The following is a 57,671-nucleotide window of genomic DNA, read 5'->3' as shown; positions in this document are numbered from 1 at the left end:
CGCGTGCGGTACGACCGGGCCCAGCTCGAGGTGGCGTCGGCCTTCGTGCGGTCGGACAGGACGTAGTAGTCCATCTGCGCGCGCTCGGCGGTGATGTCCAGGACGCCGTAGCCGTGCCGGTCGGTGTCGACGAAGTGCACATGCCGGTTCGCGGCTCGGATGACGGGCGAGGCGATCGCGGTGAGCGTGCCCTCGGGCACCTTCACGATGTCGTCGAGGTTGTCGGAGGTCACCGAGGTGACCACGAACTCGGTGGCGGCCGAGGCCGACAGCGGGTACGTCCCGGCGTCCACCGGCACGTCGTTGGCCCACGCCATGTGGATGTCACCGGTCAGGAACACGGTGTTGCGGATGGCGTTCGCGCGCAGGTGGGCGAGGAGCTCGCGGCGGTCGTCGGTGTAGCCGTCCCACTGGTCGGTGTTGAGGCCGAGGCCGTCCTGCGGCAGACCGAGCAGCTTGGCGAGCGGCTTGAACAGGTCCGCGGAGAGCGAGCCGATGACGAACGGCGAGATCATCACCGAGTTGCCGACCAGCCGCCAGGTGGTGTCCGACCCCTTCAACCCGGCCTTCAGCCAGTCCAGCTGGGCGCGCCCGGTGATCGTGCGGTCCGGGTCGTCGACCGTGCCGTTGCCCACCTTGACCTGCTGGGAACGGAAGGAACGCAGGTCCAGCAGGGAGAGATCGGCGAGCTTGCCGAACCGCAGCCGGCGGTAGGTGGTGCCGGCGATGGCGGGCCGGACCGGCATCCACTCGAAGTACGCCTGCTTCGCCGCCGCCTGACGGGCCGACCAGGCGCCCTCCGCGCCCTCGGTGTGGTTCTCGGCGCCGCCGGACCAGGTGTCGTTGGCGAACTCGTGGTCGTCCCATATCGCGATGACCGGGGCCTTCACGTGCAGCGCCTGAAGGTCGGGGTCCGTCTTGTACAGGCCGTGCCGGGTGCGGTAGTCGGCGAGCGTGAGGATCTCGTGGGTGGGCGACGTCTGCCGTACGACGGCGCCGCGCGCCCCGTACTGGCCGGTGCCGTACTCGTAGATGTAGTCGCCGAGATGCAGCCAGGCGTCCAGGTCGCCGCGGGCCGCCAGGTGGCGGTACGAGGAGAAGTAGCCGGCCTCCCAGTTGGCGCAGGAGACCACGCCGAAGCGCAGACCCGTCACGGCGGCGTCCGCCGCGGGCGCGGTGCGGGTACGCGCCACCGGGGTCCGGGCGCCGCCCGCCGAGAAGCGGAAGTAGTAGTCGGTGGCCGGCTGAAGGCCGCGGATGTCGGCCTTGACGGTGTGGTCGGAGGCGGCGGTGGCGGTGGTCGAGCCCTTGTTGACGACGTTCGTCAGCGCCCTGTCCGTGGCGACGACCCAGCTCACCTCGGTGTCCGGGCCGAGTCCGGAGCCCGGTGTCGCCTCGGCGGCAGGCGTCACCCGGGTCCACAGCAGGATGCCGTCGGGCAGCGGGTCGCCGGAGGCGAGGCCGTGCAGGAACGCCGGGGTCTCCGCGGCGGCGCGGGCCGGGAGCGCGGCGGCGAGCGGTCCGGCCAGGACGACGGTCGCCGCCGCGGCCTTGACGACCGTACGGCGGCGCGGGGAAAGGGAGTCGGGGCGCTCTGACGGAACGTCGGCGCTCGTGGAGGATCTGTATCGACTGGTCACGGACAATCAGATTACTGACGAGTACAACCGAGAGCGGGCGAACCGGAAAGAAGTTCGCCCGCTCTTCGACTGCGCGTCAGGAACCGGCCCCCACGGCCGCGACCGTGAGGCGGGGGGCCTTCCGAGGATCAGACGGAATGCCTGCCTGCGGGGTGGGGGACTGGGATCAGCCCTTGAGGGCCGCCGTGATCGCCGTGGTGTAGTCGGCGACGCGACATGGGGGCGTTCTGACTGTTGGGAGCCGTGAGCTTCTTGCCGTCCATGACCAGGGAGGGGGTGCCGTTGACGTCGTCCTTGTTGGTGTCGAAGGTCTTCGACATCGCGAGCGCCCAGGCGTCGTAGGTACCGCTCTTGACGGCGTTCTGGAACTTCGTGTTGCCCTTCAGCGCGGGGACCGTGTCGGCCACCTCGATGAGGTAGCTGTCACTCTTGAACTTGTCCTCCGACTCGTCCGGGTGCCACTTCGCCGAGTAGAGCGCGGTCTTGTACTCCATGAACGCGTCCGTGCTCACGTTCAGCGCGGCGCCCATGGCGCTCAGCGCGTTCTTGGAACCCTCGCCGCGCGAACCGATCGTGCCGTCGCTGAGCCGGTCGCCGTCCAGGAACGAGGCGCCGATGTACTGGATCTTGAACTTGCCCGCGTCGAGGTCCTTCTCGACCGTCGACCCGACCGTCTGCTCGAACTGCGCGCAGATCGGGCAGCGGGGGTCCTCGTACATCTTGAGGACCTTCTTGGCCGTGCTCTTGCCGAGCATGACCGTCGTGCCGTTGGTGCCCGAGGTGTTGGCGGGGGCGACGACCTTGGCGTCCTTCGCCTCTTCCCAGTAGCTGGGCTTGTTGGCCTGGACGACGGCGTAGCCTATGCCGCCGGCCGCGGCCAGTACGCCGACGACCGAGAGGGCGACGACGATCTGGCGCTTGGTCTTGGCGCGCTTGGCCTCGCGCTCGCGCTCGATGCGCAGCCGCTCCCGGGCCGCCGTCTTCGCCGCCGCGCTGTTCCGCTTGCTCATGGTGATCTCCAAAAGGGACGCGCACACGTCGTACGCGGAAGTTCGTGTGGGGACTCTGGTACTGGAGGTGGTGCTCGGCGTGCCCGGGCTGTGCAGCCGTGTCCGTGCAGACGTGTCCGTGCAGACGTCTCCGTGCAGAGGTGTCTCTGCGCGGACGTGTGTCCGTGCGGACGTGTCTTCGTGCGGACGTGTGGTCCGTTCAGACCGTGGCGGGCGAGCGCGGCGGTCCACGCCGTCCCAGGGAGTGCACGAGCAACCGGTCACGGACGGTGGCCGCGCGGTGCGCGGGCCGCGGCAGGCGGCGGGCCGCCGGGGCGCGTCGTACGTTCACGGCGGCCACCGCGATCAGCAGGGGCCGGAAGGTGGTCGCGGTGGCCGCCCGCAGCAGCTGGACGAGAGCCCGCTCGCCCCGGCGCAGCCAGGCGGCGGCGACCAGGCCGACGCAGATGTGCGCGGCGAGCAGCAGCCAGGCGGCGGCCGGGTGGACCTGGGCGAGGTGTCCGCCCAGCCCCGTGGGGCCGGGACCGCCCGCGACCTGTGCCAGTGGAGAGCCGACGCGGGTGCCGTCGCCGCACAGCACGTCCCAGCCGATCGAGGCCAGCGGGCCGGCGACCGGGCCGCCGGCCCGGCCGTAGCAGACGTGCTGGCCGGTGGTGAAGACGGTGTCGGCCGCCAGTTCCAGCGGGATCAGCAGGGCGGCGATCCGCCCGAAGCCGCGCTCGCGGCCGGCGAGGGCGTAGGCGAGGGCGAACACGGCGACCGCGACGGCGGCCACCGTGTTGAGCGGCAGGGGGGCCCGCGACAGCAGCACGTGCGACGCGGCGCTGAGCGTCACGACGAAGGCCGTGAAGAGCGCCGCGCGTACGGCTCTGAGGCGGGTCCCGGATATGTCCATGGCGCAGGAGAGTGTGTCACGTACCGCGGTAGGAGACCCCTAAAGAGTCCCTGTGAGAAGGCCTACTGTCACAGACCCGGAATCCGGCCGTTGCGGAACAGGTCGACGAAGATCTGGTGGTCGGCACGCGCGCGTGCGCCGTAGCCGTGCGCGAAGTCGACCAGGAGGGGTGCGAAGCCTTCCTCGTCGGCCGCGATCGCCGCGTCGATGGCCCGCTCGGTGGAGAACGGGACCAGGGACTCGCCGGAGGTGTCGTCCGCCGCCGCGTGCATGGTGGCGGTGGCCCGGCCCAGGTCGGCGACGACGCCCGCGATCTCCTCCGGGTCGTCGATGTCACCCCAGTCCAGGTCGACCGCGTACGGCGAGACCTCGGCGACCAGCTGGCCGGCGCCGCCGAGCTCGGTCCAGCCCAGCCACGGGTCCGCGTGCTGCTGGAGGGCGCGCTGGGAGATCACCGTGCGGTGGCCCTCGTGCTGGAAGTAGCCGCGGATCGCCGGGTCGGTGATGTGCCGGGAGACGGCCGGGGTCTGCGCCTGCTTGATGTAGATCACGACGTCGTTCTCCAGGGCGTCGCTGTGGCCCTCCAGAAGGATGTTGTACGACGGCAGACCGGCCGAGCCGATGCCGATGCCGCGGCGGCCGACGACGTCCTTGACCCGGTAGGAGTCCGGGCGGGCCAGCGACGTCTCCGGCAGCGTCTCCAGGTAGCCGTCGAAGGCGGCGAGCACCTTGTAGCGGGTGGCGGCGTCCAGCTCGATGGAGCCGCCGCCGGGCGCGAAGCGGCGCTCGAAGTCACGGATCTCCGTCATCGAGTCCAGCAGGCCGAAGCGGGTCAGCGAGCGGGCGTCGCGCAGGGCGTCCAGCAGCGGGCCCTGGGCGGTGTCCAGGGTGAAGGGCGGCACCTCGTCGCTCTTCGCGCCGGTGGCCAGCGCGTGGATGCGCTCGCGGTACGCGCCCGCGTAGACCTCCACCAGCTCCGTGATCTGGTCGTCGCCGAGCGCCTTCGCGTACCCGATGAGGGCGAGGGAGGCGGAGAGACGCTTGAGGTCCCAGGTGAAGGGGCCGACGTAGGCCTCGTCGAAGTCGTTGACGTTGAAGATCAGCCGGCCGTTGGCGTCCATGTACGTGCCGAAGTTCTCCGCGTGCAGGTCTCCGTGGATCCACACGCGCGAGGTGCGCTCGTCCAGGAACGGGCCGCCCCGCTTCTCCGCGTCCAGGTCGTGGTAGAAGAGGCCGGCCGTGCCCCGGTAGAACGCGAACGCCGAGGCCGCCATCTTCCGGAACTTCACGCGGAACGCGGCCGGGTCGGCGGCCAGGAGCTCGCCGAACGCGGTGTCGAAGACGGCGAGGATCTGCTCGCCGCGGTGCTCGTCGTCGAGCTGCGGAACCGACATCGCTGGGTGCCTCCTGGTGCATGACGTGTACGACGGCGTCTCTGCCGTCTCCAACGGACGAAGGTACGCGGGAGTGCCCGTTTCCCTCCGGTGAAGGTACGCGGCGCGGCGGTCCGTGTGTCAGTGGTCGGGCATAGACTTCGACGCTGTCCCCCCGACCGCCCGCAACCGGTGGGACGCCAGTCGATCCGTGTTTCCCCTGGAGGCCGCAGCCGTGTCAAAGCCGCCGTTCACGCACCTGCACGTCCACACCCAGTACTCGCTGCTGGACGGTGCCGCGCGGCTCAAGGACATGTTCGACGCGTGCAACGAGATGGGCATGACCCACATCGCCATGTCCGACCACGGCAACCTCCACGGGGCCTACGACTTCTTCCACACCGCGAAGAAGGCGGGCGTGACCCCGATCATCGCGGATCGAGGCGTACGTCGCCCCCGAGTCGCGGCGCAACAAGCGCAAGATCCAGTGGGGCCAGCCGCACCAGAAGCGCGACGACGTCTCCGGTTCCGGTGGCTACACCCACAAGACGATCTGGGCGGCGAACGCGACGGGCCTGCACAACCTCTTCAAGCTCTCCTCGGACGCGTACGCCGAGGGCTGGCTCCAGAAGTGGCCCCGGATGGACAAGGAGACCATCTCCCAGTGGTCCGAGGGGCTCATCGCCTCCACCGGCTGCCCCTCCGGCGAGCTCCAGACCCGGCTGCGCCTCGGCCAGTTCGACGAGGCCCTGAAGTCGGCCGCCGAGTACCAGGACATCTTCGGCAAGGACCGGTACTTCCTGGAGCTGATGGACCACGGCATCGACATCGAGCACCGGGTCCGCGACGGCCTGCTGGAGATCGGCAAGAAGCTCGGCATCCCGCCGCTGGTCACCAACGACTCGCACTACACGTACGCGCACGAGGCGACCGCGCACGACGCGCTGCTGTGCATCCAGACCGGCAAGAACCTCTCGGACCCGGACCGCTTCCGCTTCGACGGCACCGGCTACTACCTGAAGTCCACGGACGAGATGTACGCCATCGACTCCTCGGACGCCTGGCAGGAGGGCTGCGCCAACACCCTCCTGGTGGCGGAGCAGATCGACACCACCGGCATGTTCGAGGCGAAGAACCTCATGCCGAAGTTCGACATCCCCGACGGCTTCACCGAGATCACCTGGTTCAAGGAGGAGGTCCGCCGGGGGATGGACCGCCGCTTCCCGGGCGGCGTCCCCGAGGACCGCCAGAAGCAGGTCGAGTACGAGATGGACGTCATCATCCAGATGGGGTTCCCGGGTTACTTCCTCGTCGTCGCCGACTTCATCATGTGGGCGAAGAAGAACGGCATCGCGGTCGGTCCCGGGCGTGGCTCCGCGGCCGGTTCGATCGTCGCCTACGCGATGGGCATCACCGACCTCGACCCGATCCCGCACGGCCTGATCTTCGAGCGGTTCCTCAACCCCGAGCGCGTCTCCATGCCCGACGTCGACATCGACTTCGACGAGCGCAGGCGCGTCGAGGTGATCCGGTACGTGACCGAGAAGTACGGCGCCGACAAGGTCGCCATGATCGGCACCTACGGCAAGATCAAGGCCAAGAACGCGATCAAGGACTCCGCGCGCGTGCTGGGCTACCCGTACGCGATGGGCGACCGCCTCACCAAGGCCATGCCCGCCGACGTCCTGGGCAAGGGCATCGACCTCAACGGCATCACCGACCCCTCGCATCCGCGGTACGGCGAGGCGGGCGAGATCCGCGCGATGTACGAGAACGAGCCGGACGTCAAGAAGGTCATCGACACCGCCAAGGGCGTCGAGGGCCTGGTCCGGCAGATGGGCGTGCACGCGGCCGGCGTGATCATGTCCAGCGAGCCGATCGTCGACCACGCCCCGATCTGGGTGCGGCACACGGACGGCGTGACCATCACCCAGTGGGACTACCCGCAGTGCGAGTCGCTCGGCCTGCTGAAGATGGACTTCCTCGGCCTGCGCAACCTGACGATCATGGACGACGCCGTCAAGATGGTGAAGTCCAACAAGGGCGTCGACCTCGACCTGCTGGCCCTGCCGCTCGACGACCCGAAGACCTTCGAACTCCTCCAGCGCGGTGAGACCCTCGGCGTCTTCCAGTTCGACGGCGGCCCCATGCGCTCGCTGCTGCGTCTGATGAAGCCCGACAACTTCGAGGACATCTCCGCCGTCTCCGCGCTCTACCGTCCGGGCCCGATGGGCATGGACTCGCACACCAACTACGCGCTGCGCAAGAACAAGCTCCAGGAGATCACGCCGATCCACCCGGAGCTGGAAGAGCCCCTCGAAGAGGTCCTGGCCGTCACCTACGGCCTGATCGTCTACCAGGAGCAGGTGCAGAAGGCCGCGCAGATCATCGCCGGGTACTCGCTGGGCGAGGCCGACATCCTGCGCCGTGTGATGGGCAAGAAGAAGCCCGACGAGCTGGCGAAGAACTTCACCATCTTCCAGGCCGGCGCCAAGAAGAACGGCTACAGCGACGAGGCGATCAAGGCCCTGTGGGACGTGCTGGTCCCGTTCGCCGGATACGCCTTCAACAAGGCGCACTCCGCCGCGTACGGCCTGGTCTCGTACTGGACCGCCTACCTGAAGGCGAACCACCCCGCCGAGTACATGGCCGGGCTGCTCACCTCGGTCAAGGACGACAAGGACAAGTCGGCCGTCTACCTCAACGAGTGCCGGCGCATGGGCATCAAGGTGCTCCCGCCGAACGTCAACGAGTCGGTGCACAACTTCGCCGCCCAGGGCGACGACGTGATCCTCTTCGGCCTCGAGGCCGTCCGCAACGTCGGCACCAACGTGGTGGAGTCGATCATCAGGAGCCGCAAGGCCAAGGGCAAGTACGCCTCCTTCCCCGACTACCTCGACAAGGTCGAGGCCGTCGCCTGCAACAAGCGCACCACGGAGTCGCTGATCAAGGCGGGCGCGTTCGACACCCTGGGGCACACCCGCAAGGGCCTCACCGCGCACTTCGAGCCGATGATCGACAACGTGGTCGCGGTCAAGCGCAAGGAGGCCGAGGGCCAGTTCGACCTCTTCGGCGGCATGGGCGAGGAGGAGACCAGCGAACCGGGCTTCGGCCTGGACGTCGTCTTCACCGAGGACGAGTGGGACAAGACCTATCTGCTCGCCCAGGAGCGGGAGATGCTCGGTCTGTACGTCTCCGACCACCCGCTCTTCGGCCTGGAACACGTGCTGTCCGACAAGGCGGACGCGGGCATCGCCCAGCTCACCGGGGGCGAGCACGCGGACGGCGCGGTGGTGACCATCGGCGGCATCATCTCCGGCCTGCAGCGCAAGATGACCAAGCAGGGCAACGCCTGGGCGATCGCCACCGTGGAGGACCTCGCGGGCTCCATCGAGTGCATGTTCTTCCCCGCGACCTACCAGCTCGTCTCCACCCAACTCGTCGAGGACGCCGTCGTCTTCGTCAAGGGCCGCCTCGACAAGCGCGAGGACGTGCCGCGGCTGGTCGCGATGGAGCTCCAGGTCCCGGACCTGTCCAACGCGGGCACCAACGCGCCCGTGATCCTCACCATCCCGGCGACCCGGGTCACCCCGCCGATGATCAACCGCCTCGGGGAGATCCTCACCCACCACAAGGGCGACAGCGAGGTCCGGATCAGGCTCCAGGGCCCGACGAAGACCACCGTCCTGCGTCTGGACCGGCACCGGGTCAAGCCCGACCCCGCTCTCTTCGGCGATCTGAAGGTCCTGCTCGGCCCGTCCTGCCTGGCGGGCTGACCCCGCGGGGACACGACGGCGACGAGGGGCGCATCCGGCACCGGATGCGCCCCTCGTGCATGCCCGGGCACGACGGCCCGTCGTGCGGACGTCAGTTGTGGCCGAAGCGCTTCTGCCGACCCTTGCGGGCGATGTCGGCAGGCGTCGCCTGGGCGATGCGCTGCTCGGTCTGCGACTCCATCGAGGACGGCTGTGCCGCCTGCGGACCACGCTCGGACTGCGGCTGCTTACGATCCTGCTTCTTGTTCTTGGCCATGGTGATCTGCCTCCTGTGGGTGACCTAGGGGCCAGGGCCGGGACCAGATTCACATAGGCTGACTTACAGCGCATTTCGGATAATTACCGTCCGTGACAGGGGTCGTCGGAGTGCGGCGTCCCCAAACGCCACGCCGAAGATCGAGTTCCGGCCGTTAACCTCCGCGCGGTCGGGCAGACTCGAAGGAAGCCCGAAGCAAAACTCCCGGAAAGAGGGTGAGTCGTGTGGACCGCTGCATCGTCCTGGTGGACGCCGGGTATCTGCTGGGGGCGGCCGCGAGTCTCCTCGCCGGAGAACCCTCGCGGTCCCGTATCACCGTCGACCACTCCGCGCTCGTCCAGGGCCTGCGCGAACAGGCCGAGTCCGAGACCGAGCGCCCGCTGCTGCGCATCTACTGGTTCGACGGCGCCCCAGACCGCGTCCCCCAGCCGGAGCACCGCAGGCTGCGCGTGATGCCCCGGGTGACGGTCCGGCTGGGCGCCCTGACCCGCAGCGACGGGCGGTGGGCCCAGAAGGGCGTCGACGCCGCCATGCACGCCGAGCTGACCGAGCTGGCCCGCAACCGCGCCTGCTCCGACGTCGTCCTCGTCACCGGCGACGGCGACCTGCTGCCGGGGATGATGGCCGCCAAGGAGCACGGCGTCGCCGTCCACCTCTGGGCCGTCCAGGCCGCCGACGGCGACTACAACCAGTCCGAGGACCTGGTCGCCGAGGCCGACGAGCGGCGCGTCCTGGACCGGATCTGGATCACCAAGGCGGTCCGCGCGAAGGAACTCGGCGGGGTCTGCGCGCCGCCGCCCGCCCCCCGCCCCGAGATCGCCGCGATCCTCTCCGCTCCGCTGCCCGACTCCGGGCTCGCCCCCACCGTCGAGCGGCCCGCGGAGGAGGCCGAGCACCCCTCGGTGACCGCCGGCTCCGACACCGGCGCGCAGGACCGCGTCCCGGCCCCCAAGGGCGTCCCGACGCCCAAGGACCTCGCCGCGCTGCGGGCGCCCGGGACGCCCGGGGCGCCCGCCGTCCAGCATCCGGCCACCGCGACCCTGCGCTGGTCCTCCGACAAGGGCTGGGTCGACCGCCCCGGGGCCGCCCCCGAGCCCGCCGACGTCGCCTCCATGCCGACGCTCGCGCAGGTCACCACGGCCGAACAGCGGTGGGCCGACCGCGAGGAGGACATCACCACCGTCGGCGGCGACCCCTACGAGGTGGGCCAGGTGTTCGCCCGCCGGTGGATGGCGCGTCTCGGCGATCAGAGCCATCTGCCGAAGCTGTCGGGCATGTACCCGCGCATCCCGCACCGCATCGACGGCGAACTGCTGAGGTACGCGGCCCGCTTCGGGCTGCTCGCCCACAAGGACGACCAGATCGACGAGCACGACCGGTACGCCATCCGGGCGGGCTTCTGGCGCGAGATCGATGTGAGGACCGCCGCGGGGCACGCTCCGGCGGCGGACTGAGCGGGCCGCCCGCGACGCCCCGACCGTGAGCGGCGGCCCGCGACCCCGTACTCTCGTCCCTTGTGAGTACGCGCGCGGCACCGCCCCTTGGGCACGGGAACGAGGTCGTGTGTGCCGTGCGCGGTCTGACCAAGACCTATCCGGCGGTCCGCGGCCGGCGCGGCACTCCCGCGACACCCGAGGTCCGGGCCACCGACGACGTACGGCTGGACATCCGGCGTGGTGAGATCTTCGGTCTGCTCGGGCCCAACGGCGCCGGCAAGACCACCCTCGTCCGGCAGATGACCGGGCTGATGCGCCCCGACGCGGGCAGCGTGGAGATCCTCGGGCACGACATCGTGCGCCACCCCGAGCGGGCCGCCCGCATCCTCGCCTACCTCGGTCAGGAGTCCACCGCCCTCGACGACCTCACCGTCTCCCTCGCCGCCGAGACCACCGCGCGGCTGCGCGGCCTCGACGTGCACACGGCTCGCCGGGAGCGGGACGCCGTCCTCGACGAACTGGGCCTCACCCCGCTCGCCGGACGCCCCCTGCGTAAACTGTCCGGCGGCCAGCGCCGGCTGGCCTGCTTCGCCGCCGTCCTGGTGGGGGAGCGGCCGCTGCTGGTGCTGGACGAGCCGACCACCGGCATGGACCCGGTGGCACGGCGGGCGGTGTGGGCCGCCGTGGACCGTCGGCGGGCCGAACGCGGTACGACCGTGCTGCTCGTCACCCACAACGTCATCGAGGCGGAGACCGTGCTCGACCGGGTCGCCGTCCTCGACCAGGGCAGGGTCATCGCCTGCGACACCCCCGCCGGCCTCAAGGAGCAGGTCGCCGACGAGGTGCGGGTCGAGCTGGTGTGGCGGGAGCGGGCGCCGCTGGACGTGCCCGAGGTCGCCGCGCTGCGCGAACGGGCGCTGGAGTCGGGGCGCCGCTGGACGCTGCGGCTGGCCCCCGACGAGGCCCGCGCGGTGGTCGCCACCGTCACCGGCGGAGCCGCCTTCGCCGCGCTGGACGACTTCACCCTTGCCACGCCGAGCCTGGAGGACGTCTACCTGGCGCTCGGCGGGGCGGCACGGCAAGGTCTGGTGCGGGCGTGAGCGCGGCATGGACGGCGGGCGCGGCGTGGACGACGGGCGCGCGGCACGCAGGGGTGCGGAGCCGCGGGATGCGGGGCGACGGGGTGAGCGGGCGAGCCGGCGGCTCCGTATGGGACGGTATGAGAGCCGTAGGGAAGAGGAGCAGCGCCACGTGAGTGTCGTACCCGCCGAGGTTCTGCCGGGCGGCGCCCGGGCCGTCACCGAGACGCCCCGCGCCGCGGCCGCCGAACTCGCGCCGCGCGCCCGGCTGTGGCCGTCGCTCGTGGCCGTGTACCGGGCGCAGCTGTCCCGGGCGCGGGTGGCGCGCATCCCGCTGTTGTTCGTGGCGACCTTCCAGTCGGTCGGCATCCTGATCATGATGCGCGGCGTGGTGGACGGCGGAAGCGAGGCGGAGGCCGTGGTGGCGGGCTCCGCGGTGCTCGTCGTGGCCTTCGTCGCGCTGAACCTGCTCGCGCAGTACTTCGGGCAGCTGCGGGCGAGCGGGGGGCTGGACCACTACGCGACCCTGCCCGTGCCGCCGGCCGCCGTCGTGCTGGGCGCGGCCGGGGCGTACGCCTCGTTCACCGTGCCGGGGACGCTGGTGACCGCGGTCATCGGCTGTGCGCTGTTCGGGCTGCCGCTGACCCATCTGTGGGTGCTGGCGGCCGTCATCCCCCTGGCGGGCGCCGCGCTGTCCGGACTCGGCGCGGCCTTCGGGCTCCTCGCGCCGCGGCCGGAGCTGGCCACCGTGCTGGGGCAGCTGGGCATGTCGGCGGCGCTGCTGCTGGGCGTGCTGCCGCCGGACCGGATGCCGGAGGCGGTGCGCTTCGCCCGGGACCTGCTCCCCTCCACCTATGGGGTCGAGGCCTTCGCGCGTACCTTCGGGCCGCACCCCGACTGGGCGTTCGTGCTCGGCGACCTCGCCGTGTGCGCGGCCGTGGGCGTCTTCTCGCTCGCCGTCGCGACCTGGGCGTACCGCCGGGCCGCCGTCCGGTGACGCGCCGCACGGGCGCGCCTGGCACGATGTCAGTGTGACCGCACCGCTGACTCCGCCACCGCCGCCGCACGAACCGTCTCCGCACGAACCGTCTCCGCACGAGGCCTGGCCGCCGTCGCCCGGAGGGTATGCGGGGGTGGCCGCCGCGCCCCATGACGGCGCGCACGGACAGGACGGGCCCGGGATGAAGACCGAACTGCGGGAAGCCGCCGTGATCACGGTGGGGGTCGCCCTCACTGGGGTGCTGCTGGGGCTGCTGTGGGTGTGGCTGGCGCCGAAGGTGCCGCTCGTCGGCGAGCTGTCGGACGGCAGCTGGGTCGTCTACTTCAAGGACACCGAGGGGGAGCAGGCGATCGGGGTGGACGGCACGTTCACCCTGCTGGCCCTGGCCTGCGGCGCCGTGAGCGCGGCGGCGGTCTTCGTGTGGCGCCGGCGCGGGGGAGTGCCCCTGGTGGTGGCGCTCGGTGTGGGCGGCCTGCTCGGCTCGCTGCTGGCCTGGCGGCTGGGGGTGTGGCTCGGGCCCGACTCCGATGTGATCGCGCACGCGCAGGCCGCCGGCAAGGGCGTCACGTTCTCGGCACCGTTGAAGCTCGGGGCGAAGGGGGCGCTGCTGGCGTGGTCGCTGGCGGCGATGCTGGTGCATCTGGGGCTCACGGCGTTGTTCGGGCCCCGGGATCCCGAGCCGTTCCCGCCGTACGGGTCGGCGTCGAAGGACGGGTACGGGGCGCCTACGGCGTAGGGACGGGGCGGGACGGGGTGGCGGAGGCGGTTTTCGCCCCCGCCACCCCGTCCCGTCTCGTCTCCAGGGGGCGCTGCCCCCTGGCGGGGCCCCCGTCGGCCCGGACGGCCTCGTCCTCCAACGCGGGACGGGCTGGAATGCCGGGTGGCGTCGAGGGCGGCCCGGGGTCGATGGCCGGGCAGCCGGGTGGGGGTGGTCAGGGGCGGGCGATGGGGGCCAGCAGGGCGTCGGTCTGGGTGGTCAGGTCGCCGGGGGAGAGTTCGACCTCCAGGCCTCTGCGGCCCGCCGAGACGCAGACGGTGGCGTGCGCCGTCGCCGAGGCGTCCAGGACCGTACGGAGTTTCCTGCGCTGGCCGAGCGGGGAGATGCCGCCGCGGACGTAACCCGTGGTGCGTTCGGCCAGCGCCGGGTCGGCCATCGCCGCCCGTTTGCCGCCCACCGCCGCGGCCAGGGCCTTCAGGTCGAGGGAGCCCGCGACGGGGACCACCGCCACCGTGAGGGCTCCGTCCACGTCCGCTACCAGGGTCTTGAAGACGCGGTCGGGGGAGACGCCCATCGCCTCGGCCGCCTCCTCGCCGTACGACGGGTGGTTCGGGTCGTGGTCGTAGGCGTGGACGGTGTAGTCCACGCCCGCCGCCGTCAGGGCCACCGTCGCGGGCGTGCCGCCGGCCTGCTGCTGCTTCTTCGGCTTCTTCGCCATGGGGCCTTCAGTTGAGACTGGTCGGGGCGCGGGTCAGGTCAGCCGCGGGCAGTGAGGGCAGGCTGCGGATGATCGCCGTCTCGGCGCGCAGCACGGTCAGCTCGTCCCGCAGACGGGAGGCCGTGTCAGGGGCCTGCAGGAGGCGCTGCTTGCTGGGGACGTCCAGCATCATCGCCGCCGCCACCAGGTACGACACCACCGAGGGGTCGTCCGGCAGGTCGGCGCCGGTGGCCAGCGAGCGCTCGCGGGCGCCCGCCAGCCGCTTCTGGTACTGGCGGAAGGCGCGCAGCACGCCCTCGGCGAGGGCGCCCGCCTCCTCGCCCGGTTCCTCCGGCAGTTCCTGGAGCTCCGCCGTCAGGAAGGGGCCCGACGCGTCCACCGACAGCAGCTTGACGCGGGTGGTGCCCGTCGCCAGCACCTCGAAGGTGCCGTCGGCGCGCTCGCGGATCGTCGCCGCGTCGGCCACGCAGCCCACGCCGTGGAACGTCCGGGCGGGGTCGTCGCCGAAACCGGCGGCCGGGCCGCGCTCGGACACCGCCGTCCGGTCGGGGAGCCCCCGGGCGCTGGGCGCCACCTCGTGGCCGTCACGGATGGCCACGACGGCGAACCGGCGCGATTCGTCCTCGGGGGTCTTCAGAAGATCGCGCATCATGGCGCGATAGCGCTCCTCGAAGACGTTGAGCGGGAGCACGAGTCCCGGGAACAACACCGAGTTCAGCGGGAAGAGCGGCAGACGGACGGTGGTCACGACGCAGAAGCCTAATGGTCCAGCGGCCGGGCTCGTCCGCCGTGCCCGCCACCCGGCTGCCACGGGGGGCGTTCGGACGGCCCCGAGCGGACCTCCTCGCGCACGGCCAGGAAGTGGCCGAGGGGGTCGTCCGACAGCCGCCCCCAGGGGAAGGAGGTGGCGTACGGGCCGATCAGCCGCAGCTGGGCGAGGGCGTCGTCGCGGCGGTCCAGGCGGACCAGGACGTACGTCAGCACGTTGCGGATCTCGGCCGGCCACGGGTCGGCGGCCGGGAAGCGCGCGGAGAGCGCGACGGCGCGGTCGGCGGCCGCGTCCAGCCGCTCGCGCGGCACCTCCGGTCCGCAGCCGTCGGTGAGGTAGGCCAGGGCCGCGCGGGTCGGCAGCGCCTGGACGAGGGAGCCGGCCGGCGCGTCCTGTGCGGCCCGGTCGGCGAAGTCGAAGCACTCGCGGTGGGAGCCGTGCCAGGACTCGGCCAGATAGCGCTTGGCGGCGACATGGCAGCCGTAGTGGTGCGGGGCGCGGCGCACCGCGGCCGCCCACAGCTCGCCGAAGTACCTGTGCCCGGCCTGGGAGCCGCGGGCGTGGTCCAGGGCTATCCGCCACGGCACCGGGTCGCGGACGTCGCTCTGCGCGGCGGCGGTGATCAGCGGGCTCACCTCGCGCAGCAGCTCGGCCCGGGCCGGCGACCCCCAGGCCCGCGCCACGGCGAGCTGGGCGGCGACGAGCAGGACGTCGGGGTCGCGCGGGGCGGCGGCGCGCCAGTCCTCGAACCACTCCGGGCGGGAGCGGGCGAAGGCGGCGAGCCGGGTCGCGTAGCGGTCGCGGTACTCCCACTCGGCCCGTTCCCGGGTGTGGGCCAGCAGTTCGGCGGCGGGCGCGTAGGCGCCGAGGCCGGCGGCGACCAGCGCGGGGCCGAGGCGGTCGTCGGGCACGTCGAGGAGCACCTCGTCGTCGGCGGGGAGCCCGGCGGCGCTGTGGGGGGCGGCGTTCCGTGCCGGCCGGGAGCTCCGGGAGGCACGGATGAACGGGGGCAGCAGAGCCATGGTGCCGACCATTGAAAAGCCGCGGCTTCAGATTGCGCCAGAGGCTTCACGCAACCTGCGGAAAGTTGTACGCCCCGGGGTCAAGGGATGGTAAAGGTGAGCGTTCAACAACTTTCCGGCGCGCACCCCTGCGGACCCGCTGTTCCTCAGCCCCGGCGCAGCAGCCTCGTCGCCCCCGCCGCCACGGCCGTCGCCAGGATCCAGCCGAGCAGGACCAGCGCCGTCGACAGCCACTGCCAGCCGCCGCTCAGCTGCCACTGGCCGACCTGCCCCAGGTCGATGACCGGCAGCAGCAGATCGAGGGCGAACAGGGCCGGGTTCCAGGGCGGATGCCCCTGCCGGTCGACGGGCGGATGCGCGGCGTGCGCGAAGGCCAGCGAGCTCGCCGCCCACAGCACCGCCATCCACACCGCGGCGCGGCCCGGCCGGTACCCGTAGGCGACCGCCCAGTCCTGCGCGTAGCCCCAGAGCTTCGCGGCCGGCGGCAGGGTCTCGCGGCGACGGCGCTGCTTGGCCAGCAGGACCTCGCGCGCGTCCTCGTCCTCCCCGCCGGTCCGCAGCACGGCCGCCAGCCGCTCGTACGGCTCCGGGGCGTACTCGGCCGTCGCCGCGGCCACCCAGCGCAACCGCTCGGCCAGCGGGAAGGGCCCCTGCGGCACCAGGTTCTCGTAGGCGAAGCCGCCCATGTGCAGCGCGCCCGGACCCGGCCAGGCGCTCGCCCGGTCCACCAGGTTGATCACCCGGGCGCCGGACAGGACCACCTTGCCGCGCAGCGGCTGCTCGCCCAGGAAGCGCAGCTCGGGCGTCTGCACCCGGCGCAGCGACAGCTCCTGCTCGTCCGTGAGGACGAACCGGGCCCGCTCCAGGTCCACCGCGTCCCCGAACCGGCCGTCGTCCAGACGTATCCCGCCCCGGCACTCGAATCGCTGGATGCGCGTCCCGCGGGCCGGGGTGACACCGCTCAGCGCGTGGCCGCCGACGCCGGCCGGGGTGAGGTACAGCGAACGCTCCACGGTCAGCTGGGGCGCGTTCAGCGCGAGCCGCGTGTACGGGTTGGCCAGCCGCGCCCCGCGCAGACTCAGCGACACGCCGATCTTGGCGCTGCGCAGGCTCAGCTCGCCGTGCGACTCGAGGAGTTCGGCCTGGAGGTCCTGGCCGACCGTCAGGCCGTCGGCGGCGATCGAGCGGCCGGTGCGGTCCCGGTAGACGATCGCCTGGTTCAGCAGCAGGTCCGTGCCGATGTGCGCGTCGGTGAGCCGCACGCCGTTGTGGAAGCGGCAGCGCGGGAGGTGCAGATCGCCCTCGGTGTGCACCCGCGCCGCCTCCAGGCGGGGCACCGAGCAGTCCACCAGCCGCATGGTCGTGAACCGCGCCTCCGGCAGCAGCAGGTCCCGCTCGAACCGGCAGCGCTTCATCTCCACGTACGGCACCACCGTGCCGCCCGCGAGATCCAGCGAGCCGCTGATCTGCACGCCGGCCAGCTTCATCGACGCCACCCGGCCGGCCAGCGCCGGCGGCCCGTCCAGCAGCAGCCAGGCGACGATCCGGGCCCGCACGGTCCGCGATCCGCCCCACGGATGGCCGCCGTGCGGATCGTCGACGACCGTGTCCCCGCTGCTCAGGTCGTACACACTGCCGTTGCGGAAGGCCTGCCACATGCCCGCCTCGGCCGCGGTCAGGTCGTCCGGCAGATCACCTGCGCCGTCGGTCACCGCTGTCACCCGTCACCCCCTCCGTCACCCATGGGCTTCGCACGGCTGTCCTGCCCGCCGGGTGACCCCTCGAACACCCGACGTGAAGGCGATCTTCCGAGTTCCGGCCACGGTCTGTATCAGCCATTGATACGCGCGGACGACGCCCGATCCCGGTCTGAGAGAATTGGCCACGTGATCTCCCGAATCGATCTGCGCGGCGACGCCCTTCCCGAGGGACCCGCCCTGCGCGACCTGCTGCCCCGAGCCGACTTCGACGTCTCGGCCGCCCTGGAGAAGGTGCGTCCGATCTGCGAGGCCGTGCATCATCGGGGCGACGCGGCGCTGATCGACTTCGCCGAGAAGTTCGACGGGGTGCGGCTGGAGTCCGTACGCGTCCCGGCCCGGGCGATCGCGGACGCCCTGGACGGGCTCGACCCCGCCGTGCGCGCGGCCCTGGAGGAGTCCATCCGCCGCGCCCGTCTCGTGCACCGCGAGCAGCGCCGTACGACCCGCACCACCCAGGTCGTGCCCGGCGGCGCCGTGACCGAGAAGTGGGTGCCCGTCGACCGGGTCGGTCTGTACGCGCCCGGCGGCCGCTCGGTCTACCCGTCCTCCGTGGTGATGAACGTGGTGCCCGCGCAGGAGGCGGGCGTCGAGTCCATCGCCCTGGCCTCGCCCGCCCAGGCCGAGTTCGGGGGCCTGCCCCACCCGACGATCCTCGCCGCGTGCGCCCTGCTCGGCGTCGACGAGGTGTACGCGGCCGGTGGCGCGACCGCCGTCGCGATGTTCGCGCACGGCACCGAGTCCTGCGCGCCCGCGAACATGGTCACCGGCCCCGGCAACATCTGGGTCGCCGCCGCCAAGCGCTACTTCGCCGGCAAGATCGGCATCGACGCCGAGGCGGGACCGACCGAGATCGCCGTCCTCGCCGACGCCACGGCCGACCCCGTGCACGTCGCCGCCGATCTGATCAGCCAGGCCGAGCACGACCCGCTGGCCGCCGCCGTCCTGGTCACCGACTCCGTCGAGCTGGCGGACGCGGTCGCCAAGGAGCTGGAACCGCAGGTCGCGGCCACCAAGCACGTCGAGGACCGGATCGTCCCGGCGCTCGCCGGCCGGCAGTCCGCGATCGTGCTGGTCGACGGCGTCGACGAGGGCCTGCGGGTGGTCGACGCCTACGGCGCGGAGCACCTGGAGATCCAGACGGCGGACGCCGCCGCCGTGGCCGACCGGGTGCGGAACGCGGGCGCGATCTTCGTCGGGCCCTGGGCGCCGGTCTCGCTCGGCGACTACGCGGCCGGCTCCAACCACGTGCTCCCGACGGGTGGCTGCGCCTGCCACTCCTCCGGGCTGTCCGTGCAGTCCTTCCTCCGCGGCATCCACATCGTGGACTACACGCGCGACGCGCTCGCCGAGGTCGCGCACCACGTGGTGACCCTGGCGGAGGCGGAGGACCTGCCCGCCCACGGGGCGGCGATCAAGGCGCGGTTCGCATGGAAGGTGCCGACGAGCAAGTGAGCTTCGGAATCGACGATCTCCCCGTACGGGACGAGCTGCGCGGCAAGTCCCCCTACGGCGCGCCCCAGCTGGACGTCCCCGTACGGCTGAACACGAACGAGAACCCCTACCCGCTGCCCGAGCCGCTGGTCGAGCGGATCGCCGAGCGGGTGCGTGACGCGGCCCGCGACCTCAACCGGTACCCGGACCGCGACGCCGTGGAGCTGCGGACGCAGCTGGCGAAGTACCTCACGGACACGACGGGGCACGAGGTCGCCCCGGCCAACGTGTGGGCCGCCAACGGCTCCAACGAGGTCCTCCAGCAGCTGCTGCAGACCTTCGGCGGACCCGGCCGCACGGCGATCGGCTTCGAGCCGTCGTACTCGATGCACGGGCTCATCGCCCGCGGCACCGGGACCGGATGGATCTCCGGGCCGCGCAACGCCGACTTCACCGTCGACCTCGCGGCCGCCGAGAAGGCCATCGCCGAGCACCGCCCCGACGTCGTCTTCGTCACCACCCCCAACAACCCCACCGGCACCGCGGTCCCGGCCGGGACGGTCCTCGCGCTGTACGAGGCCGCCCAGGCCGCGAAGCCGTCGATCGTCGTGGTCGACGAGGCGTACGTCGAGTTCAGCCACGGCGACTCGCTGCTGCCCCTGATCGAGGGCCGGCCGCACCTCGTCGTGTCCCGCACGATGTCGAAGGCCTTCGGCGCGGCGGGCCTGCGCCTCGGCTACCTCGCCGCGCACCCCGCGGTGGTGGACGCCGTCCAGCTGGTCCGGCTGCCCTACCACCTGTCGGCCGTCACCCAGGCGACCGCGCTGGCCGCCCTGGAGCACACCGGCACCCTGCTGAAGTACGTCGAGCAGCTGAAGTCGGAGCGGGACCGCCTGGCGGGCGAGCTGCTCGCGGCCGGCTACGAGGTCACGCCGTCCGACGCCAACTTCGTGCAGTTCGGGCGGTTCGACGACGCCCACGCGGTGTGGCGGCAGATCCTCGACCGGGGTGTCCTGGTCCGGGACAACGGGGTGCCCGGCTGGCTCCGGGTCACCGCCGGAACCCCCGAAGAGAACGACGCGTTCCTCGACGCGGTCCGTGAACTGAAGAAGGAGACGAGCGCATGACTCGCGAAGGCCGCGTCGGAAGAATCGAGCGCACCACGAAGGAGACCTCGGTCCTCGTCGAGATCGACCTCGACGGTTCCGGCAAGGTCGACGTGTCGACCGGCGTCGGCTTCTACGACCACATGCTCGACCAGCTCGGACGCCACGGACTGTTCGACCTGACCGTGAAGACCGACGGCGACCTGCACATCGACTCGCACCACACGATCGAGGACACCGCCCTCGCGCTGGGCGCCGCCTTCAAGCAGGCCCTCGGCGACAAGGTGGGGATCTACCGCTTCGGCAACTGCACGGTCCCGCTGGACGAGTCCCTCGCCCAGGTCACGGTCGACCTCTCCGGCCGCCCCTACCTCGTGCACACCGAGCCCGAGAAGATGGCGCCGATGATCGGCGAGTACGACACGACGATGACCCGGCACATCCTGGAGTCCTTCGTCGCCCAGGCGCAGATCGCGCTGCACGTGCACGTGCCCTACGGGCGCAACGCGCACCACATCGTGGAGTGCCAGTTCAAGGCACTCGCCCGGGCCCTGCGCTACGCCTCGGAGCGCGACCCGCGCGCAGTCGGCATCCTCCCCTCCACGAAGGGCGCGCTGTAAAGCCATGACCGGACTGTCGACCGTCCTGATCGTCGTCGGCCTCTTCCTGGCCGGCGGCATCTACTCCTTCGTCAAGCAGCAGATGCCCCGAAGCCTGATCGTGCTGCTCTCGATAGGGGCCGCGATGTGCCTCGTCGCCGGTGTGATGCGGCTGGAGGTGTGGAGTTGAGCACCGCGAAGAGCGCGAAGAAGGTCGTGGTCTTCGACTACGGCTTCGGCAACGTCCGCTCCGCCGAACGCGCCCTCGCGCGCACCGGGGCGGACGTCGAGATCACCCGTGACTTCGACACCGCGATGAACGCCGACGGGCTGCTGGTGCCGGGCGTCGGCGCTTTCGCCGCCTGCATGAAGGGCCTGAAGGAGGCCCGCGGCGACTGGATCATCGGCCGCCGGCTGTCCGGCGGACGGCCGGTCATGGGTATCTGCGTCGGCATGCAGATCCTGTTCGAGCGCGGCATCGAGCACGGCGTGGAGACCGAGGGCCTCGACGAGTGGCCCGGCGCGGTCGAGCCGCTGCAGGCCGACGTCGTGCCCCACATGGGCTGGAACACCGTGGACGCCCCGGCCGACTCCCAGCTGTTCGCCGGCCTCGACGCGGACGCCCGCTTCTACTTCGTGCACTCCTACGCCGTCCACGACTGGTCCCTGGAAGTGCTCAACCCGGCGATGCGCGCCCCCAGGGTGACCTGGGCGACGCACGGCGAGCCGTTCGTGGCCGCCGTGGAGAACGGCGCCCTGTGGGCCACGCAGTTCCACCCCGAGAAGTCCGGCGACGCCGGAGCCCAGCTCCTCACCAACTGGATCGGAACACTGTGAGCAAGCTCGAACTCCTCCCCGCCGTCGACGTCCGCGACGGCCAGGCCGTCCGTCTCGTGCACGGCGAGTCCGGGACCGAGACCTCCTACGGCTCCCCGCTCGAGGCGGCCCTCGCCTGGCAGCGGTCGGGCGCCGAGTGGCTGCACCTGGTCGACCTGGACGCCGCGTTCGGTACCGGCGACAACCGCGCGCTGATCGCCGAGGTCGCCAAGGCCATGGACATCAAGGTGGAGCTCTCCGGCGGCATCCGCGACGACGACACCCTCGCCGCCGCCCTCGCCACCGGCTGCACGCGCGTGAACCTGGGCACGGCCGCCCTGGAGACGCCCGAGTGGGTCGCCAAGGTCATCTCCGAGCACGGCGACAAGATCGCGGTGGGCCTGGACGTGCGCGGCACGACCCTGCGCGGCCGCGGCTGGACCCGCGACGGCGGCGACCTCTACGAGACGCTGGCCCGCCTCGACCAGGAGGGCTGCGCGCGGTACGTGGTCACCGACATCGCCAAGGACGGCACCCTGCAGGGCCCGAACCTCGAGCTGCTGAAGAACGTCTGCGCGGTCACCGACCGGCCCGTCGTCGCCTCGGGCGGCGTGTCGTCGCTGGACGACCTCCGGGCCATCGCCGAGCTGGTCCCGCTCGGCGTCGAGGGCTCGATCGTCGGCAAGGCGCTGTACGCGAAGGCGTTCACCCTGGAAGAGGCCCTGGAAGCGGTGGCCCGGTGAGCGAGGTGCGCCGGGTCGGGTCCGGCGGACCCTGGGAGGAGGCCTTCGGCTACTCCCGCGCGGTGCAGCTGCCGGGCGGGCTCGTGCTCGTGTCCGGCTGCACCTCCGTGGTGGACGGCGAGATCGCCGCCGGGGGGCCGTACGAGCAGACGGTCAACGCCTTCAACGTCGCCTTCGCCGCGCTGGAGAAGCTGGGGCTCGGCCGCGACGACGTCGTGCGCACGCGCATGTACCTCACCCACGCGCGGGACGTCGACGACATCGGTCGCGCCCACAAGGAGCTGTTCGACGCCGTCCGGCCCGCCGCGTCCATGATCATCGTGTCCGGCTTCGTGGACCCGAGCCTGGTCGTCGAGGTCGAGGTCGAGGCGTTCCGTCCCGGCGGCGACGAGGAGGTGTCCGCGCCATGACGCTGGCCGTACGAGTCATCCCCTGCCTGGACGTGGACGCCGGCCGGGTGGTCAAGGGCGTCAACTTCCAGAACCTGCGCGACGCGGGCGACCCCGTCGAGATGGCCAAGGTGTACGACGCCGAGGGCGCCGACGAGCTGACGTTCCTGGACATCACCGCCTCCTCCGGCAACCGCGAGACGACGTACGACGTGGTGCGCCGCACCGCCGAGCAGGTGTTCATCCCGCTGACCGTGGGCGGCGGGGTACGCACTCCGGAGGACGTCGACAAGCTGTTGCGGGCCGGCGCCGACAAGGTGGGCGTCAACACCGCCGCGATCGCCCGCCCGGAGCTGATCAGGGAGATCGCCGAACGGTTCGGGCGGCAGGTGCTGGTCCTGTCGGTGGACGCCCGGCGCACGCAGTCGGGCTCCTTCGAGGTGACGACGCACGGCGGCCGTCAGGGCACCGGCATCGACGCCGTCGAGTGGGCGCACCGGGCGGCGGAGCTGGGCGCGGGCGAGATCCTGCTCAACTCGATGGACGCGGACGGCACGAAGGACGGCTACGACCTGGAGATGATCGCCGCGGTGCGCAAGCACGTGACGGTCCCCGTGATCGCCTCCGGCGGCGCCGGCAGGCTCACGGACTTCCCCCCGGCCGTCGAGGCGGGCGCGGACGCGGTGCTGGCGGCGTCGGTCTTCCACTTCGGCGACCTGCGGATCGGCGAGGTCAAGCAGACCCTGCGGGAAGCGGGACACCCGGTGCGGTGACGCCCGCGGACGCGCGCAGACACCCGCGGCGCGTGCTGTGCCGTGCGGTAAGCCCCGGTCGCCTGGCGGCCGGGGCTTACTCGCGCCCAGAAAGGAAAGAGAAGTTGCGCAAAATATATTGCGCAACTTTTCCTTCCTGTCTACGGTGGCGGACATGACAGAGTCGACGGACACGGCAGGCAGGGAACGCAACCGCCGGATCACGGACCTGGGCACGCTCAAGGCGCTCGCCCACCCCCTCCGGATGCGGCTGTACCGCGGGCTGACCGTCGCCCGCGTAACCACCGCCTCCCACCTCGCCGACCAGGTCGGCGAGGCCGTCTCGCTGGTCAGCTACCACCTGCGCAAACTCGCCGAACACGGGCTCATCGAGGAGGCCGAGCCGCAGAGCGCGGACGGCCGCGAGCGCTGGTGGCGGCCCGCCTCCGACGGCGTGAGCATCCGTGACGAGGACTTCCGCGACGCCCCGGAGAAGGCGGCCGCGCACACCGCGGCCAGCCGGCTCTTCGCCGCGGACCGCATGGACATGTACCGGCGCTGGCTCGACGAGCGGACCCACTGGAGCCCCGAGTGGAACCGCGGCGCCGAGTCCTCGGAGTCCGTCCTGCGTCTCACCGCGGACGAACTGGCGGAGCTCACCGAGGAGATGCTCGCGCTCCTGCGCAGGTACGAAGAGCGGGGCAGGGCCGCCGAGGCCGCCGAGACCGCAGCGGCCGGCGAGCGCCCCGAGGCCTCCCAGGGCCGGGAGAACGTCTCGGTGCACACATACGCGTTCCCGTTCCGTGCCTGAGCCCGTGGCGGAGCCGGTGCCCGACGCCGCGCTCGATCGCGTACCTGATCACGTGCCTGATTCCGTGACTGATTCCGTGACTGATTCCGTGTCCGACTCCGTGCGAGAGAGGCTGCCGGTGACCACCGCCACGCACGAGACCGTCCAGCGCGCCGCCCCCGAACTCCCCGCCCACCGCGACCCCGACGTGCTGCGCTGGCTCACCGCCTACACCGCTTCCATGGTCGGCGACAGCGTCTACTACATCGCCCTGTCGTGGGCCGCCGTCCAGGCCGGCACGCCCGCGCAGGCCGGGCTGGTGATGACGGCGAGCGCCGTGCCGCGGGCCCTGCTGATGCTGGGCGGGGGAGTGATCGCCGACCGGCTGGGTCCGCGCCGGGTCGTCATCGGCAGCGACGCCGTGCGCTGCGCGGCCGTCCTCGCGGTGGCCGCGCTGCTGTACGCGACCACTCCCGGCCTGTGGCCGCTCGCGCTGCTCGCCCTGGTCTTCGGCGCCGTCGACGCCGTCTTCCTGCCGGCCGTGGGCGCGCTGCCCGCGCGCGTGACGAGCCGCGGGCAGCTCGCGCGCGTCCAGGGCATGCGCGGCCTCGCCATCCGGTTCGCGAGCGTCGTCGGCGGACCGCTCGGCGGTCTCGGGGTGGCGGCCGGCGGCGCGGCCGCCGCGTTCGCCCTGGCAGGACTGCTGATAGCGGTCTCCGTGCCGCTGCTGTGCTCCGTGCGCATCCGCGAGCTGCCCGCCGACGACCAGGCGGCCGCCGGCGGCACCGCCTGGAGCGACCTGCTGGCCGGCCTGCGGTACGTGCGCCGCCACCGCGTCCTCGCCCCGCTGATGCTGGCCATCGCCCTCGGCGACCTGGGCTTCGTCGGACCCCTCAACGTGGGCCTGACCCTGCTCGCCGACGAGCGTGGCTGGGGCGCCGCCGGCATGGGCTGGGTGCTCTCCGGGTTCGGCGTCGGCGCGGGCGCCGCCTCGCTGCTGCTGACCCTGAGGGGACGGCTCCCGCACGCCGGCCGGCTGGCCGGCTCGTCGATCCTGGCGGGCTCCGTGGCCATCGGCGGCCTCGCCTTCGCACCCACCCTCGCAACCGCCGTCGGCACGGCCCTGCTGATCGGGCTGCTCGCCGGGCTCAGCGGCGCCGTGTGCGGAGCCCTGCTGCAGACCCAGACCGCCCCGGCCTACCTGGGCCGCGTCACCGCCGTCTCCAGCCTCGTCAGCGTCGGCCTCGCCCCGCTCAGCATGCCGGTGTCGGCCGCGGCCGTCGGGGCCTGGGGCACCGGGCCCGTGTTCGTCGCCAGCGCCGCGGTCTGCGGGCTCGGCGGGGTCACGGCCCTCGGCGTGCGCAACCTGCGCCGCGCCGAACTGCCGCGCTGACCGCATGCCCCGGGGGCCGGGCCGCCGACGCCCGGCCCCGGCTCCGCCCGCGCGGGTCAGATGCCGAGCTGCTTGCCGCCGTGCAGCCGGTCGATCGCTTCCTTCTCGCCGTCCAGCTCCACCGCGGCGGCGCTCTGCCGGCCGTACAGGAACAGCAGCAGCTCCGACGGCTCGCCCGTCGCCGTCACGACCGGCGTGCCCCGGTTGGCGACCGCCGTACGGCCGTCCGGACGGCGCAGGACCAGGCCCGTCGGGGTGCCGCGGCCCATCAGGCGCGCGGTGCGCTCCAGACGCGACCACAGGGCGTCCTGGAAGACCGGGTCGAGCTCGCGCGAGGACCAGTCGGGCGTGGCCCGGCGGACGTCCTCCGTGTGCACGTAGAACTCGATGGTGTTGGACGCCTCGTCGAGCTGCTTGAGCTGGAACGGGGAGAAACGCGGCGGGCCCGTGCGGATCAGCTGGATCAGCTCCCCGTACGGCTTCGCGGCGAACTCCTCCATCACCCGGTCCAGCCGCGGCGCGAGCTGCTTGATCAGGATGCCCCCGGCGGCGTCCGGACGGCGTTCGCGCACCACCAGGTGCGCGGCCAGGTCACGGGTCTGCCAGCCCTCGCAGAGCGTGGGCGCGTCAGGGCCCGCGGTCTCCAAGAGGTCGGCGAGCAACAGCCGTTCACGCTTCGCGAAAGTGGACATGCGGCCAGCCTACGACCCCGCGCACGGTCCGCCCAGTGGACACCGAGCCGTCACCGTCAGTGGCGCGCGGCACAATGGCAGGCATGACCAGCACGCCCACGCCCAGCAGCCTGGACCCCGCCATCGCCGCGCGTCTCAAGCGCAGCCCCGACGGGCTCGTCCCCGCCATCGCCCAGCAGTACGACACCGGTGAGGTGCTCATGCTCGGCTGGATGGACGACGAGGCGCTGCACCGCACGCTCACCACCGGCCGCTGCACCTACTGGTCGCGCAGCCGCCGTGAGTACTGGGTCAAGGGCGATACCTCCGGCCACGTCCAGCAGGTCAGGTCCGTCGCCCTCGACTGCGACGCCGACACCGTGCTCGTCCAGGTCGACCAGACCGGCGCTGCTTGCCACACCGGCGCGCGCACCTGCTTCGAGGCCGACGTGCTCCTGAAGGACGCCGACCCCCTGACGGACGCCGCGGTCGCCGATTCCGGCGTCCCGGCCTCGGATCAGTAAGGTCAGCCGCCATGGACCTCGAGACGTTCCGCAAGCTGGCCACCGACCGTCGGGTCATCCCGGTCACCCGCAAACTCCTCGCCGACGGCGACACCCCGGTCGCGCTCTACCGCAAGCTCGCCGCCGAGCGCCCCGGCACCTTCCTGCTGGAGTCCGCGGAGAACGGCCGCTCCTGGTCCCGGTACTCCTTCGTCGGCGTCCGCAGCGCCGCCACGCTCACCGCACGCGACGGCCAGGCCCACTGGCTCGGCGCCCCGCCCGTCGGCGTCCCCGCCGAGGGCGACCCGCTCGCCGCGCTGCGCGCCACCATCGAGACCCTGCACACCCCCCACCAGGAGGGCCTGCCGCCCTTCACCGGCGGCATGGTCGGCTACCTCGGCTACGACATCGTGCGCCGCCTGGAGAAGATCGGCCCCGGCGAGCGCGACGATCTGAAGCTGCCCGAGCTGACGATGCTGCTCACCAGCGACCTCGCCGTCATGGACCACTGGGAGGGCTCCGTCCTGCTGATCGCCAACGCGATCAACCACAACGACCTCGACACCGGCGTCGACGAGGCCTACGCCGACGCGACGGCCCGGCTGGACGCCATGGAGGCCGACCTCTCCCGCGCGGTCGCCCAGCCCCCGGCCGTCCTGCCGCCCTCCGAACTGCCCGAGTACACCGCCCTGTGGGGCGGCCCCGACTTCCGGGCGGCCGTCGAGGACGTCAAGGAGCGCATCCGCGCGGGCGAGGCCTTCCAGGTCGTCCCCTCCCAGCGCTTCGAGACGGAGTGCACCGCGAGCGCGCTGGACGTCTACCGGGTCCTGCGGGCCACCAACCCCTCCCCGTACATGTACCTGTTCCGCTTCGACGGCTTCGACGTCGTCGGCTCCTCCCCGGAGGCCCTGGTCAAGGTCGAGGACGGACGGGCCATGGTCCACCCCATCGCCGGCACCCGGCACCGGGGCGCCACCCCGCAGGAGGACCAGGCCCTCGCCGACGAACTGCTCGCCGACCCCAAGGAGCGCGCCGAGCACCTCATGCTCGTCGACCTGGGCCGCAACGACCTGGGGCGGGTCTGCGAGCCGGGCTCGGTCGAGGTCGTCGACTTCATGTCCGTCGAGCGGTACTCGCACGTGATGCACATCGTCTCCACCGTCACCGGGCAGGTCGCCGCCGGCCGCACCGCCTTCGACGTCCTCACCGCGTGCTTCCCCGCCGGCACCCTCTCCGGCGCGCCCAAGCCGCGCGCCATGCAGATCATCGACGAGCTGGAGCCGTCCCGGCGCGGCATGTACGGCGGCTGCGTGGGCTACCTGGACTTCGCGGGGGACTCCGACACGGCCATCGCCATCCGCACCGCCCTGCTGCGCGACGGCACCGCCTACGTGCAGGCGGGCGCGGGCATCGTCGCCGACTCCGACCCGGTCGCCGAGGACCAGGAGTGCCGCAACAAGGCCGCGGCCGTCCTGCGCGCCGTCCACACCGCCAACCGACTGGGCGGCCGGAGCGCCTGAGAAGGCCCGGAGCGAGCCGCCCGCCGCCCGATAGGACGCGTCTCACGGAACCCCGGGTGACGTATCGCCCGGGGTTCAGGCGATAGTGGAGTACGTGACTGCTGCTCCTTACCCCCGTTCCGAGACCGCGTCCGCCCGGTCGGGCCGCCGGAGCCTCGCCCTCGCCCTGCTGTGCGGCGCGCTGGGCGCGGCCATGGCCCTGCTGTCCACCCGACAGCGCTGGTCGGAGGGCACGGCCACGGTGGCCGGCGGCGCCTTCCCGCTGACCGCCAGGGGCAGCGACGTGACGGGCGTGCCCGCGGCGCTCGCCATAGTGGGCCTGGCCGCCCTCGTCGCCGTCTTCGCCGTCCGCCGCACCGGCCGCCTCGCCGTCTCCGCGCTCCTCGCCCTGTCCGGCGCCGGGATCATGGCCACCGCCCTGATCGGCGCGAGCGACGGCTCCGCGCTCGACGAGCAGGCCGCCAAGGCCTCCGGCGACACCTCGGCCACCGTCGCCTCGTTCACCCACACCGCCTGGCCCTACGCGGCCGCCGCGGGCGGCGCCCTGATCCTTCTCGCCGGCCTGCTCGCCCTGCGCTACGGCCGCCGGTGGCCCGCCATGTCGGGCCGCTACGAACGCGACGGCACCCCCCGCCCCCGGCGCGCCGCGAGGCCCGCCGACCCCGACCGGCCCGAGGAGATGTGGAAGGCCCTGGACCGGGGCGAGGACCCGACCGGCGCCGGCCCCGCCTGACAGGCCCCTGACCAGGTCGCCGTCCCGTGCCACCGGTGTGGCGCATCAGACGCGACCGGATCCCACCCCCGCGTCCGCCACGCGTGCGCGTACGGGACAATGGACGACGAGCGTCCGGCTCGGACGGACACAGAGACAGCAATGAGGAGCAAGTCATGGCGGGCAGCAGCCACGGACACACCCCGGCCGCCTGGACCGGTGTCACCATCGCCATCATCGGGTTCACCGTCGCGGGCGCGTTCATGGTGATGGCCGAGCCGCTCGGCTTCTGGGCCGGCATGGCGATCGTGGCGCTCTCCGGATTCGTCGGCCTCGCCATGCGGGCGGCGGGCCTGGGCCGGCCGAAGGCCGCGGCCCGGCCGGTGCACCAGGCGACGGCCTCGGCCACGGCCACCCGCGAACCGGCGGGCGCCGAGGGCTGAGCGCCCCGTACCTCCTGAGGGGCGGCCGGGGGGCGACCGGCCGCCCCTCACGCCTGCCCGGCCGCCCCCGCACGCGCGCGTGCGGCCGCGCCGGGGCACAATGCGAACCGTGAACGCCGACAGCCGCAGCGTGACGACCACCGCCCTCGGGCGCCTGGCCGTGCCCGCCGGCATCCTCGCGGCCGTCGCCGGGGCCTTCGCCTACGTCGGGGCCGTCGACCCCAACGAAGCCGGCCACTACCCGGCCTGCCCGCTGCTGCGCTACACGGGCCTGTACTGCCCCGGCTGCGGAGGCCTGCGCAGCGCGCACGCGTTCGTCCACGGAGATCTGCGGACCGCCCTGCACGACAACGCTCCGGCCGTCGTCGCCTATCTGGGCTTCGCCGTCATGTGGACCGTCTGGGTGGTCCGCGCGGCGCGCGGCCGGCCCGTGCGCCTCGACCCCACCTCCGTGCAACTGTGGACGCTCGGTGCGTTGCTGCTGGTCTTCACGGTTGTCCGGAACCTGCCGTTCGGCGGCTGGCTACACCCTTGATCCACAGGGCGATGTCCAGGTATTGGGACCGCCGTCAACCGGATGCGAGGCCATCGCCCCGCTCCGGATACCATCGAGTGACCATCTGTTTCTCCCTCGGTCGCGGAAAGCGCCGACCGTCTCTCAGCCGGAAGGGGGCCGCTCGCGTGAGTGTGCTCGACGAGATCATCGACGGAGTCCGTGCCGACCTCGCGGAGCGGCAGGCGCGCGTCAGCCTCGACGAGCTCAAGGAGCTGGCGGCCAAGGCGCCCGCGGCCAAGGACGGGGTCGCGGCGCTCCGCGGCGACGGCGTCAAGGTCATCTGCGAGGTCAAGCGCTCCAGCCCGTCCAAGGGCGCGCTCGCCGCGATCGCCGACCCCGCCGGCCTCGCCGCCGACTACGAGGCGGGCGGCGCGGCGGTCATCTCCGTCCTCACCGAGCAGCGCCGGTTCGGCGGCTCGCTCGCCGACCTCGAGGCGGTCCGCGCGCGCGTGGACATCCCCGTCCTGCGCAAGGACTTCATCGTCACCTCGTACCAGCTGTGGGAGGCCCGCGCGTACGGCGCCGACCTCGCGCTGCTCATCGTGGCCGCCCTCGAGCAGTCGGCCCTGGAGTCCCTGATCGAGCGCGCCGTGTCCATCGGCCTCACCCCGCTCGTCGAGGTCCACGACGAGGACGAGGTCGAGCGCGCCGTCGACGCCGGCGCCAAGGTGATCGGCGTCAACGCGCGCAACCTGAAGACCCTCGAGGTCGACCGGGGCACCTTCGAGCGGGTGGCCCCCGAGATCCCGGCGAGCATCGTCAAGATCGCCGAGTCCGGGGTGCGAGGCCCGCACGACCTCATCGCGTACGCCAACGCCGGCGCCGACGCGGTCCTCGTCGGCGAGTCGCTGGTGACCGGCCGCGACCCCAAGACCGCGGTGGCCGACCTGGTCGCGGCGGGCGAGCACCCCGCACTGCGCCACGGCCGGGGCTGATCTCCCGCTAGGCTTGCCCCGATGACTCCGACGACCCCCGCGACCGCCACGGACCGGTACGCCCGCCTCGCGCGCGGCTGCCGCCCCCGTGGCTGCCGCGCGCCCGCACGCCGGGTGCACGGCCGACGGGTCCGGTATGTCATCGGCGACGAGCCGGGCCAGGTGAACGGCATGCGATGGCAGCGGCGCCCCCCAGGGGCGCGGGGAACTGCGCGACAAGCCACCGGCGGCCGCTAGCCGTCCGACGACCCCGCCCCCACGGCGTTTCGTGTCCGCACACCAAACCGTCTCACCGTGAGGTTTCCGCATGCCCAGCGAGTTCTTCATTCCCGACCCCGACGGTCAGGTCCCCACCGCCGAGGGCTATTTCGGCGCGTTCGGCGGCAAGTTCATCCCGGAGGCCCTCGTCGCCGCCGTGGACGAGGTTGCCGTCGAGTACGACAAGGCCAAGCACGACCCCGAGTTCGCCCGTGAGCTCGACGACCTGCTCGTGCACTACACCGGCCGCCCCAGCTCCCTCACCGAGGTGCCGAGGTTCGCCGCACACGCCGGCGGCGCCCGGGTGTTCCTCAAGCGCGAGGACCTCAACCACACCGGCTCCCACAAGATCAACAACGTGCTGGGCCAGGCGCTGCTCACCAAGCGCATGGGCAAGACCCGCGTGATCGCCGAGACCGGCGCCGGCCAGCACGGCGTCGCCACGGCCACCGCCTGCGCCCTCTTCGGGCTCGAGTGCACCATCTACATGGGCGAGATCGACACCCGGCGCCAGGCACTCAACGTGGCCCGGATGCGCATGCTGGGCGCCGAGGTCGTCGCCGTGAAGTCCGGCAGCCGCACCCTGAAGGACGCCATCAACGAGGCGTTCCGCGACTGGGTCGCCAACGTCGACCGCACGCACTACCTGTTCGGGACGGTCGCGGGACCGCACCCCTTCCCGGCCATGGTCCGCGACTTCCACCGGGTCATCGGCGTCGAGGCCCGCCGCCAGATCCTGGAGCGCGCCGGCCGCCTCCCCGACGCGGCCGTCGCCTGCGTCGGCGGCGGCTCCAACGCCATCGGCCTCTTCCACGCCTTCATCCCGGACGCCGGCGTGCGCCTGATCGGCTGCGAGCCGGCCGGCCACGGCGTCGAGACCGGCGAGCACGCGGCGACCCTGACCGCGGGCGAGCCCGGCATCCTGCACGGATCGCGCTCCTACGTCCTCCAGGACGACGAGGGCCAGATCACCGAGCCGTACTCCATCTCGGCGGGCCTGGACTACCCGGGCATCGGCCCCGAGCACTCCTACCTCAAGGACACCGGCCGCGGCGAGTACCGCGCGGTCACCGACGACGCGGCCATGCAGGCGCTGCGCCTGCTGTCGCGCACCGAGGGCATCATCCCGGCCATCGAGAGCGCCCACGCGCTGGCCGGCGCCCTGGAGGTCGGCAGGGAACTCGGCCCGGACGGGCTGATCGTCGTGAACCTGTCGGGTCGCGGCGACAAGGACATGGACACGGCAGCCCGCTACTTCGGGCTGTACGACACCGACGCCGAGGTCGCCGCCGACGCGGCCGACACCGCGGAGATCGAGGGGGACGCGAAGTGAGCGGGAACATCCAGCTGCTGTCGGACACCCTGGCCGCCGCGAAGGCCGAGGACCGCGCCGCGCTCATCGCCTACCTCCCGGCCGGGTTCCCGACCGTGGACGGCGGCATCGAGGCGATCAAGGCCGTCCTCGACGGCGGCGCCGACGTGGTCGAGGTCGGACTGCCGCACAGCGACCCGGTCCTCGACGGCCCGGTCATCCAGACCGCCGACGACATCGCCCTGCGCGGCGGGGTGCGCATCGCGGACGTCATGCGCACGGTCCGCGAGGCGTTCGAGGCCACCGGCAAGCCGATCCTCGTCATGACGTACTGGAACCCCATCGACCGCTACGGCGTCGAGCGGTTCACCGCCGAACTGGCCGAGGCCGGCGGCGCGGGCTGCATCCTGCCCGACCTGCCGGTGCAGGAGTCGGCCCTGTGGAGGGAGCACGCCGACAAGCACGGCCTCGCGACCGTCTTCGTCGTCGCGCCGAGCAGCCGGGCCGCTCGGCTCGCGCAGATCACCGAGGCGGGCAGCGGCTTCGTCTACGCCGCCTCGCTGATGGGTGTCACCGGCACCCGTGAGTCGGTCGGCGCGCAGGCCCACGACCTGGTGGACCGGACCCGGGCCACCGGCTCGGGCCTGCCGGTCTGCGTCGGCCTCGGCGTCTCGGACGCCCGGCAGGCCGCCGAGGTGGCCGGCTTCGCCGACGGCGTGATCGTCGGCTCGGCGTTCGTCAAGCGGATGCTGGACGCGCCGGACGACGCGGCCGGCGTCGAGGCGGTCCGCGCGCTCGCTGGCGACCTGGCGAAGGGCGTGCGCCGCCAGGCGTGAGGGGAACACCGGTCACCCGAACGGGTGGACCTGGGACCGGGGAGGCGCAATGCGCCTCCCCGGTTCGTTCTGGGGGTGTGAGCGAGAAGAATCGTGACGGAAAGCGCACTGCCCGGGAGCGGCTGGCGGCGGAGCGCGAGAAGCAGAAGTCGGCCGAGCGGCGGCGGCGCACACTGATCGTCGGTGCGAGCGTCGTCTGCGTGCTGGGGCTGGCCGCGGTGATCGGCGTCGTCGCCGCGAACTCCGGCAAGGACGACAGCAGCGACAAGGCGGGCCCGGTCGTGGCGCCCTCGGGGGCCGAGGGCGAGGACGCCCTCGCGATCCCCGTCGGCAAGGACGGCGCCAGGTCCACGCTCACGGTGTGGGAGGACTTCCGCTGCCCGGCCTGCAAGGCCTTCGAGACGGCGTACCGACCCACGGTCCACGAGCTGGCGGAGAGCGGGAAACTGAAGGTCGAGTACCACCTGGCCACCCTCATCGACGGCAACATGGGCGGCAGCGGCTCCCGCAACGCGGCCAACGCGGCGGCCTGCGCTCAGGACGTCGGCAAGTTCCCCGCCTACCACGACGTGCTGTACGAGAACCAGCCGGAAGAGACGAAGGACGAGTACGCCGAGAACAGCAGACTGATCGAACTCGCGGGCAAGGTCGACGGACTCGACACGCCCGCGTTCCGCACCTGCGTGGAGCAGGGCACGCACAACAGCTGGGTCGCCAAGTCCAACCAGGCCTTCCAGAACGGGCGCTTCGGCGGCACCCCCACCGTGCTGTTCAACGGCAAGAACATCTACCAGGACCGTTCGATGACGCCGGAGAAGCTGAAGAAGATGGTGGAGGAGGCCCACCAGGGGTGAGACCGGGCGACGCCTTTTCACACCAGCCTGTTATGGAGCCGTAGCCGGGCTGCCCATCGTCGGCCGGGCGCGGCAGGGTAGCGTCGACCCTGCCATGGAACTTGCCTACATTCCCAGCCCGTCGCACGGGGTGCTGTACCTCGGCCCCGTTCCGCTGCGCGGCTACGCGTTCTGCATCATCATCGGCGTCTTCGTCGCGGTCTGGCTCGGCAACAGGCGCTGGGTCGCCCGGGGCGGGCTGGCCGGCACGGTGGCCGACATCTCCGTCTGGGCGGTGCCCTTCGGGCTGGTCGGCGGGCGGCTCTACCACGTGATCACGGACTACGAGCTGTACTTCAGCGAGGGCCGGGACTGGGTGGACGCCTTCAAGGTCTGGGAGGGCGGCCTCGGCATCTGGGGCGCGATCGCGCTCGGCGCGGTGGGCGCGTGGATCGGCTGCCGCCGCCGGGGCATCCCGCTGCCGGCGTACGCCGACGCCATCGCCCCCGGCATCGCGTTGGCGCAGGCCATCGGCCGCTGGGGCAACTGGTTCAACCAGGAGCTGTACGGCAAGGAGACCGACCTTCCCTGGGCCCTGCACATCACGTCCTCGGCGGACGGGCGGGTGCCCGGCTACTACCACCCGACGTTCCTGTACGAGTCGCTGTGGTGCATCGGCGTCGCCCTCCTGGTCATCTGGGCGGACCGCCGCTTCAAGCTGGGTCACGGACGGGCGTTCGCGGTGTACGTCGCCGGGTACTGCGCGGGCCGCGTGTGGATCGAGAACATGCGGGTCGACGACGCCCATCACATCCTGGGTCTGCGGCTCAACGTATGGACCGCCCTGATCGTGTTCGTGCTCGCGGTGGCGTACATCGTCGTCTCGGCGAAGAAGCGGCCGGGCCGGGAAACGGTCGTCGAACCGGCGGCACAGACCTCCGGCGACACGGCCGCGGACGCCTCCGCCGACGGCGAGGAGAAGCCCTCGTCCGAGTCGTCCGCGTCCGAGGCGGCGACGGACTCCGCGGATGCGAAGGCCGGGGCCGGCGACGGGGCCGAGGCCAGGAAGACCGAGGCCAGGAAGACCGAGGACGCGTCCGGGTCCCGCACCGAGGGCGGCACCCGGCTCGCGGCCGAGGCGGACGACGGGGCCGAGGCCGAGGACGGGGCCAAGGCCAAGGACGAGGCGGAGTCGGCGGGCAAGAAGAGCTGACGGCCGTCGCCGCGACGACGCGTACGACGACGAGGGCGCCCGGGTTCACCGGGCGCCCTCGTCGTGTGCTGTGTGCCGTGGGTCGCGGCCTCGTCGGCCGGTCAGTCCCGGGCGGCCAGGGCCAGCGTGCGGTGTGCGGCCGCCACCACCGCGGCGTCGACGAACCGTCCGTCCGGCAGGGCCTGGGCGCCCCGTTCGGTGATGGCCGCCTTCACGATCGTCTCGGCGTCCTCCAGTTCCTGCTGGGTCGGCAGATAGGCCTGCTCGATGATCGGGAGCTGCCGGGGGTGGATGGCGGCGCGCCCCAGGAAGCCGAGGGTGCGGCCGTGGGCGCAGCTGGTGGCCAGGCCGTCCAGATCGCGGATGTCGGGGTGGACCGACTGGGGCGGGGGCGCCAGCCCGGCGGCCCGGGCGGCGACGACGACCCGGGAGCGCGACCAGTCGAGGCCCGCGTCGTGGCGGACGCCCAGGTCGGCCCGCAGGTCCGCCTCGCCGAGGGCGATACCGCGCAGGGAGGGGTGGGCGCGGGCGATGGCGTAGGCGTGTTCGACGCCGAGGGCGGTCTCCAGCAGGGCGTGCAGGGGCGTGGCGCCGCGGTCGCTCCCGGGCACGCTCTCGGCGACCCGGGTGATCTGGTGGGGGGCCGTCACCTTCGGCAGGCGCAGACCGCAGACGCCGGGCAGGGCGGCCACCGTGCGCAGGTCCGCCGCTGCATAGGGGGTGTCCAGGGAGTTCACCCGGACGTGGACCGGTACCGGCTGGGGCTCCGAGAGGCGTTCGGCGGTGGCCGCGCGGGCGTACTCCTTGCGATCCGGGGCGACCGCGTCCTCCAGGTCGACGATGACCACGTCGGCGCCGCAGGCGAGGGCCTTGGTGACCGTCTGCGGGCGGTCACCGGGAACGTAGAGCCAGGTCAGCGGGGGTTTCTTCACAGGGCGCCCGCCTCGCGCAGGGTGGTCAGCTCGTCCGCGGTCAGGCCGAGTTCGGTCAGGACGGCGTCCGTGTCGGCACCGTGCGGGCGGCCGGCCCAGCGGATCGCGCCGGGGGTCGCGGAGAGCCGGAAGAGGACGTTCTGCATACGGATCCGGCCCAGCTCCGGGTCGTCCACGGCGGTGACGGTGTCCAGGGCCTGGTACTGGGGATCCGCGAGCACGTCCCGGACGTCCTGGACCGGGGCGATCGCCGCCTCCGCCTTCTCGAAGGCCGCGAGGACGTCGGCGCGGGTGTGCCGGGCGATCCAGGAGCCGACCGCCTCGTCGAGGACGTCGGTGTGGGCGGCCCGCTCGGCGCCGGTGGCGAACCACGGCTCGTCGATCAGTTCCGGGCGGCCGACCAGCCGCATCACGCGCTCGGCGATCGACTGGGCCGACGTCGAGACGGCGACCCAGTCCCCGTCGGCCGTGCGGTAGGTGTTGCGCGGGGCGTTGTTGGCGGACCGGTTGCCGGTGCGCGCCTGGACGTATCCCAGCTGATCGTACCAGAGGGGCTGGGGGCCGAGGACGGTGAGGATGGGCTCGATGATCGCCATGTCGACGACCTGGCCCTCGCCGGTGCGGTCGCGGGCGGTGAGGGCGGTCATGACGGCGTACGCGGTGGCCAGCCCGGCGATCGAGTCGGCCAGGCCGAAGGGCGGAAGGGTGGGCGGGGCGTCCGGCTCGCCGGTGATCGACGCGAAGCCGCTCATCGCCTCCGCGAGGGTGCCGAACCCGGGGCGGTGCGCGTAGGGGCCGAACTGGCCGAAGGCGGTGACCCGGGCGAGCACCAGGCGGGGGTTGGCCGCCGACAGTTCCGCCCAGCCGAGGTCCCACTTCTCCAGGGTGCCGGGGCGGAAGTTCTCGATGATCACGTCGGCCGTGGCGGCGAGCCGCAGCAGGGTGTCGCGGCCGCCGGGCGTGGACAGGTTCAGGGTGATCGTGCGCTTGTTGCGGCCGAGGAGCTTCCACCACAGGCCCACGCCGCCCTTGGACGGGCCGTGTCCCCGGGAGGGGTCGGGCCGGTCCGGGTGCTCGACCTTGACGACGTCCGCCCCGAAGTCGCCGAGCAGGGTGGCGGCGAGGGGCCCCGCGAACAGGGTGGCCAGGTCGAGGACCCGGACGCCGTGCAGGGGAGCGGTCTGAGCGGTCTGCCCGGCCACGGGGGGTGCGGTCGTGACGCGTGCGGCCGTGGGGGGTGCGGTCGTGCGGGGTTCGGTCATGAGGCGTACCGCGTCTCGATCTCGGAGCGGTAGGGCATCGACGCGGAGGCGCCCGGGCGCTGGACCGAGAGCGCGGCCGCGGCCGCCGCCCAGGCCAGCGCCTCCCGTACCGGCCGTTCCTCGCCCAGCGCCACGGCGAGGGCCCCGACGAAGGTGTCGCCCGCGCCGGTGGAGTCCACGGCGGTGACGCGCGGGGCGGGCACGGTGAGGGGTTCGGCGCCCCGGGCCGCGTAGAGGCTGCCGGCCGCGCCGAGCGTGATGACGACCGCGGGGACGCTGTCCAGCAGGACGGCGGCCGCCTCGTGCGGGTCGGTGCGGCCGGTGAGCGCGGTCGCCTCGTGTTCGTTGGGCACCAACAGGTCGGTGGCGTCGAGGAGTTCCGGCGGCAGGGGCCGGGCCGGGGCGGGGGTGAGGATCGTGCGCACGCCGTGCGCCCGGGCCGCCCGCGCGCCCGCGACGACCGCGGCCAGGGGCACTTCGAGCTGCAGCAGCAGCGCGTCCGCGGAGGCGATGAGGCCTTCGTCGCCGGGGGCGAGATGGTCGACGGTGCCGTTGGCGCCGGGCACCACGACGATCGCGTTGCCGCCGTCGTCGTCCACCACGATGTGCGCGGTGCCGGAGGGGGCCTCGACGGTGCGCAGGTGGTCGGTGTTGACGCCCGCGTGCTCGAGCGTGGAGCGCAGCCGGGCGCCGAAGGAGTCGTTGCCGACCGCCCCGATGATCGAGACGGCGCCGCCGGCGTGGGCGGCGGCGGTCGCCTGGTTGGCGCCCTTGCCGCCGGGGACCGTGCGGAACTCCCGTCCTGTCACGGTCTCCCCGCGCTGCGGGGGTTTCTCGACGTAGGCGACGAGGTCCATGTTCGTGCTGCCGAGCACGACGATGTCGGTCATGGGCGGGATGCCTCCCGAGGGATGAGGGACCGGGTGAGGTGGGCGAGCGCGTCGAAGCCGACGCCGTCGAAGTCGGCGACGGAGGTGGCCAGCCGGTTCTTGAGGGGGGCCGTCCAGCGGTCGGGGAGGGCGGCCGGGCCGCCGGTGAGCAGGGCGGCGACGCCGCCCGCGGTCGCACCGGCCGAGTCGGTGTCCCAGCCTCCCGACACGGCACGGCAGATGGACCCGGCGAAGTCGCCGTCCGCGTGAGTGAGGGCGGCGGCGATCAGGGCCGTGTTGGGGACGGCATGCACCCAGTGGGCGCTCCGGTGGGCGATGTGGAGCTCGTCGACGACGGTGTCGAAGTCGGCGTGTTCCCCGGCGAGCCGGATCGCGTGGGTGACGGCGACGGCGAGACGGGAGCGGGGCGGGACGACCGACAGGCCGGTGCCCAGACAGGCGTGCACGTCCAGGCCGCCGGTCGCGGCCGCGGCGACGACGGCCGCCGTGAACATCGCCGCGTAGACGCCGTTGCCGGTGTGGGTGAGGACGGCGTCGCGGTGCGCCTGCTCGGCCGCGGCGGCCGGGTCGCCGGGGTTGGTCCAGCCGTGTACGTCGGCGCGGATCAGGGCGCCGATCCACTCCCGGAAGGGGTTGCGGTGGCGGGCGGTGTGCGGGGGTTCGATGCCGCAGAGGAGGTTGCGGTAGGCGACGCGTTCGGCGGTGAAGGTGCGGCCCGCGGGGAGTTCGTCGAGCCAGAGCCGGGCCACGTCGGCGGTGGTGAAGCCCCTGCCGTGGCGTTGCAGCAGCAGGAGGTTGAGGAGGGGGTAGTTGAGGTCGTCGTCCTCGGGCATGCCGTCGATGTTCTCGGCGAGGGAGGTGGGCGCCGAGCGGCGGTTCCAGGGGTGTTCCTCGAGGAGGGGGCCGGGAACGCCCCGGGCGGTGAAGTAGCCGTTCAGGGGCCAGTTGCCGGCGGCCCGTGCGAGCCGTCGGACTCCGTCCAGGGGGAGCTTCTCCACCGGTTTGCCCAGGAGGCAGCCGGCGGCCCGGCCCAGCCAGGCCGCTTCCAGGCGGGCCTGCGAGGGCACCGGGGGTCTCGTGCCGCCCGGCCGCCCCGGCCACCGGGGGCAGAGCGTTCTGATCTTCTCCAGCCCGGTCGGCTCGTCCTCGGCCAGTCTGCTGGGCAGGTCCGCCAGTTCGTCCAGCAGGTCGTCCGCGAGGAGCCGCAGATAGCCCGAGGCCCGCTGCCCGGACGCGCCGGCCCGGGGCGGCGCCTCACGGCCTCCGGCCGCCCGCCAGCGGGCGGCGACCGCCCACGGCTCCCGGCCGTCCTCGGCCGCCTGGCGCAGTTCGTGGCCGAGCAGGTCCTCCGGCTGGACCCAGGTCAGTCGGAGCATCCGGAGCCTCCGGGGGCGCCGCCGAGGGCGTGGAACGCCCGCTCGTGGTCGCGGCGGCGCTCGACGTCGCGCCGGAAGACCTCGCGGGCCACCTCGGTGAGCGCCGTCGCCGGCTGCCACAGGTCGAGGCGGCTGGCCTCGGCGACCTGCTTCGACCAGTCTTCGGGGACCGGTGAGCCCAGGGCGCCGGCCACCGCGCCCGCCATGGTGGCGATCGAGTCGCAGTCGCGGCCGTAGTTCACGCAGCCGAGGACCGCCCGGCGGTAGTCGCCGCCCGCCGCCACCACCATGCCCAGGGCGACCGGGAGTTCCTCGATCGCGTGCAGCCGGGAGGGGCGGCGGGCGCCGAGCGAGGGCCGCCGGTAGTCGGGCCCCACGGTGTCGTAGGGCGCCACCGCTTCCCTGAGCGGGACGAGCGCGGACTCGACGTCGCCGTGCCGGGCCGCCTCCTCGCAGACCTTCTCGATCGCCGTGCGCGTGCCGTCCTTCGCCAGCGCCAGACAGGCCGTCACCACCGACTCCGCGGTCGCGCCCGGCGTGCACGCGGCCGCCACCGCCGCGGCGAAGACGCCCGCCGCCTCCCGGCCGTAGGACGACTGGTGGGCGCCCGCGACGTCCAGCGCCTCCGCGTACGCCCCCGCCGGGTCGGCCGCGTTGACCAGGCCCACCGGGGCCATGTACATCGCCGCCCCGCAGTTGACGATGTTGCCCACACCGGCCTCCCGCGGGTCCACGTGGCCGTAGTGGAGCCGGGCGACCAGCCACTTCTCCGCCAGGAAGATCCGGTGCAGGGGCAGCGCCTCGGCCTCCAGTTCCGGGATCCAGCGGGGCGTCGTCATCAGGTCCGGGACGAGGTGCTCGGCGACCGCGTAGGCGTCGAGGTGATCACGGACCGTGGCGTAGACCCTGATCAGCGCATGGGTCATCAGGGTGTCGTCGGTGACGTGGCCGTCGCCCTTGTGGTAGGGGGCGATGGGGCGGGCGGTGCGCCAGTCGTCGCCGTTCCAGGGCCCGACGACGCCGTGCACGCGGCCGCCGTGGCGTTCGAGGATCTGTTCCGGGGTGTAGCCCTCGACGGGGCCGCCGAGGGCGTCGCCCACGGCCGCGCCGACCAGGGCGCCGGTGATGCGCTCCTCCAGGGTTGCCCCGTTGCTTTCTTCTGCTTTGGGCGTCATGCCCCGAATCATCCTCCTGGTGGGGCCGGTTGTGCGGTTTCCAGGAGCCCGGCGAGTTCCACCAGGTCGGTGCCGGTGAGCCGGGGGAGTGCGCAGCCGGAGAGGATCCGGCAGCTGTCGCGCCACGCCTCGGGGATCGCGGCGGCGCCGCCGAGGGCCCCGGTGAGCGCGCCCGCCAGGGCCGGGGCCGAGTCCGCGACCCGGGAGAGGCAGGCCGCCGCCGGCACCGCCTCGCCGATGCGGCCGCCGGACGCCGTCGCCAGGGCCAGCGCCACCGGCACGGTCTCCGCCGCCGCGATGCCGTAGCTGTAGACGTGGTCGACGATCTGGTGTTCCAGCAGCGGGACGAGCGCGAACGCGGTCGGGGCGCCGCGGGCCAGGTCCAGGGCGTGCCGGGCGTTGCGGCCGATCTCGGTGTGTGCGGGGAGCTCGCCGAGCGCCGCCGTCGCGCAGGCCTCGACGTCCGCTCCGGCCAGGGCCAGCGCGAGCGCCGCGGCCATCGCCCGGGCGCCGTGCACGCCGTCGCCGTCCTGGGTGTAGCGGGCGTCGAACTCGGCGAGGTCGGCGGCGGCCCGGGGATCGCCGGCGTGGATCACGGCGAGCACGCAGGCGCGTACGCAGGCCGCGTCGTCGAAGTGGTGCGGGTTGTCGTGGCCGGTGGCGGGGGGCCGCAGACCGGCGGCGAGATTGCCCAGTCCGGCGCGGACGGAGATGCGGGCGCGCAGGGGCAGGACGGCGGACTCTACCTCCGGCGCTCGGTCGGCCGCCGCCGCGACCTCACCGGCGATCGCGTTCCAGGCGAGGTCGATGGCGGCGCGCATCCGGCGATCCCGGCCGAGGTCGCCGAGGGCGGTGTCGTCGCCGGCCCGCAGCACCGCCTCGGCGGCGAACGCCGCCCACTCGGCGTCGTCGGAGGGGCCGAGCCGGAGGGGTTCGGGGGGCTGGTTCAGGGCGATGGGGACGGGCAGGGTGGTCGTCGCGTTGTGTTCGGCGAAGGTGTCGAGCTCCCGGGTGAGACGGCGGGTCCAGTCCGGCATCCGGGCGGCGCGATGGCGGGCGGCGGGCCACCCGGCGGCGTCACCCGCGGCCAGGCCCAGCAGCAGGCCCTCGATGCGCCGCGCGTGCCGCGGGCGGGCGGACCCCCCGGGTTGGGCGTCGCGCGCGGGCCCGTCGGTCCGGCCCGCCGAGCCGGTGCGGTGGCGTCCTGCCGTTCCGGAGCGGTACTCGCGGTCGGGTGCGGACGGCCTTCGCGGCGCGACCTCGCCGTCGGCGGGTGCGGGTGCGGGCGGGGGCGCGCAGGGCGCCGCGGTGTCCGTGATGGCCGCTGCGGTCTCCGTGGCCGCCGCGGCCGTCATCGTCTCGTCCCAGGGTGCGGGCGGTGTCATGGGCACGCCTCCGAGCTGTCGTTCGCCGTCGCCGTCGCCGTCGCCGTCGCCGTCGTGGTCGTCACAGTCGTCGCCGCTGTCAGGGCGAAGGCCGTCGGGTCCGGGTGGGAGAGCCGTTCCGGGCTCATCAGGATCGGCACGACGTCCGCCACGACCACGCCCTCGCCCCACTTCCCGCCCTCGCCCGGCACCAGCAGTTCGGCCACGTCCAGCACGTGGTGGCCCGCCATCGAGGGCAGGCACGTGCCCCGTGCCGGGCCGATGGCCGCCGCCCAGTCCGGGGGGATCGCCGAGACCCCCCGGGTGGCGCCGGCCAGAGCGCCCGCCACCGCCGCCGTGGTGTCCGCGTCGCGGCCCATGTTCACCGCCGTGAGGACCGCCTCGCGGAAGTCGCCGTCGGCGGCCGCGTAGGCGCCGAACGCGAGGGCGACGGCCTCCGGGGCCAGATCGGTCCACGGATAGCCGCCGACGACGACGGCCGAGCGCACGGCCCGTTCGCCCCGGTGGGCCACCGCCGCCGCCCGGCGCAGGGAACGGGCCGTCCAGGAGTCCTCGGGGACCACCGCGAGAGCCGAGGCGACCACCGCGATCGGCGGCGCCCCGGCCATCGCCGCGGCCACGCCCGCCGCGACCGCCTGCCCGCCGTAGATGCCCTCGCCGTCGTGGCTCACCGCGCCGTCGATCGCGACCAGCCGGGCGGCCTCCGCCGGACGGCCCGCGGCGAAGACGCCGAAGGGGGCCGCGCGCATCGCCAGGCCGTCGCTCCAGGCGTGCCGGTGCTGCGCCGAGATGGGCGCCGCGAGTCCGCGGCGGAGGTTCTCCAGGGTGCCGCGCTCGCTGAAGCCCGCGCCGCGGAAGGGGCCTTCGTCCCGGTCGGCGATCCACTGGTGCCAGGCCGACTCGACGTGGGCCGGGGTGAGCGCGGAGCCGTGCCGGGCGAGCAGCAGGCCGGAGAAGATCGCGTACTCGGTGTCGTCCGTGCCGGCCGGCCGGTCGGCGACGTAGCCGGTGATGCGGCCCCAGCGGGCGCGGATCTCGGAGGGCTTCATGTTCTCGGCGGGGGCGCCGAGGGCGTCTCCGACGGCGAGGCCGAGCAGGGCGCCGCGGGCTCTTTCACGGATCGTTGCCATGGGCGGGCCTCTCCACCGTGGCTCCGCTCGGGCGCGGAACCGTCTGCGGATGTGTCCCACCATCGGCGGTTGACCCGAGCCTCGACGCCCTTCATGTCACCCGGTCGACATCTGCGCGGGCAGCCGATCGAATGAGCGCTCGAAGGTAAAAGCGCAGGTTAGCCGAGCCTTTCCTTGGTGGCGGAGCGGAATGGGGAGGCGTATCTTCGGGCTGTAAGAACTTAGAATCAGTCTAAAGTTAGCTTTGGCTCAGCTTACCGGGGGATCTCCGTGGCCATCATCGAGACCGAGGCGCCGCTGCACGAGGCGCACCGCGACAACCACACCCACCGTGACGTCAACGGCGGCTGGCTGCGCCCCGCCGTCTTCGGCGCGATGGACGGCCTGGTCTCCAACCTCGCCCTGATGACCGGCGTCGCCGGCGGTTCCGTGGGACAGCAGACCCTCGTCGTCACCGGTCTCGCGGGGCTGGCCGCCGGCGCCTTCTCCATGGCCGCCGGCGAGTACACCTCCGTCGCCTCGCAGCGCGAACTCGTCGAGGCCGAACTGGCCGTCGAGCGGCGGGAGCTGCGCAAGCACCCGCAGGACGAGGAGGCCGAGCTCGCCGCGCTCTACGAGTCCCGCGGCGTCGAACCCGAGCTGGCCCGGCAGGTCGCCCAGCAGCTGTCGCGCGACCCCGAGCAGGCCCTGGAGATACACGCCCGCGAGGAGCTGGGCATCGACCCCTCCGACCTGCCCTCCCCGCTGGTCGCCGCGGTGTCCAGCTTCGGGTCCTTCGCGCTGGGCGCGCTGCTGCCCGTCCTGCCGTACCTGCTCGGCGCCTCCTCGCTGTGGCCGGCCGTGCTGCTCGCCCTGCTCGGCCTGTTCGGCTGCGGCGCGGTGGTGGCCCGGGTGACGGCGCGGACCTGGTGGTTCAGCGGGCTGCGGCAGCTGGCCCTCGGCGGTGCGGCGGCCGGTGTGACGTACGCCCTGGGCAGCTTCTTCGGAACGGCCGTAGGATAGATCGGCTGCTACCTATGCGATGGGCCGCATAGGTAGCCGTTACCGACTGGTTTCGCGTGCTTAACCAGCGGGCATGAGCCGTAAGCGCTGTGGGCAATGACGCCTGCGGCGCACTCGCGGGGTGGGTGACGCCACTCCCTCCGCCCTTCCGGTCCGCCGGGCAACGATCCGACCGATCTCGTCCCGTCCGGCCCCCATACCTTTCAGCCACGTGCGAGGAACCCCCGCCGCGTACCGTGGCGTCCGCATGCTGGAACGGAGTATCCGGTTCCCGAGAACCGCTCCATCATGTAACCTGCACGAAATTTTGCGTTCCGCAGAGGGCCAACGTCGTCCCTTCGCCAGCAGATATGCCACCTGAGACGACGACGGGAGAGCCGATGCGTACGCCGCGCCAGCCGTCCCAGCATTCCGCGAATGGCCAGAACTGGTCTTTCATGGATGCTCGCCCTGCTGCGCAGGGTATGTACGACCCCCGCAACGAGCACGACGCCTGTGGCGTCGGCTTCGTGGCCACCCTCACCGGCGAGGCGAGCCACGCGCTGGTCGAGCAGGCGCTGACCGTTCTGCGCAACCTCGAGCACCGCGGCGCCACCGGCTCCGAGCCGGACTCCGGCGACGGCGCGGGCATCCTGACCCAGGTCCCGGACGCCTTCCTCCGCGAGGTCGCCGGATTCGAGCTCCCCGAGGCCGGCCACTACGCCGTCGGCATCGCCTTCCTCCCCGAGGACGGCGCCGGGGCCGCCGTCTCACAGATCGAGACGATCGCCGCCGCGGAGGGCCTCACCGTCCTCGGCTGGCGCGAGGTCCCGGTCGCCCCCGAACTCCTCGGCGTGACCGCCCGCTCCACGATGCCGGCCTTCCGCCAGGTCTTCGTGAGCGACGGCACGAGCCAGGGCATCGACCTCGACCGCAAGGCGTTCGTGCTGCGCAAGCGCGCCGAGCGCGAGGCCGGCGTGTACTTCCCGTCGCTCTCCGCGCGCACGATCGTCTACAAGGGCATGCTGACCACCGGCCAGCTCGAGCCCTTCTTCCCGGACCTGTCCGACCGCCGTTTCGCCTCGGCCGTGTCGCTCGTCCACTCGCGCTTCTCCACGAACACCTTCCCGTCGTGGCCGCTCGCGCATCCCTACCGCTTCGTCGCGCACAACGGTGAGATCAACACCGTCAAGGGCAACCGCAACTGGATGCGCGCCCGCGAGTCGCAGCTCGTCTCCGACCTGTTCGGCTCCGCCGGCCATGGGCACGGCGGATCCGACGAGAAGGCCATCGAGCGGATCTTCCCGGTGTGCACGCCGGACGCCTCCGACTCGGCGTCCTTCGACGAGGTCCTCGAACTGCTCCACCTCGGCGGCCGCTCGCTGCCGCACTCCGTGCTGATGATGATCCCGGAGGCGTGGGAGAACCACGACACCATGGATCCGGCACGGCGCGCCTTCTACGAGTTCCACTCCACGATGATGGAGCCCTGGGACGGCCCGGCCTGCGTCACCTTCACCGACGGCACCCAGGTCGGCGCGGTCCTCGACCGCAACGGTCTGCGCCCCGGCCGCTACTGGGTCACCGACGACGGCCTCGTCGTCCTCGGCTCCGAGGTCGGCGTCCTCGACATCGACCCCGCCAAGGTCGTCCGCAAGGGCCGCCTGCAGCCCGGCCGGATGTTCCTCGTCGACACCGCCGAGCACCGCATCATCGAGGACGACGAGATCAAGGCACAGCTCGCCGCCGAGAACCCGTACGCCGAGTGGCTGGAGGCCGGCGAGATCGAACTCGGCGACCTGCCCGAGCGCGAGCACATCGTGCACACGCACGCCTCGGTCACCCGCCGCCAGCAGACCTTCGGCTACACCGAGGAAGAGCTGCGCATCATCCTCGCGCCGATGGCCAAGACCGGCGGCGAACCGCTCGGCTCCATGGGCACCGACTCGCCGATCGCCGCGCTCTCCGCCCGGCCCAGGCTGCTCTTCGACTACTTCACCCAGCTGTTCGCGCAGGTCACCAACCCGCCGCTGGACGCCATCCGGGAAGAGCTCGTCACCTCGCTGCGCTCCTCCCTCGGCCCGCAGGGCAACCTGCTCGAGCCGAGCGCCGCGTCCTGCCGCACCGTCACCCTGCCGTTCCCGGTCATCGACAACGACGAGCTGGCCAAGCTCATCCACATCAACGCCGACGGCGACATGCCCGGCTTCAAGGCCGCGACCCTCTCCGGCCTGTACCGGGTGCACGGCGGCGGCGACGCGCTGGCCGCCCGCATCGACGAGATCTGCGCCGAGGCGGACGCCGCCATCGACAACGGCGCCCGGCTCATCGTCCTGTCGGACCGCCACTCCGACGCCGAGCACGCGCCGATCCCCTCGCTGCTGCTCACCGCGGCCGTCCACCACCACCTCATCCGCACCAAGCAGCGCACCCAGGTGGGCCTGCTGGTCGAGGCCGGAGACGTCCGCGAGGTCCACCACGTCGCCCTGCTGATCGGCTTCGGCGCCGCCGCCGTCAACCCGTATCTGGCGATGGAGTCCGTCGAGGACCTGCTGCGCGCCGGCACCTTCCTCGACGGCATGGAGCCCGAGCAGGCGATCCGCAACCTGATCTACGCGCTCGGCAAGGGCGTCCTGAAGGTCATGTCCAAGATGGGCATCTCGACCGTCGCCTCCTACCGCGGCGCCCAGGTCTTCGAAGCCGTCGGCCTCGACGACGCCTTCGTCGAGAAGTACTTCAGCGGCACCGCCACCAAGATCGGCGGCATCGGCATCGACGTCGTCGCCAAGGAGGTCGCCGCCCGCCACGCCAAGGCCTACCCCGCCTCCGGCATCGCGCCCGCCCACCGCGCCCTGGACATAGGCGGCGAGTACCAGTGGCGCCGCGAGGGCGAGCCGCACCTGTTCGACCCGGAGACCGTCTTCCGCCTCCAGCACTCGACGCGCACGGCCCGCTACGACATCTTCAAGCAGTACACGGACCGGGTGAACGAGCAGTCCGAGCGGCTGATGACCCTGCGCGGGCTCTTCGGCCTCAAGTCGGACCGCCCCTCGATCCCCGTCGACGAGGTCGAGCCCGTCTCCGAGATCGTCAAGCGCTTCTCCACCGGCGCCATGTCGTACGGCTCCATCTCGCAGGAGGCGCACGAGACCCTCGCCATCGCCATGAACCAGCTGGGCGGCAAGTCCAACACCGGTGAGGGCGGCGAGGACCCGGAGCGCCTGTACGACCCGGCGCGCCGCTCCAGCATCAAGCAGGTCGCCTCCGGCCGCTTCGGCGTCACCTCCGAGTACCTGGTCAACGCGGACGACATCCAGATCAAGATGGCGCAGGGCGCCAAGCCCGGCGAGGGCGGCCAGCTGCCCGGCCACAAGGTCTACCCGTGGGTCGCCAAGACCCGGCACTCCACCCCGGGCGTCGGCCTGATCTCCCCGCCGCCGCACCACGACATCTACTCCATCGAAGACCTCGCCCAGCTGATCCACGACCTGAAGAACGCGAACCCGCAGGCGCGGATCCACGTGAAGCTGGTCTCCGAGGTCGGTGTCGGCACGGTCGCCGCCGGTGTGTCCAAGGCGCACGCGGACGTGGTGCTCATCTCCGGCCACGACGGCGGCACCGGCGCCTCCCCGCTGACCTCGCTCAAGCACGCGGGCGGTCCCTGGGAGCTCGGCCTCGCCGAGACCCAGCAGACCCTGCTGCTCAACGGCCTGCGCGACCGGATCGTCGTCCAGACGGACGGCCAGCTCAAGACCGGCCGCGACGTGATCATCGCCGCGCTGCTCGGCGCCGAGGAGTTCGGTTTCGCGACCGCGCCGCTCGTCGTCTCCGGCTGCGTCATGATGCGCGTCTGCCACCTCGACACCTGCCCCGTCGGCATCGCCACCCAGAACCCGGTGCTGCGCGACCGCTTCGCCGGCAAGGCCGAGTACGTCGTCAACTTCTTCACGTTCATCGCCGAAGAGGTCCGCGAACTGCTGGCCGAGCTGGGCTTCCGCTCGATCGAGGAGGCCGTCGGCCACGCCGAGGTCCTCGACGTCGAGCGCGCCGTCGACCACTGGAAGGCCCAGGGACTCAACCTGGCCCCGCTCTTCCACGTGCCCGCCCTGCCCGAGGGCGCGGCCCTGCACCAGGTCATCGAGCAGGACCACGGCCTGGAGAAGGCGCTCGACAACGAGCTCATCAAGCTCGCCGCCGACGCCCTCGCCGCGGACTCCGCGACCGACGCCCAACCGGTGCGCGCCCAGGTCTCCATCCGCAACATCAACCGCACGGTCGGCACCATGCTCGGCCACGAGGTGACGAAGAGGTTCGGCGGCGCGGGCCTGCCCGAGGACACCATCGACATCACCTTCACCGGCTCCGCCGGCCAGTCCTTCGGTGCCTTCCTCCCGCGCGGTGTCACGCTGCGCCTGGAGGGCGACGCCAACGACTACGTCGGCAAGGGCCTCTCCGGCGGCCGCGTCATCGTCCGCCCGGACCGGGGCGCCGACCACCTCGCCGAGTACTCGACCATCGCGGGCAACACCATCGCCTACGGCGCGACCGGCGGCGAGCTGTTCCTGCGCGGCCGCACCGGCGAGCGGTTCTGCGTCCGCAACTCCGGCGCGACGGTCGTCTCCGAAGGCGTGGGCGACCACGGCTGCGAGTACATGACCGGCGGTCACGCGGTGGTCCTCGGCGAGACGGGCCGCAACTTCGCGGCCGGCATGTCCGGCGGCATCGCCTACGTGATCGACCTGAACCGCGACCACGTCAACGCCGGCAACCTCGACGCCGTCGAGGCGCTCGACGACACCGACAAGCAGTGGCTGCACGACGTGGTGCGCCGGCACGCCGAGGAGACCGGCTCGACGGTCGCCGAGAAGCTGCTCGCCGACTGGGACGCGGCCGTGGAGCGCTTCAGCAAGATCATCCCCAGCACGTACAAGGCAGTGCTCGCCGCCAAGGACGCCGCCGAGCGAGCGGGGCTCTCCGAGTCCGAGATCACCGAGAAGATGATGGAGGCGGCGACCCATGGCTGACCCGAAGGGCTTCCTGAACCACGGCCGTGAGGTCGCCAAGTCCCGCCCCGTCGACGTGCGGCTGAAGGACTGGAACGAGGTCTACGTCCCCGGTTCGCTGCTGCCGATCATCAGCAAGCAGGCCAGCCGGTGCATGGACTGCGGCATCCCGTTCTGCCACAACGGCTGTCCGCTGGGGAACCTGATCCCCGAGTGGAACGACTTCGCCTACCGCGAGGACTGGTCGGCCGCGCAGGAGCGGCTGCACGCCACCAACAACTTCCCGGAGTTCACCGGGCGGCTGTGCCCGGCTCCCTGCGAGTCGGCGTGCGTGCTCGGCATCAACCAGCCGGCCGTCACCATCAAGAACGTCGAGGTCTCGATCATCGACAAGGCGTGGGAGACCGGTGACGTCGCCCCGCAGGCGCCCGAGCGCCTGTCCGGCAAGACGGTCGCGGTCATCGGTTCGGGCCCGGCGGGCCTGGCCGCCGCCCAGCAGCTCACCCGGGCCGGCCACACCGTCGCCGTCTACGAGCGCGCGGACCGCATCGGCGGCCTCCTGCGGTACGGCATCCCCGAGTTCAAGATGGAGAAGCGGCACATCAACCGCCGCATCGAGCAGATGCGCGCGGAGGGCACCCGCTTCCGCACCGGCATCGAGATCGGCCGCGACCTCAAGGCGACCGACCTCAAGAAGCGCTACGACGCCGTCGTGATCGCGGCCGGCGCCACGACCGCCCGTGACCTGCCGGTCCCCGGCCGTGAGCTCAAGGGCGTCCACCAGGCGATGGAGTACCTGCCGCTCGCCAACAAGGTCCAGGAAGGCGACTTCGTGGCGCCCCCGATCACGGCCGAGGGCAAGCACGTCGTGGTCATCGGCGGCGGCGACACCGGCGCCGACTGCGTGGGCACCGCCCACCGCCAGGGCGCGGCCTCCGTCACCCAGCTGGAGATCATGCCCCGGCCGGGCGAGGAGCGGAACCCGGGCCAGCCGTGGCCGACCTTCCCGATGCTCTACAAGGTCACCTCCGCGCACGAGGAGGGCGGCGAGCGGGTCTACTCCGTCTCCACCACCCACTTCGAGGGCGACGAGGACGGCAACGTCCAGTGGCTGCACCTCACCGAGGTCGAGTTCGTCGAGGGCAGGCTGACCCCGAAGCCGGGCACGGAACGCAAGATCCCCGCCCAGCTGGTCACCCTCGCCATGGGCTTCACCGGCACCGACCGGGAGAACGGCCTGGTGGAGCAGTTCGGCCTGGAGCTCGACGAGCGCGGCAACGTCGCGCGTGACGCCGACTTCGCGACCAATGTGCCCGGCGTGTACGTCGCCGGCGACGCCGGCCGCGGCCAGTCGCTCATCGTGTGGGCGATCGCGGAGGGCCGCTCGGCCGCCCGCGGCGTCGACCGGTTCCTGACCGGCGCGAGCGACCTGCCGGCCCCCATCCGCCCGACGGACCGCTCGCTGATGGTCTGACGGCCCCGCCGAAAGGCACCCAGACGTCCCGTACAAAGGCGTGCGGAACATTGACGGCGCCTGCCCAACAGTCCCCGACCGGACGACTGGGCAGGCGCCGTCGCCCTTGCGCGCACCCTGTCTTCGGAGAGGCGAAGGCAAGGGAGGCAGGCAAGGGAGGCAGGAGGGGGAGGCGCGTGTGGGAGGCTGTGCGCCATGGTCGCGATCAGTCTCACCAAGGTCCAGGAGACCGCACCCGCGCTGGTCAGCCTCTACAAGAGCGCCGGGGTGTCCCTCGCCAAGCACGGTCTCGACGGGCAGCGGGCCGCCGTCTACCTCGTCGTCGACTACTCGGGGTCGATGAAGCCGTACTACCGGGACGGCAGCGTGCAGGCGCTCGCCGACCGGGTGCTGGGACTCTCCGCCCATCTCGACGACGACGGCCGGGTGCCGGTCGTCTTCTTCTCCACCGACGTCGACGCCGTCACCGACATCGCCCTCGACGACCACCGCGGCCGGGTGGACCGCATCGTGGCCGGGCTCGGGCACATGGGCAGGACCAGCTACCACCTCGCCATGGACGCCGTCATCGACCACTACCTCGACAGCGGCGCACGGGAACCCGCGCTCGTCGTCTTCCAGACCGACGGCGGCCCCATCAACAAGCTCGCCGCCGAGCGCTATCTCTGCAAGGCCTCCAAGCTGCCCCTGTTCTGGCAGTTCATCGGCTTCGGCGACCGCGGCAGCAAGCAGTTCGACTTCCTGCGCAAGCTCGACGAACTGCCCGTCCCGGCGCAGCGGGCGGTCGACAACGCCGGCTTCTTCCACGCCGGTCCGGACCCGCGGAAGGTGTCGGACGCGGATCTCTACGACCGGCTCGTGTGCGAGTTCCCGCAGTGGCTGACGGCCGCCCGGGCGCAGGGGATCGTACGGCCGTAGCGGTGGGGGCGGCGGCTCTCCGGAACCGTCCGCACCGTTGGCTCAGCGGGTCGTCCGTGCCACCCTGAGGAAGATCCGACGGGGAGGCGGCGACGTATGGGCGAGTACGCGGGATCGGTGAACGGGACGGCTCAGGAGGCGAGTTCACGGCCGAGGGGCGAGCCGGGCAAGGGCGAGCGGGTCGCGGACTGGGCCGACGGGCGGCTCGGGCTGTACACGCTGGCGAAGGCCAACCTGCGCAAGGTGTTCCCGGACCACTGGTCGTTCATGCTGGGCGAGATCTGTCTCTACAGCTTCCTCATCCTCATCCTCACCGGCGTCTACCTCACCCTGTTCTTCGAGCCGAGCAGCGCCGAGGTCGTCTACCACGGCTCCTACGCGCCCCTCAACGGCATCACGATGACGCGGGCGTACGAGTCGACGCTCGACATCAGCTTCGACGTGCGCGGCGGGCTGCTGATCCGGCAGATCCACCACTGGTCGGCGCTGGTCTTCGTCACCGGCATGCTCGTGCACATGATGCGGGTGTTCTTCACCGGCGCGTTCCGCAAGCCGCGCGAGGTCAACTGGGTGTTCGGCTGGCTGCTGTTGTTCCTCGGCATCCTCACCGGTCTCACCGGCTACTCGCTTCCCGACGACCTGCTCTCCGGCACCGGCGTGCGGTTCGCCGACGGCGCGATCCTGTCCGTCCCGATCGTGGGCACGTACCTGTCGTTCTTCCTCTTCGGAGGGGAGTTCCCGGGGCACGACATCATCTCCCGGTTCTACCCGATCCACGTCCTGCTGCTGCCCGGCATCATGCTGGGGCTGGTCGTCGCCCACCTCATCCTGGTGTTCTTCCACAAGCACACGCAGTACCCGGGGCCCGGACGCGACCAGAAGAGCGTGGTCGGCATGCCGTTCATGCCGGTCTACATGGCGAAGGCCGGAGGGTTCTTCTTCCTGGTCTTCGGCGTGCTGGCGGTGATGGGCGGGATCGCGAGCGTCAACCCGGTGTGGGCGTTCGGCCCGTACCGGCCGGACCTGGTGACGACGGGCGCCCAGCCGGACTGGTACCTCGGCTTCTCCGAGGGGCTGATCCGGGTGATGCCGGGCTGGGAGATCAACGCCTGGGGCCACACCCTGGAACTGGGCGTCCTCATCCCGTTCTCGCTCTTCCCGCTGATCCTGCTCGCCATCGGGGCCTATCCGTTCGTCGAGGCGTGGATCACCGGCGACAAGCGCGAGCACCACATCCTCGACCGGCCGCGCAACGCCCCCGTGCGCACCGGCCTCGGCGTGGCCTGGCTGACCCTGTACGCGGTGCTGCTGCTCGGCGGCGGCAACGACATCGTGGCCACGCATCTGCATCTGTCCATCAACGCGATCACCTGGTTCGTGCGGATCTCCGTGTTCGTCGCCCCCGTCGTCGCCTTCATGGTCACCAAGCGGATCTGTCTCGGACTGCAGCGCCGTGACCGCGACATGGTGCTGCACGGCCGGGAGACGGGCACCATCAGGCGTCTGCCGCACGGCGAGTACATCGAGGTCCACGAACCCCTCGGCCGGGACCGGCTGTTCACCCTCACCCAGCACGAGCAGCACCCGCCGTACGAGATCGGTCCGCTCGTCGACCACAACGGGGTGCGGCGGCCGGTCACCGTCTCGCAGCGGGTGCGGGCGCGGCTGGCCCGGGCGATGTTCGGGGCGGACAGTCACATCCCCAAGCCGACGCCCGAGGAGTACCGCGAACTCACCGCGGGCCACGGGGGGCATGCGGGCCACGAGGGCCATGCGGGTCATGGGGGCCGGGCGGGGCAGGCGGGACATGGGGGAGACGGACCCTGAGGACCCGCCGCGCGAAGCGTTCGCCGATCAGACGGTGACCGGCCGCGTCCGGGTGGAGGCCGTCGGGCAGCGGCGTCCCCGCGGCGTCGGCCTCGCCGTAGAGTTCGAGGCCGTCGACGTGGTGCAGGTGCGGGTCTTCGGCGGCGCGCTCGGCCACGATCCGGGCCAGTTCGGCGCGGATCACCCGCAGGGTCAGCTTTCCGTACGCCACCTCGGCCGGATCGCCCATCGGCTGGAACAGCGCCCTGCCCGCGGCGGCGGAGGCGAAGTCGAGCGAGGTGGGGCCGGGCGTGTCCTCGTGCATCGGGCACAGGATCGGTGAGACGACCACCAGCGGCGTGTCCGGACGGCCCTCGCGGATCGTGTCGAGGAAGCCGTGCACGGCCGGGGCGAAGGCGCGCAGCCGCATCAGATCGAGGTTCACCACGTTGATGCCGACCTTGACGCTGATCAGGTCGGCCGGGGTGTCCCGCAGCGCGCGGGCGGTGAACGGGTCCAGCAGGGCGCTGCCGCCCAGGCCCAGGTTGATCAGCTCCACCCGGGCCAGCGAGGCGGCGACGGCGGGCCAGATCGCGGTGGGGCGCACGGCGTCCGAGCCGTGACTGATCGAACTGCCGTGGTGCAGCCAGACCGGGCGGCCGTGCGCGGGGGCGGCGGTCAGCGGGGCGTCGGTGCGCAGGGCCACCAGTTCGGTGGTCTCGGTGGGCGGGAGCCAGATCTCCAGGTCCTTGACCCCGGCCGGCAGGCCCGAGAACCGCAGGGTGGCGACCGGACCGCAGCGCGTGTCGACGGTGCCGGCCGCCAGGTCGACGGTCTGGACGCGGCCGCCCTCCGTCGCGCCGGCGGCCCGGACCGGACGGCCGTCGACGAGCAGCTCGTACACGCCGTCCGGCAGGGGCGGGCCGCCGACGTAGACGCGCTTCGTGGGCAGGACGTCCAGCTCGACGGCGGTGGCCTCGCTGCGGAACGCGAGCCGCACACCCGACGGCTGGGACTCGGCCATGGCGAGCTGCGGGTCGGCGCACTGGGCACGCGCGCGTGCGGGCAGCCGGTGCGGCAGCACGCCGTGCTCGGTGTGCTCCAGGTCGAGGGCTCCGCGCAGCAGATCGGCGGTGACCGGCGTCGTGACCCAGGCCGGCTCGGGCGCGCGGCTCATGCGGCGGGCCAGTTGCGCAGCAGGGCGTCGAGGGCGTCCAGGACGCGGGCCCAGGTCTCGTCCGTGTCCGGCGCGCTGTGGCTGAAGCTCCCGCCCAGCTCCAGGCCGACGTAACCGTTGAAGACGCTGCCGAGCAGCCGGACCGCGTGCGTGCGGTCCGGCTCCGCCAGGTCGTATCCGCGCAGCAGCGCCCGGGTCATCTGCGCGTGCCGGACACCGGCGCTCGCGGCCGCCGTCTCGGGGTCGAGCCGCAACTGGGCGGCGGCGTAGCGGCCGGGATGCTGGTGCGCGTAGTCGCGGTAGACGTTGGCCAGCGCGGTCAGGGCGTCCTTGCCCGCCCGGCCCGCCAAAGCGTCGGCGGCCCGGTCGGCGAGCTCCTCGAGGGCGAGCAGCGCGATCCGGGTCCTGAGGTCCTGCGAGTTCTTCACGTGCGAGTACAGGCTCGCCACTTTGACGTCGAACCGCCGGGCCAGCGCCGAGACGGTCACCTCCTCGAAGCCGGCCTCGTCGGCGAGCTCGGCGCCCGCTCGTACGAGGCGCTCCGTGGTCAGCCCGACCCGCCCCATGCTCGCCCTCCCTTTCTCCCTCACACGCCCCCGTAGCCTTAGGCCATTATGCGTTTGCCTAAAAGTATTAGGCAAATTAGCCTCGCTCGTATGAAGCCGCTGACCGAAGCAGAGATCCGCGCCGCGTTCGTGAACTGCAGCAAGGGCGAGGCCAAGCGCCTGTCCGTACCGCGCGACCTCGCCGACCGCCCGTGGGACGACCTGGACTATCTGGGCTGGCGCGACCCCCAGGCCCCCGACCGCGCCTACCTCGCCGTGGAGCTCGACGGCAGGCTGAAGGCCCTCGCCCTGCGCACCTCCGCCGGGGGGCCCGGGCAGGCCCGGCGCAGCATGTGCGGGCTGTGCCTGACCACTCACTCCGGCGGCGTCTCGCTGATGGTCGCGCCGAAGGCCGGCCGGGCCGGCCAGCAGGGCAACTCGGTGGGCGCCTACATCTGCAGCGACCTCGCCTGCTCGCTGTACGTGCGGGGCAAGCGGGACGCGGGCGTGGGAGGGCGGCTGCACGAGACGATCACGCTGGAGGAGCGGATCGAGCGGACGGTCGCCCACCTCGCCGCGTTCGTCGCCAAGGTGACGGGCTGACCGTCGGCCGTCCACTGACGAACATCCGCCGTTCGCCGTCCGCCGTCCCTCGCCCGCGCGTGGCGGGCGGCCCCGGGGGTCGTGCCACCGCTCGGCGGCGGTTCAGGTGCGGTCGCGCAGCACCTCCGCCCGGCAGGCGTCCGGATCGCCCCACGCCGTACGCAGTGCGCGGGACTTGGTCAGCCACAGCGACAGATCGTACTCCGCCGTGTAGCCGATCGCGCCGTGCAGCTGGAGCGCGGTGCGCGCGGTCGCGTACGCCGCCTCGCAGGCGCTCACCTTCGCCGCGGCCACGTCCGCCGGGGCCATCGTCACGGCGGCACCCAGCACCAGCGGGCGGGCGAACTCCAGCGCGATCTTCGCGTCCGCCAGCCGGTGCTTGACCGCCTGGAACGACCCTATGGGCACGCCGAACTGGACACGCTGCCTCACATACCCCACCGTCCGCTCCAGCAGGGCGAGACCCACGCCCAGCGCCTGCGCGGCGGTGGCGAGACGGGCCCACAGCAGGGCGCGGTCCGCGGGTGGATCCGGGTCGAGGAGCTCACCGCCCGGCAGCAGCCGGGTGAGCCGGCGGGCCGGGTCCAGCGACGCGCGGACCGGGCCGTGCCCCGGGGCGAGCCGCAGCCCGTCCGCGGCCAGCACCAGCCGTGCCGTCGCCGCGTCGCCGTCCAGGGCGTATCCGCCCGCCCGTACCAGCGTCGCCATCGACTCGCCCGAGGCCAGGTCCGGCAGGAACCTCCCGGCCGGGCCCGGAGCGCGCAGCGCCGCGGCCGCGGCCACCGTCTCCACCAGCGGGCCGGGCACCGCATACCGCCCCAACTCCACGAAGGCGACGGCGAGTTCGACGGGCCGGGGTCCCAGTCCTCCTTCGTACGCCTCCGGGACCGCCAGCGCGAAGACGCCGGCCGCGGCGATCCGCGACCACAGCGCCCGCCCGGCCGCCCGCTCGCCGCGGCTCCAGTCGCGGATCACGGCCGGTGCGTCGGCCGCGGCCAGCATCGCGCCCAGCGATTCGGCGAAGGCCCGCTGCTCGGCGTCGAGGAGGAAGCGCGGCGCGGGCGCGGGCGCCTCCGGTGCGGCGGTGTGCGGCGAGACCGTCATCGGCGCCCCCTCGGCAGGCCGAGCAGGTGCTCGGCGATGATGTCGCGCTGGATCTCGTTCGTGCCCGCGTAGATCGGCCCGGCGAGTGCGAAGACGTACCGCTGCGACCACTGCTCCTCGGCGAACTCGCCCTCCTCGCCGAGAAGGTCGAGTGCCGTCTCGTGCAGGGCGATGTCGTACTCGGACCAGAAGACCTTGTTCAGACTCGCCTCCGCGCCGACGCGCTCGCCGCCGAGGAACCGGGAGGCGCTCGCGTAGGTGGCCAACTGGTAGGCGCGGGCGCCGATCAGCGCGTCGGCGACCTGAGTCCGGGCGCTCTGCGGACTGCCCCGGTCCCGCCAGAGCGCGTGCAGCCGCTCCGCCGCGGCCAGGAAGCGGCCGGGGGAGCGCAGCGTCAGCCCGCGTTCGTCGGCCGCCGTCGCCATCGCGATCCGCCAGCCCTGGCCCGGCTCACCGATCACGTCCTCGTCCGGCACGAACACCTCGTCCAGGAACAGTTCGGCGAACGCCGGCTTCCCGTCGAGACGGCCGATCGGGCGGACGGTGACGCCCTCCGCCCGCAGGTCGAACATGACGTAGGTGAGCCCCTGATGGGGTTTCGCCGCCCCGGGGTCGCTGCGGAACAGACCGAAGGCGCGGTCGGCGAA

Annotated in this window: 50 protein-coding genes and 3 pseudogenes (2 of these 53 running past the window's edge); 32 read left to right on the top strand and 21 right to left on the bottom strand. The window is 72.6% G+C overall.

Annotation, left to right across the window (positions count from 1 at the left end; translation table 11 throughout):
• The 4 genes and pseudogenes from QF032_RS11125 to QF032_RS11110 all read right to left on the bottom strand — a co-directional run.
• Positions 1-1,640, bottom strand: the 5' portion of a protein-coding gene (locus QF032_RS11125; protein ID WP_307041982.1) for an alkaline phosphatase D family protein. 43 nt of this gene lie to the left of the window's left edge; only the first 1,640 of its 1,683 coding nucleotides appear in the window; it begins with the start codon at positions 1,638-1,640; its stop codon lies beyond the left edge, outside the window.
• Between the two features lie 166 nt (positions 1,641-1,806).
• Positions 1,807-2,650: pseudogene (locus tag QF032_RS11120) on the bottom strand (thioredoxin domain-containing protein).
• 199 nt (positions 2,651-2,849) lie between these two features.
• Positions 2,850-3,545, bottom strand: a complete 696-nt coding sequence (locus QF032_RS11115; protein WP_307041978.1) for a hypothetical protein — start codon at positions 3,543-3,545, stop codon at positions 2,850-2,852.
• Positions 3,546-3,613: 68 nt separating this feature from the next.
• Positions 3,614-4,939, bottom strand: coding sequence for a DUF2252 domain-containing protein (locus tag QF032_RS11110; protein WP_306953147.1), 1,326 nt, complete (start codon positions 4,937-4,939; stop codon positions 3,614-3,616).
• 214 nt (positions 4,940-5,153) lie between these two features.
• Between QF032_RS11110 and dnaE the strand changes: the two are divergent.
• Positions 5,154-8,694 (top strand): annotated as a pseudogene (gene dnaE / locus QF032_RS11105) (DNA polymerase III subunit alpha).
• Between the two features lie 91 nt (positions 8,695-8,785).
• Here dnaE and QF032_RS11100 read toward each other — a convergent pair.
• Entirely contained in the window at positions 8,786-8,950 is a 165-nt protein-coding gene (locus QF032_RS11100) for a hypothetical protein (RefSeq protein ID WP_306953149.1), read from the bottom strand.
• 224 nt (positions 8,951-9,174) lie between these two features.
• On the opposite strand from QF032_RS11100, the gene QF032_RS11095 reads away from it, so the two are divergent.
• From QF032_RS11095 to QF032_RS11080, 4 genes are all read left to right on the top strand, one after another.
• A complete protein-coding gene (locus QF032_RS11095) occupies positions 9,175-10,404 on the top strand; it encodes an NYN domain-containing protein (RefSeq protein ID WP_307041976.1) in 1,230 nt (409 codons plus the stop codon).
• Positions 10,405-10,511: 107 nt separating this feature from the next.
• Positions 10,512-11,486, top strand: coding sequence for an ABC transporter ATP-binding protein (locus QF032_RS11090; RefSeq protein WP_107444481.1), 975 nt, complete (start codon positions 10,512-10,514; stop codon positions 11,484-11,486).
• 151 nt (positions 11,487-11,637) lie between these two features.
• Positions 11,638-12,462, top strand: coding sequence for an ABC transporter permease (locus tag QF032_RS11085; RefSeq protein ID WP_373430318.1), 825 nt, complete (start codon positions 11,638-11,640; stop codon positions 12,460-12,462).
• Between the two features lie 34 nt (positions 12,463-12,496).
• Positions 12,497-13,201: a DUF2567 domain-containing protein gene (locus tag QF032_RS11080; RefSeq protein ID WP_307055921.1), complete on the top strand. Its 705-nt coding sequence runs from the start codon at positions 12,497-12,499 to the stop codon at positions 13,199-13,201.
• A 196-nt stretch (positions 13,202-13,397) separates the two neighbouring features.
• Here the strand turns inward: QF032_RS11080 and ybaK are convergent, their stop codons facing one another.
• From ybaK to QF032_RS11060, 4 genes are all read right to left on the bottom strand, one after another.
• Positions 13,398-13,901, bottom strand: a complete 504-nt coding sequence (gene ybaK / locus QF032_RS11075; protein WP_306953155.1) for a Cys-tRNA(Pro) deacylase — start codon at positions 13,899-13,901, stop codon at positions 13,398-13,400.
• A gap of 7 nt (positions 13,902-13,908) precedes the next feature.
• Positions 13,909-14,649: an LON peptidase substrate-binding domain-containing protein gene (locus tag QF032_RS11070; protein ID WP_307055920.1), complete on the bottom strand. Its 741-nt coding sequence runs from the start codon at positions 14,647-14,649 to the stop codon at positions 13,909-13,911.
• 11 nt (positions 14,650-14,660) lie between these two features.
• Positions 14,661-15,704: a hypothetical protein gene (locus QF032_RS11065; protein WP_307041966.1), complete on the bottom strand. Its 1,044-nt coding sequence runs from the start codon at positions 15,702-15,704 to the stop codon at positions 14,661-14,663.
• A 134-nt stretch (positions 15,705-15,838) separates the two neighbouring features.
• The gene (locus QF032_RS11060) at positions 15,839-17,413 is read right to left on the bottom strand and encodes an oxidoreductase (RefSeq protein WP_373430317.1); all 1,575 of its coding nucleotides are present in this window, start codon (positions 17,411-17,413) and stop codon (positions 15,839-15,841) included.
• Positions 17,414-17,578: 165 nt separating this feature from the next.
• Between QF032_RS11060 and hisD the strand changes: the two genes are divergently transcribed.
• The 10 genes from hisD to QF032_RS11010 all read left to right on the top strand — a co-directional run bounded on the left by hisD (position 17,579) and on the right by QF032_RS11010 (position 25,471).
• Positions 17,579-18,904, top strand: coding sequence for a histidinol dehydrogenase (hisD, locus tag QF032_RS11055; protein WP_306953158.1), 1,326 nt, complete (start codon positions 17,579-17,581; stop codon positions 18,902-18,904).
• Positions 18,901-20,010 carry a histidinol-phosphate transaminase gene (locus QF032_RS11050; RefSeq protein WP_306953161.1) on the top strand — a complete coding sequence of 370 codons (1,110 nt, stop codon included), beginning with the start codon at positions 18,901-18,903 and terminating at the stop codon, positions 20,008-20,010. The genes hisD and QF032_RS11050 overlap by 4 nt, the downstream gene beginning before the upstream one ends.
• Positions 20,007-20,609, top strand: a complete 603-nt coding sequence (gene hisB, locus QF032_RS11045) for an imidazoleglycerol-phosphate dehydratase HisB (RefSeq protein ID WP_306953163.1) — start codon at positions 20,007-20,009, stop codon at positions 20,607-20,609. Before QF032_RS11050 ends, hisB begins: the two co-directional genes overlap by 4 nt.
• Before the next feature lie 4 nt (positions 20,610-20,613).
• The gene (locus QF032_RS11040; protein ID WP_307041964.1) at positions 20,614-20,778 is read left to right on the top strand and encodes a hypothetical protein; all 165 of its coding nucleotides are present in this window, start codon (positions 20,614-20,616) and stop codon (positions 20,776-20,778) included.
• Positions 20,769-21,425 (top strand): imidazole glycerol phosphate synthase subunit HisH, encoded by a 657-nt coding sequence (gene hisH / locus QF032_RS11035; RefSeq protein WP_307055919.1) that lies wholly within the window; start codon positions 20,769-20,771, stop codon positions 21,423-21,425. Before QF032_RS11040 ends, hisH begins: the two co-directional genes overlap by 10 nt.
• Positions 21,422-22,147 carry a bifunctional 1-(5-phosphoribosyl)-5-((5-phosphoribosylamino)methylideneamino)imidazole-4-carboxamide isomerase/phosphoribosylanthranilate isomerase PriA gene (gene priA, locus QF032_RS11030; protein WP_306953167.1) on the top strand — a complete coding sequence of 242 codons (726 nt, stop codon included), beginning with the start codon at positions 21,422-21,424 and terminating at the stop codon, positions 22,145-22,147. Before hisH ends, priA begins: the two co-directional genes overlap by 4 nt.
• Positions 22,144-22,557, top strand: coding sequence for a RidA family protein (locus QF032_RS11025; protein ID WP_306953168.1), 414 nt, complete (start codon positions 22,144-22,146; stop codon positions 22,555-22,557). The genes priA and QF032_RS11025 overlap by 4 nt, the downstream gene beginning before the upstream one ends.
• Complete coding sequence (hisF, locus tag QF032_RS11020) at positions 22,554-23,309, top strand: imidazole glycerol phosphate synthase subunit HisF (RefSeq protein ID WP_307041960.1); 756 nt, start codon at positions 22,554-22,556, stop codon at positions 23,307-23,309. Before QF032_RS11025 ends, hisF begins: the two co-directional genes overlap by 4 nt.
• Before the next feature lie 154 nt (positions 23,310-23,463).
• Complete coding sequence (locus QF032_RS11015) at positions 23,464-24,099, top strand: ArsR/SmtB family transcription factor (RefSeq protein WP_307041958.1); 636 nt, start codon at positions 23,464-23,466, stop codon at positions 24,097-24,099.
• Between the two features lie 112 nt (positions 24,100-24,211).
• On the top strand, positions 24,212-25,471 hold the full coding sequence (locus QF032_RS11010; RefSeq protein ID WP_373430467.1) for an MFS transporter: 1,260 nt from the start codon (positions 24,212-24,214) through the stop codon (positions 25,469-25,471).
• Positions 25,472-25,527: 56 nt separating this feature from the next.
• Here QF032_RS11010 and QF032_RS11005 read toward each other — a convergent pair whose 3' ends face one another.
• The gene (locus tag QF032_RS11005; protein WP_307041954.1) at positions 25,528-26,163 is read right to left on the bottom strand and encodes a TIGR03085 family metal-binding protein; all 636 of its coding nucleotides are present in this window, start codon (positions 26,161-26,163) and stop codon (positions 25,528-25,530) included.
• An 83-nt stretch (positions 26,164-26,246) separates the two neighbouring features.
• Here QF032_RS11005 and hisI point away from each other — a divergent pair, with 83 nt between their 5' ends.
• The 11 genes from hisI (at position 26,247) to lgt (ending at position 35,263) form a co-directional block, all read left to right on the top strand.
• On the top strand, positions 26,247-26,666 hold the full coding sequence (hisI, locus tag QF032_RS11000) for a phosphoribosyl-AMP cyclohydrolase (RefSeq protein ID WP_307055918.1): 420 nt from the start codon (positions 26,247-26,249) through the stop codon (positions 26,664-26,666).
• An 11-nt stretch (positions 26,667-26,677) separates the two neighbouring features.
• Positions 26,678-28,165, top strand: coding sequence for an anthranilate synthase component I (locus QF032_RS10995; RefSeq protein ID WP_307055917.1), 1,488 nt, complete (start codon positions 26,678-26,680; stop codon positions 28,163-28,165).
• Between the two features lie 85 nt (positions 28,166-28,250).
• Positions 28,251-28,898 carry a TIGR02234 family membrane protein gene (locus QF032_RS10990; RefSeq protein WP_307041948.1) on the top strand — a complete coding sequence of 216 codons (648 nt, stop codon included), beginning with the start codon at positions 28,251-28,253 and terminating at the stop codon, positions 28,896-28,898.
• Between the two features lie 155 nt (positions 28,899-29,053).
• Positions 29,054-29,320, top strand: a complete 267-nt coding sequence (locus QF032_RS10985; RefSeq protein WP_306953180.1) for an HGxxPAAW family protein — start codon at positions 29,054-29,056, stop codon at positions 29,318-29,320.
• Positions 29,321-29,420: 100 nt separating this feature from the next.
• A complete protein-coding gene (locus tag QF032_RS10980; RefSeq protein ID WP_307041946.1) occupies positions 29,421-29,855 on the top strand; it encodes a DUF2752 domain-containing protein in 435 nt (144 codons plus the stop codon).
• A gap of 146 nt (positions 29,856-30,001) precedes the next feature.
• The gene (trpC, locus tag QF032_RS10975) at positions 30,002-30,811 is read left to right on the top strand and encodes an indole-3-glycerol phosphate synthase TrpC (RefSeq protein ID WP_057580152.1); all 810 of its coding nucleotides are present in this window, start codon (positions 30,002-30,004) and stop codon (positions 30,809-30,811) included.
• A 21-nt stretch (positions 30,812-30,832) separates the two neighbouring features.
• Positions 30,833-31,048 carry a tryptophan biosynthesis modulator TrpM gene (gene trpM / locus QF032_RS40580; protein ID WP_373430316.1) on the top strand — a complete coding sequence of 72 codons (216 nt, stop codon included), beginning with the start codon at positions 30,833-30,835 and terminating at the stop codon, positions 31,046-31,048.
• Between the two features lie 70 nt (positions 31,049-31,118).
• The gene (gene trpB / locus QF032_RS10970; RefSeq protein ID WP_306953184.1) at positions 31,119-32,402 is read left to right on the top strand and encodes a tryptophan synthase subunit beta; all 1,284 of its coding nucleotides are present in this window, start codon (positions 31,119-31,121) and stop codon (positions 32,400-32,402) included.
• On the top strand, positions 32,399-33,217 hold the full coding sequence (trpA, locus tag QF032_RS10965; RefSeq protein WP_306953186.1) for a tryptophan synthase subunit alpha: 819 nt from the start codon (positions 32,399-32,401) through the stop codon (positions 33,215-33,217). The genes trpB and trpA overlap by 4 nt, the downstream gene beginning before the upstream one ends.
• 77 nt (positions 33,218-33,294) lie before the next feature.
• A complete protein-coding gene (locus QF032_RS10960; RefSeq protein ID WP_307041942.1) occupies positions 33,295-34,071 on the top strand; it encodes a thioredoxin domain-containing protein in 777 nt (258 codons plus the stop codon).
• Between the two features lie 94 nt (positions 34,072-34,165).
• Positions 34,166-35,263: a prolipoprotein diacylglyceryl transferase gene (gene lgt, locus QF032_RS10955; RefSeq protein WP_307055916.1), complete on the top strand. Its 1,098-nt coding sequence runs from the start codon at positions 34,166-34,168 to the stop codon at positions 35,261-35,263.
• 101 nt (positions 35,264-35,364) lie between these two features.
• On the opposite strand, the gene QF032_RS10950 is transcribed toward lgt, so the two are convergent.
• From QF032_RS10950 to QF032_RS10920, 7 genes are read right to left on the bottom strand one after another with little or no spacing between them, the layout of a single operon-like run.
• On the bottom strand, positions 35,365-36,195 hold the full coding sequence (locus tag QF032_RS10950) for an HpcH/HpaI aldolase/citrate lyase family protein (protein WP_307055915.1): 831 nt from the start codon (positions 36,193-36,195) through the stop codon (positions 35,365-35,367).
• On the bottom strand, positions 36,192-37,457 hold the full coding sequence (locus tag QF032_RS10945; protein ID WP_307055914.1) for a CaiB/BaiF CoA transferase family protein: 1,266 nt from the start codon (positions 37,455-37,457) through the stop codon (positions 36,192-36,194). The genes QF032_RS10950 and QF032_RS10945 overlap by 4 nt, the downstream gene beginning before the upstream one ends.
• Positions 37,454-38,347, bottom strand: coding sequence for a ribokinase (rbsK, locus tag QF032_RS10940; RefSeq protein ID WP_307041933.1), 894 nt, complete (start codon positions 38,345-38,347; stop codon positions 37,454-37,456). The genes QF032_RS10945 and rbsK overlap by 4 nt, the downstream gene beginning before the upstream one ends.
• Entirely contained in the window at positions 38,344-39,723 is a 1,380-nt protein-coding gene (locus tag QF032_RS10935) for an ADP-ribosylglycohydrolase family protein (protein ID WP_307041931.1), read from the bottom strand. Before QF032_RS10935 ends, rbsK begins: the two co-directional genes overlap by 4 nt.
• On the bottom strand, positions 39,711-40,898 hold the full coding sequence (locus QF032_RS10930) for an ADP-ribosylglycohydrolase family protein (RefSeq protein WP_307041929.1): 1,188 nt from the start codon (positions 40,896-40,898) through the stop codon (positions 39,711-39,713). The genes QF032_RS10935 and QF032_RS10930 overlap by 13 nt, the downstream gene beginning before the upstream one ends.
• Before the next feature lie 8 nt (positions 40,899-40,906).
• Positions 40,907-42,283, bottom strand: coding sequence for an ADP-ribosylglycohydrolase family protein (locus QF032_RS10925; protein WP_307055913.1), 1,377 nt, complete (start codon positions 42,281-42,283; stop codon positions 40,907-40,909).
• Positions 42,280-43,413, bottom strand: coding sequence for an ADP-ribosylglycohydrolase family protein (locus QF032_RS10920; protein WP_307055912.1), 1,134 nt, complete (start codon positions 43,411-43,413; stop codon positions 42,280-42,282). Before QF032_RS10920 ends, QF032_RS10925 begins: the two co-directional genes overlap by 4 nt.
• A gap of 270 nt (positions 43,414-43,683) precedes the next feature.
• Here QF032_RS10920 and QF032_RS10915 point away from each other — a divergent pair, with 270 nt between their 5' ends.
• The 5 genes and pseudogenes from QF032_RS10915 to qcrB form a co-directional block, all read left to right on the top strand.
• Positions 43,684-44,415, top strand: coding sequence for a VIT1/CCC1 transporter family protein (locus QF032_RS10915; RefSeq protein ID WP_306953200.1), 732 nt, complete (start codon positions 43,684-43,686; stop codon positions 44,413-44,415).
• 380 nt (positions 44,416-44,795) lie between these two features.
• Positions 44,796-49,418, top strand: coding sequence for a glutamate synthase large subunit (gene gltB / locus QF032_RS10910; RefSeq protein ID WP_307041923.1), 4,623 nt, complete (start codon positions 44,796-44,798; stop codon positions 49,416-49,418).
• Positions 49,411-50,871 carry a glutamate synthase subunit beta gene (locus QF032_RS10905; protein WP_306953204.1) on the top strand — a complete coding sequence of 487 codons (1,461 nt, stop codon included), beginning with the start codon at positions 49,411-49,413 and terminating at the stop codon, positions 50,869-50,871. Before gltB ends, QF032_RS10905 begins: the two co-directional genes overlap by 8 nt.
• Positions 50,872-51,066: 195 nt before the next feature.
• Positions 51,067-51,789 carry a vWA domain-containing protein gene (locus QF032_RS10900; protein ID WP_307055911.1) on the top strand — a complete coding sequence of 241 codons (723 nt, stop codon included), beginning with the start codon at positions 51,067-51,069 and terminating at the stop codon, positions 51,787-51,789.
• A gap of 96 nt (positions 51,790-51,885) precedes the next feature.
• Positions 51,886-53,544, top strand: a pseudogene (gene qcrB / locus QF032_RS10895) (cytochrome bc1 complex cytochrome b subunit); the annotation flags it as partial.
• Here qcrB and QF032_RS10890 read toward each other — a convergent pair.
• Both QF032_RS10890 and QF032_RS10885 read right to left on the bottom strand, forming a co-directional pair.
• The gene (locus QF032_RS10890; RefSeq protein WP_307041917.1) at positions 53,522-54,772 is read right to left on the bottom strand and encodes a GDSL-type esterase/lipase family protein; all 1,251 of its coding nucleotides are present in this window, start codon (positions 54,770-54,772) and stop codon (positions 53,522-53,524) included. The pseudogene qcrB and the gene QF032_RS10890 overlap by 23 nt on opposite strands.
• Complete coding sequence (locus tag QF032_RS10885; protein WP_307055910.1) at positions 54,769-55,338, bottom strand: TetR/AcrR family transcriptional regulator; 570 nt, start codon at positions 55,336-55,338, stop codon at positions 54,769-54,771. The genes QF032_RS10890 and QF032_RS10885 overlap by 4 nt, the downstream gene beginning before the upstream one ends.
• 90 nt (positions 55,339-55,428) lie before the next feature.
• Between QF032_RS10885 and QF032_RS10880 the strand changes: the two genes are divergently transcribed.
• Positions 55,429-55,920 (top strand): FBP domain-containing protein, encoded by a 492-nt coding sequence (locus QF032_RS10880; RefSeq protein WP_307055909.1) that lies wholly within the window; start codon positions 55,429-55,431, stop codon positions 55,918-55,920.
• A gap of 102 nt (positions 55,921-56,022) precedes the next feature.
• Here QF032_RS10880 and QF032_RS10875 read toward each other — a convergent pair whose 3' ends face one another.
• Positions 56,023-57,024, bottom strand: coding sequence for an acyl-CoA dehydrogenase family protein (locus tag QF032_RS10875; RefSeq protein ID WP_307055908.1), 1,002 nt, complete (start codon positions 57,022-57,024; stop codon positions 56,023-56,025).
• Positions 57,021-57,671, bottom strand: partial view of an acyl-CoA dehydrogenase family protein gene (locus tag QF032_RS10870; protein WP_307041909.1) — the 3' portion only. It continues 489 nt past the right edge of the window; the window shows 651 of its 1,140 coding nt (coding positions 490-1,140); the start codon falls outside the window, past its right edge; it ends in the stop codon at positions 57,021-57,023. Before QF032_RS10870 ends, QF032_RS10875 begins: the two co-directional genes overlap by 4 nt.

This window comes from Streptomyces achromogenes (genome assembly GCF_030816715.1).
GTDB lineage: Bacteria > Actinomycetota > Actinomycetes > Streptomycetales > Streptomycetaceae > Streptomyces > Streptomyces achromogenes_A.
The sequence above is the reverse complement of the archived record's forward strand: the minus strand, read 5'-3'. Positions and strand labels throughout refer to the sequence as shown.

Coding starts and splice junctions, on each gene's coding strand:
- trpB (WP_306953184.1), top strand. CDS start 31,119: ATGCCCAGCGAGTTCTTCATTCCCGACCCCGACGGTCAGGTCCCCACC.
- QF032_RS11115 (WP_307041978.1), bottom strand. CDS start 3,545: ATGGACATATCCGGGACCCGCCTCAGAGCCGTACGCGCGGCGCTCTTC.
- QF032_RS10935 (WP_307041931.1), bottom strand. CDS start 39,723: ATGCTCCGACTGACCTGGGTCCAGCCGGAGGACCTGCTCGGCCACGAA.
- QF032_RS11100 (WP_306953149.1), bottom strand. CDS start 8,950: ATGGCCAAGAACAAGAAGCAGGATCGTAAGCAGCCGCAGTCCGAGCGT.
- QF032_RS10900 (WP_307055911.1), top strand. CDS start 51,067: ATGGTCGCGATCAGTCTCACCAAGGTCCAGGAGACCGCACCCGCGCTG.
- QF032_RS10920 (WP_307055912.1), bottom strand. CDS start 43,413: ATGGCAACGATCCGTGAAAGAGCCCGCGGCGCCCTGCTCGGCCTCGCC.
- trpM (WP_373430316.1), top strand. CDS start 30,833: ATGACTCCGACGACCCCCGCGACCGCCACGGACCGGTACGCCCGCCTC.
- QF032_RS10930 (WP_307041929.1), bottom strand. CDS start 40,898: ATGACGCCCAAAGCAGAAGAAAGCAACGGGGCAACCCTGGAGGAGCGC.
- hisF (WP_307041960.1), top strand. CDS start 22,554: ATGACGCTGGCCGTACGAGTCATCCCCTGCCTGGACGTGGACGCCGGC.
- QF032_RS10995 (WP_307055917.1), top strand. CDS start 26,678: ATGGACCTCGAGACGTTCCGCAAGCTGGCCACCGACCGTCGGGTCATC.
- hisI (WP_307055918.1), top strand. CDS start 26,247: ATGACCAGCACGCCCACGCCCAGCAGCCTGGACCCCGCCATCGCCGCG.
- lgt (WP_307055916.1), top strand. CDS start 34,166: ATGGAACTTGCCTACATTCCCAGCCCGTCGCACGGGGTGCTGTACCTC.
- QF032_RS10885 (WP_307055910.1), bottom strand. CDS start 55,338: ATGGGGCGGGTCGGGCTGACCACGGAGCGCCTCGTACGAGCGGGCGCC.
- ybaK (WP_306953155.1), bottom strand. CDS start 13,901: ATGGCGAAGAAGCCGAAGAAGCAGCAGCAGGCCGGCGGCACGCCCGCG.
- QF032_RS10905 (WP_306953204.1), top strand. CDS start 49,411: ATGGCTGACCCGAAGGGCTTCCTGAACCACGGCCGTGAGGTCGCCAAG.
- hisB (WP_306953163.1), top strand. CDS start 20,007: ATGACTCGCGAAGGCCGCGTCGGAAGAATCGAGCGCACCACGAAGGAG.
- QF032_RS11005 (WP_307041954.1), bottom strand. CDS start 26,163: ATGTCCACTTTCGCGAAGCGTGAACGGCTGTTGCTCGCCGACCTCTTG.
- QF032_RS10890 (WP_307041917.1), bottom strand. CDS start 54,772: ATGAGCCGCGCGCCCGAGCCGGCCTGGGTCACGACGCCGGTCACCGCC.
- QF032_RS11015 (WP_307041958.1), top strand. CDS start 23,464: ATGACAGAGTCGACGGACACGGCAGGCAGGGAACGCAACCGCCGGATC.
- gltB (WP_307041923.1), top strand. CDS start 44,796: ATGCGTACGCCGCGCCAGCCGTCCCAGCATTCCGCGAATGGCCAGAAC.
- rbsK (WP_307041933.1), bottom strand. CDS start 38,347: ATGACCGACATCGTCGTGCTCGGCAGCACGAACATGGACCTCGTCGCC.
- QF032_RS11110 (WP_306953147.1), bottom strand. CDS start 4,939: ATGTCGGTTCCGCAGCTCGACGACGAGCACCGCGGCGAGCAGATCCTC.
- QF032_RS10925 (WP_307055913.1), bottom strand. CDS start 42,283: ATGACACCGCCCGCACCCTGGGACGAGACGATGACGGCCGCGGCGGCC.
- QF032_RS10880 (WP_307055909.1), top strand. CDS start 55,429: ATGAAGCCGCTGACCGAAGCAGAGATCCGCGCCGCGTTCGTGAACTGC.
- QF032_RS10985 (WP_306953180.1), top strand. CDS start 29,054: ATGGCGGGCAGCAGCCACGGACACACCCCGGCCGCCTGGACCGGTGTC.
- QF032_RS10980 (WP_307041946.1), top strand. CDS start 29,421: ATGCGAACCGTGAACGCCGACAGCCGCAGCGTGACGACCACCGCCCTC.
- QF032_RS10875 (WP_307055908.1), bottom strand. CDS start 57,024: ATGACGGTCTCGCCGCACACCGCCGCACCGGAGGCGCCCGCGCCCGCG.
- QF032_RS11040 (WP_307041964.1), top strand. CDS start 20,614: ATGACCGGACTGTCGACCGTCCTGATCGTCGTCGGCCTCTTCCTGGCC.
- QF032_RS10945 (WP_307055914.1), bottom strand. CDS start 37,457: ATGACCGAACCCCGCACGACCGCACCCCCCACGGCCGCACGCGTCACG.
- QF032_RS11065 (WP_307041966.1), bottom strand. CDS start 15,704: ATGGTCGGCACCATGGCTCTGCTGCCCCCGTTCATCCGTGCCTCCCGG.